This window comes from Candidatus Brocadiaceae bacterium (genome assembly GCA_012728835.1).
GTDB lineage: Bacteria > Planctomycetota > Brocadiia > SM23-32 > SM23-32 > JAAYEJ01.
Map to the genome: position 1 here is coordinate 1 of JAAYEJ010000080.1, position 53,386 is coordinate 53,386.

Annotated in this window: 41 protein-coding genes and 1 riboswitch; of the genes, 18 read left to right on the forward strand and 23 right to left on the reverse strand. The window is 71.5% G+C overall.

Going from position 1 to position 53,386, the window contains the following annotated elements:
- Window positions 1-509 precede the first annotated feature (509 nt).
- The gene (locus GXY85_12690; protein NLW51678.1) at window positions 510-2,729 is read left to right on the forward strand and encodes an O-antigen ligase family protein; all 2,220 of its coding nucleotides are present in this window, start codon (window positions 510-512) and stop codon (window positions 2,727-2,729) included.
- A 27-nt stretch (window positions 2,730-2,756) separates the two neighbouring features.
- On the opposite strand, the gene GXY85_12695 is transcribed toward GXY85_12690, so the two are convergent.
- From GXY85_12695 to GXY85_12720, 6 genes are read right to left on the reverse strand one after another with little or no spacing between them, the layout of a single operon-like run.
- A complete protein-coding gene (locus tag GXY85_12695) occupies window positions 2,757-3,464 on the reverse strand; it encodes a stage V sporulation protein G (GenBank protein NLW51679.1) in 708 nt (235 codons plus the stop codon).
- The gene (gene ispE, locus GXY85_12700; GenBank protein ID NLW51680.1) at window positions 3,461-4,402 is read right to left on the reverse strand and encodes a 4-(cytidine 5'-diphospho)-2-C-methyl-D-erythritol kinase; all 942 of its coding nucleotides are present in this window, start codon (window positions 4,400-4,402) and stop codon (window positions 3,461-3,463) included. Before ispE ends, GXY85_12695 begins: the two co-directional genes overlap by 4 nt.
- Entirely contained in the window at window positions 4,395-4,985 is a 591-nt protein-coding gene (gene rsmD / locus GXY85_12705) for a 16S rRNA (guanine(966)-N(2))-methyltransferase RsmD (protein NLW51681.1), read from the reverse strand. Before rsmD ends, ispE begins: the two co-directional genes overlap by 8 nt.
- Entirely contained in the window at window positions 4,982-5,851 is an 870-nt protein-coding gene (locus GXY85_12710) for an LpxI family protein (protein NLW51682.1), read from the reverse strand. Before GXY85_12710 ends, rsmD begins: the two co-directional genes overlap by 4 nt.
- Before the next feature lie 3 nt (window positions 5,852-5,854).
- The gene (locus GXY85_12715; protein NLW51683.1) at window positions 5,855-7,111 is read right to left on the reverse strand and encodes a glutamate-5-semialdehyde dehydrogenase; all 1,257 of its coding nucleotides are present in this window, start codon (window positions 7,109-7,111) and stop codon (window positions 5,855-5,857) included.
- A 47-nt stretch (window positions 7,112-7,158) separates the two neighbouring features.
- Window positions 7,159-7,614: a septum formation initiator family protein gene (locus tag GXY85_12720; protein ID NLW51684.1), complete on the reverse strand. Its 456-nt coding sequence runs from the start codon at window positions 7,612-7,614 to the stop codon at window positions 7,159-7,161.
- A 171-nt stretch (window positions 7,615-7,785) separates the two neighbouring features.
- Between GXY85_12720 and GXY85_12725 the strand changes: the two genes are divergently transcribed.
- Both GXY85_12725 and GXY85_12730 read left to right on the forward strand, forming a co-directional pair.
- The gene (locus GXY85_12725; GenBank protein NLW51685.1) at window positions 7,786-8,478 is read left to right on the forward strand and encodes a phosphatidylserine decarboxylase family protein; all 693 of its coding nucleotides are present in this window, start codon (window positions 7,786-7,788) and stop codon (window positions 8,476-8,478) included.
- On the forward strand, window positions 8,475-11,570 hold the full coding sequence (locus GXY85_12730) for a hypothetical protein (GenBank protein ID NLW51686.1): 3,096 nt from the start codon (window positions 8,475-8,477) through the stop codon (window positions 11,568-11,570). Before GXY85_12725 ends, GXY85_12730 begins: the two co-directional genes overlap by 4 nt.
- A 6-nt stretch (window positions 11,571-11,576) precedes the next feature.
- Here GXY85_12730 and GXY85_12735 read toward each other — a convergent pair whose 3' ends face one another.
- The 7 genes from GXY85_12735 to GXY85_12765 form a co-directional block, all read right to left on the reverse strand.
- Window positions 11,577-11,945, reverse strand: a complete 369-nt coding sequence (locus GXY85_12735; protein NLW51687.1) for a hypothetical protein — start codon at window positions 11,943-11,945, stop codon at window positions 11,577-11,579.
- 22 nt (window positions 11,946-11,967) lie between these two features.
- A complete protein-coding gene (locus GXY85_12740) occupies window positions 11,968-12,375 on the reverse strand; it encodes a hypothetical protein (GenBank protein ID NLW51688.1) in 408 nt (135 codons plus the stop codon).
- Window positions 12,376-12,515: 140 nt separating this feature from the next.
- On the reverse strand, window positions 12,516-13,547 hold the full coding sequence (locus GXY85_12745) for an iron ABC transporter permease (GenBank protein NLW51689.1): 1,032 nt from the start codon (window positions 13,545-13,547) through the stop codon (window positions 12,516-12,518).
- Window positions 13,534-14,337 (reverse strand): ABC transporter ATP-binding protein, encoded by an 804-nt coding sequence (locus GXY85_12750; GenBank protein NLW51690.1) that lies wholly within the window; start codon window positions 14,335-14,337, stop codon window positions 13,534-13,536. Before GXY85_12750 ends, GXY85_12745 begins: the two co-directional genes overlap by 14 nt.
- Window positions 14,334-15,236 carry an ABC transporter substrate-binding protein gene (locus tag GXY85_12755; GenBank protein ID NLW51691.1) on the reverse strand — a complete coding sequence of 301 codons (903 nt, stop codon included), beginning with the start codon at window positions 15,234-15,236 and terminating at the stop codon, window positions 14,334-14,336. Before GXY85_12755 ends, GXY85_12750 begins: the two co-directional genes overlap by 4 nt.
- 67 nt (window positions 15,237-15,303) lie before the next feature.
- Window positions 15,304-15,711: a hypothetical protein gene (locus GXY85_12760; GenBank protein NLW51692.1), complete on the reverse strand. Its 408-nt coding sequence runs from the start codon at window positions 15,709-15,711 to the stop codon at window positions 15,304-15,306.
- 3 nt (window positions 15,712-15,714) lie between these two features.
- On the reverse strand, window positions 15,715-16,464 hold the full coding sequence (locus GXY85_12765; protein NLW51693.1) for a prepilin-type N-terminal cleavage/methylation domain-containing protein: 750 nt from the start codon (window positions 16,462-16,464) through the stop codon (window positions 15,715-15,717).
- Between the two features lie 220 nt (window positions 16,465-16,684).
- Window positions 16,685-16,872: riboswitch (cobalamin riboswitch) on the reverse strand.
- A 167-nt stretch (window positions 16,873-17,039) separates the two neighbouring features.
- Between GXY85_12765 and GXY85_12770 the strand changes: the two genes are divergently transcribed.
- Together GXY85_12770 and GXY85_12775 are read left to right on the forward strand one after the other, a co-directional pair.
- Window positions 17,040-17,987: a glycosyltransferase family 2 protein gene (locus GXY85_12770; protein ID NLW51694.1), complete on the forward strand. Its 948-nt coding sequence runs from the start codon at window positions 17,040-17,042 to the stop codon at window positions 17,985-17,987.
- A 241-nt stretch (window positions 17,988-18,228) separates the two neighbouring features.
- The gene (locus GXY85_12775; GenBank protein NLW51695.1) at window positions 18,229-19,344 is read left to right on the forward strand and encodes a hypothetical protein; all 1,116 of its coding nucleotides are present in this window, start codon (window positions 18,229-18,231) and stop codon (window positions 19,342-19,344) included.
- Here the strand turns inward: GXY85_12775 and GXY85_12780 are convergent.
- Window positions 19,319-20,491, reverse strand: a complete 1,173-nt coding sequence (locus GXY85_12780) for a glycosyltransferase family 4 protein (protein NLW51696.1) — start codon at window positions 20,489-20,491, stop codon at window positions 19,319-19,321. The genes GXY85_12775 and GXY85_12780 overlap by 26 nt on opposite strands.
- Window positions 20,492-20,700: 209 nt before the next feature.
- Between GXY85_12780 and GXY85_12785 the strand changes: the two genes are divergently transcribed.
- Entirely contained in the window at window positions 20,701-23,034 is a 2,334-nt protein-coding gene (locus tag GXY85_12785; protein ID NLW51697.1) for a flippase-like domain-containing protein, read from the forward strand.
- Between the two features lie 156 nt (window positions 23,035-23,190).
- Here the strand turns inward: GXY85_12785 and GXY85_12790 are convergent, their stop codons facing one another.
- Window positions 23,191-25,440 carry a HEAT repeat domain-containing protein gene (locus tag GXY85_12790; GenBank protein ID NLW51698.1) on the reverse strand — a complete coding sequence of 750 codons (2,250 nt, stop codon included), beginning with the start codon at window positions 25,438-25,440 and terminating at the stop codon, window positions 23,191-23,193.
- 154 nt (window positions 25,441-25,594) lie between these two features.
- A complete protein-coding gene (gene lysA / locus GXY85_12795; GenBank protein ID NLW51699.1) occupies window positions 25,595-26,902 on the reverse strand; it encodes a diaminopimelate decarboxylase in 1,308 nt (435 codons plus the stop codon).
- A gap of 364 nt (window positions 26,903-27,266) precedes the next feature.
- On the opposite strand from lysA, the gene GXY85_12800 reads away from it, so the two are divergent.
- The 6 genes from GXY85_12800 (at window position 27,267) to GXY85_12825 (ending at window position 34,172) form a co-directional block, all read left to right on the forward strand.
- Window positions 27,267-29,249 carry a prolyl oligopeptidase family serine peptidase gene (locus GXY85_12800; protein ID NLW51700.1) on the forward strand — a complete coding sequence of 661 codons (1,983 nt, stop codon included), beginning with the start codon at window positions 27,267-27,269 and terminating at the stop codon, window positions 29,247-29,249.
- A 99-nt stretch (window positions 29,250-29,348) separates the two neighbouring features.
- Window positions 29,349-30,767 (forward strand): MBL fold metallo-hydrolase, encoded by a 1,419-nt coding sequence (locus GXY85_12805; GenBank protein ID NLW51701.1) that lies wholly within the window; start codon window positions 29,349-29,351, stop codon window positions 30,765-30,767.
- Between the two features lie 35 nt (window positions 30,768-30,802).
- Window positions 30,803-31,324, forward strand: coding sequence for a YeeE/YedE family protein (locus GXY85_12810; GenBank protein ID NLW51702.1), 522 nt, complete (start codon window positions 30,803-30,805; stop codon window positions 31,322-31,324).
- A 14-nt stretch (window positions 31,325-31,338) separates the two neighbouring features.
- Entirely contained in the window at window positions 31,339-31,896 is a 558-nt protein-coding gene (locus tag GXY85_12815; GenBank protein ID NLW51703.1) for a YeeE/YedE family protein, read from the forward strand.
- Between the two features lie 36 nt (window positions 31,897-31,932).
- The gene (gene sulP / locus GXY85_12820; GenBank protein NLW51704.1) at window positions 31,933-33,678 is read left to right on the forward strand and encodes a sulfate permease; all 1,746 of its coding nucleotides are present in this window, start codon (window positions 31,933-31,935) and stop codon (window positions 33,676-33,678) included.
- A gap of 131 nt (window positions 33,679-33,809) precedes the next feature.
- On the forward strand, window positions 33,810-34,172 hold the full coding sequence (locus GXY85_12825; protein ID NLW51705.1) for a hypothetical protein: 363 nt from the start codon (window positions 33,810-33,812) through the stop codon (window positions 34,170-34,172).
- Here the strand turns inward: GXY85_12825 and GXY85_12830 are convergent.
- Window positions 34,151-34,975, reverse strand: coding sequence for a 4Fe-4S binding protein (locus tag GXY85_12830; GenBank protein ID NLW51706.1), 825 nt, complete (start codon window positions 34,973-34,975; stop codon window positions 34,151-34,153). The genes GXY85_12825 and GXY85_12830 overlap by 22 nt on opposite strands.
- 209 nt (window positions 34,976-35,184) lie before the next feature.
- Here GXY85_12830 and GXY85_12835 point away from each other — a divergent pair, with 209 nt between their 5' ends.
- On the forward strand, window positions 35,185-36,708 hold the full coding sequence (locus tag GXY85_12835) for a hypothetical protein (GenBank protein NLW51707.1): 1,524 nt from the start codon (window positions 35,185-35,187) through the stop codon (window positions 36,706-36,708).
- Between the two features lie 7 nt (window positions 36,709-36,715).
- Here the strand turns inward: GXY85_12835 and GXY85_12840 are convergent, their stop codons facing one another.
- From GXY85_12840 to GXY85_12860, 5 genes are read right to left on the reverse strand one after another with little or no spacing between them, the layout of a single operon-like run.
- Complete coding sequence (locus GXY85_12840) at window positions 36,716-37,870, reverse strand: alpha/beta fold hydrolase (GenBank protein NLW51708.1); 1,155 nt, start codon at window positions 37,868-37,870, stop codon at window positions 36,716-36,718.
- Window positions 37,871-37,898: 28 nt separating this feature from the next.
- Window positions 37,899-38,783, reverse strand: coding sequence for a hypothetical protein (locus GXY85_12845; GenBank protein ID NLW51709.1), 885 nt, complete (start codon window positions 38,781-38,783; stop codon window positions 37,899-37,901).
- The gene (locus GXY85_12850; GenBank protein NLW51710.1) at window positions 38,776-41,511 is read right to left on the reverse strand and encodes a hypothetical protein; all 2,736 of its coding nucleotides are present in this window, start codon (window positions 41,509-41,511) and stop codon (window positions 38,776-38,778) included. Before GXY85_12850 ends, GXY85_12845 begins: the two co-directional genes overlap by 8 nt.
- On the reverse strand, window positions 41,508-44,171 hold the full coding sequence (locus GXY85_12855; GenBank protein NLW51711.1) for a PQQ-binding-like beta-propeller repeat protein: 2,664 nt from the start codon (window positions 44,169-44,171) through the stop codon (window positions 41,508-41,510). The genes GXY85_12850 and GXY85_12855 overlap by 4 nt, the downstream gene beginning before the upstream one ends.
- Before the next feature lie 17 nt (window positions 44,172-44,188).
- Window positions 44,189-46,069 (reverse strand): VCBS repeat-containing protein, encoded by a 1,881-nt coding sequence (locus GXY85_12860; protein NLW51712.1) that lies wholly within the window; start codon window positions 46,067-46,069, stop codon window positions 44,189-44,191.
- A gap of 526 nt (window positions 46,070-46,595) precedes the next feature.
- Here GXY85_12860 and GXY85_12865 point away from each other — a divergent pair.
- Together GXY85_12865 and GXY85_12870 are read left to right on the forward strand one after the other, a co-directional pair.
- The gene (locus GXY85_12865; GenBank protein ID NLW51713.1) at window positions 46,596-47,609 is read left to right on the forward strand and encodes an FHA domain-containing protein; all 1,014 of its coding nucleotides are present in this window, start codon (window positions 46,596-46,598) and stop codon (window positions 47,607-47,609) included.
- Entirely contained in the window at window positions 47,606-49,159 is a 1,554-nt protein-coding gene (locus GXY85_12870) for a HAMP domain-containing protein (GenBank protein ID NLW51714.1), read from the forward strand. Before GXY85_12865 ends, GXY85_12870 begins: the two co-directional genes overlap by 4 nt.
- Here the strand turns inward: GXY85_12870 and GXY85_12875 are convergent.
- The gene (locus GXY85_12875; protein ID NLW51715.1) at window positions 49,154-49,771 is read right to left on the reverse strand and encodes a threonylcarbamoyl-AMP synthase; all 618 of its coding nucleotides are present in this window, start codon (window positions 49,769-49,771) and stop codon (window positions 49,154-49,156) included. The genes GXY85_12870 and GXY85_12875 overlap by 6 nt on opposite strands.
- Window positions 49,772-49,899: 128 nt before the next feature.
- Here GXY85_12875 and amrB point away from each other — a divergent pair, with 128 nt between their 5' ends.
- The 3 genes from amrB to mgrA are packed head-to-tail and all read left to right on the forward strand — an operon-like array spanning window position 49,900 to window position 53,294.
- Window positions 49,900-51,501, forward strand: coding sequence for an AmmeMemoRadiSam system protein B (amrB, locus tag GXY85_12880; GenBank protein NLW51716.1), 1,602 nt, complete (start codon window positions 49,900-49,902; stop codon window positions 51,499-51,501).
- A 25-nt stretch (window positions 51,502-51,526) separates the two neighbouring features.
- A complete protein-coding gene (locus GXY85_12885) occupies window positions 51,527-52,264 on the forward strand; it encodes a trehalose utilization protein ThuA (GenBank protein NLW51717.1) in 738 nt (245 codons plus the stop codon).
- Between the two features lie 40 nt (window positions 52,265-52,304).
- Window positions 52,305-53,294 carry an L-glyceraldehyde 3-phosphate reductase gene (mgrA, locus tag GXY85_12890; protein NLW51718.1) on the forward strand — a complete coding sequence of 330 codons (990 nt, stop codon included), beginning with the start codon at window positions 52,305-52,307 and terminating at the stop codon, window positions 53,292-53,294.
- The last annotated feature ends 92 nt before the right edge of the window (window positions 53,295-53,386 follow it).

Sequence of the window (53,386 nt, forward strand, 5' to 3'; positions counted from 1 at the left end):
CGGCGTGAACCGTCCGTGCAAGTGGAGGGCCGCGCTCCGTCGCGGCCGGGGATGGCAGGCAGCCGGTGATTGCAGGAGCGGGCACGACGGAGCGTGCCCCTCCAACGGCGTGAACCGTTCGTGCAAGTGGAGGGCCGCGCTCCGTCGCGGCCGGGGATGGCGAGCGGCCGGTGATTGCAGGAGCGGGCACGACGGAGCGTGCCCCTCCAACGGCGTGAACCGTGCGTGCAAGTGGAGGGCCGCGCTCCGTCGCGGCCGGGGATGGCGAGCGGCCGGTGATTGCAGGAGCGGGCACGACGGAGCGTGCCCCTCCAACGGCGTGAACCGGGCGTGCAAGTGGAGGGCCGCGCTCCGTCGCGGCCGGGGATGGCGAGCGGCCGGTCATTGCGAGAGCGGGCACGACGGAGCGTGCCCCTCCAGCGGGGTCCCGGGCGTCGTGCGCACGCGCCCCCCCCGTCTTGTTGCCGGCGGTACCCGGCGGCTGCTATACTCCTGCGAACGTGTACGCCATGAAGAAACCGTCCGCCGCCCGATTGTGCTATCTTCTTCTGCTGGCCTGCTTTCCGGCCAGCATGCTGCCGGTGATCTGGCTGTCGCCGGCCATGCACGACTGGATGGCCGCGCACGCACGTCGGCTGTACGACGCCCTGTGGCACATCTACCCCTTCCTGCCGTCCTGGCCGCAGTACTTCGCCTTGCAGACGCTGGCGGCGGCCCTGCTGATCTGCGCCGCCGTCCGCCGGCCGAGGCCGCACGAGGCGTCGGAGGCCGCCCGCCCGCGGCCGCCCCTGCTGTTCCCCGCGCTGGTGGCCGGCTACGCGGCATGGGCCGGCCTGTCCTGCTTCTGGTCGGCATGGCCCTACGGCACCCGCGCCTACTTCATCCGGGAACTGCCCTTCTACGTTCTCTGCATCGCCGCTTACTTCCTGTGCGGCCGGCCGGGTCGGTGGCGGACGGTTGCGCGGGTCTTCGTCGTATGCGCCGTGGCCGAGGCCGCGCTGCAGACGGTCATCATCGTCGCCTCCTATCTGGGCGGCGGGGTCGAGCCGCCGGCGGGCCGTGCCCTGACGCTCCGCTACGTCTTCCTCAAGCGCGCCATCTTCTACAGCAACTGCAACTTCGGCTCCGCGCTCCTCCTGACGGCGGGCCTGACGGCCATCGGGCTGGCCGCCGGACGCGTGTCGGCCGAACGCCCCCGTGCCCGACAGGCCGCTCTGCTCGCGGCCGGCACGGCGGCCGTCCTGGCGGTTCTGGGGTTCGTCTTCCTGACGGCCGGGTCGCTGGCCGGCCTGATCGCGGCGGCCGTCGGCGGGGCCGCCTACCTGGCCTGCTTCCTGCCCCGGCGCGCGCAGCAGCGGCTGGCCGCACTCGTCGTCGTCCTCGGCCTCGGGGCCGCCGTCGCCCTGCTGGCATCGGACCGCCTGTGGACGGGCACCGCCCGGGCGCTGCTCTCTCCGCACCGCACGACGCATCTGCGGGTCATCGACTGGATGGCGGCCGGGCGGATGTTCGCCCGCAGGCCGGTCCACGGCTGGGGCATGGGCACGTTCCCCGCCGTCCATGCGCGCTTCTTCCCGCCGCTGGCCCGCGAGCTGCCCTTTTTGAAGGACATCCAGACGACGCACCCGCACAACGAGTTCGCGCGGATCGCGGCCGAACAGGGCGCGGTGGGACTCGGCCTCTACCTGGCGATCCTGGCCTGCGCGCTGACGGTCGCCTTCCGCGCCCTGCGGACGCGTCCCCTGCGCGAGCGCCTCCCGGGATACGCGCTCTGGGCCGGCTCGCTCACGTTCATCGTGCAGAGCGCCTTCGGCAAGGCGCCCATGAACTGGAGCTTCGCCGCGAACCAGTGGCTCCTGCTCGGCGTGCTGGCCTCGGCCCGCCACTGGCGGACGGAACCGGCCCCGGCGCCCGCGGCCGGGCAGGCGCCGCGCACCGTGGCGGGATGGATCGCCCTGCTGGCGGTGGCCGCCGGCGTGGGCTGGTTCTGGTGGGAGTGGGCGCTCGGCGGCTACGCGGCGATGGTCTCCTACCACCAGGCCCACATCGCGCACAGGCGCCTGCACGAGAAGGACGGACAGGAGAAGCGCTTCGCCGAGTTCGTGGCCGCGGTGGACGCCAGCCGGCCGCGCTTCCTGTGGCCCGACCAGATCATCAACGCCGACTACACGGCCGGGTGGTTCCTGACCAGTCAGGAGCGGTGGGCGGAGGCCCGCGACAGGCTTCAGGAGGTCCAGCGCACCGTGCCCGAGTTCCAGAAGACCCGCCTGCTGCTGGCCGAATGCCACCTGAACCTGGGCCGGGCGGACGCCGCACGGGCGGAACTGGCCGAGTACATCGCCCGTGCCCCGCACGACATGGCGGGCTACGACCTGCTGGCCCGCGTCGACCCGGCGGAGGCAACGCGCGCGCTCGAAGCGCACGTCCTGCCCCGGCTCTCGCTCCGGCGCCACTGGATCATCCGGGACATCCCCGAGACCGACGAAGTGCACCGCCTGCTGAACCTGTACGTCCAGATGGGGCACGCGGCCGCCGCCCGCGAGCTGATGAACCGCGTCCAGCGCTTCCAGCGGGAGGACCTGGGACGGGGCACGTACGAGGCGGCCGACGAGGTCCGGGCGCTGGAAGCCCGCTACGACACGGCGGACCGCCCCGCGCTGGCCGCCCGCCTGCGGCGGATGTTCCCCGAAATCTGGCCCGACGACGCGCCCGCCGGCACGGACCGCTGAACGGCCCCGACGCGGACTCCCGGACGCTCAGAGGATGCCCTCGCCGAACCCGCCCCGCTTCCTGTCCGCGCGGGACCGCGGTCGCGACGGACTCCCGGCGCTGGGGCTCTCTGCGGGGGCCTCTTCGGGCTCCTCGTCCGGCTCGGGCTCGGGCTCGGGCTCGCGAACGGCCGATTCGTCGTCCGGTTCGAGATCCCCGGCGCACGGCGCCGGTTCGTCCGACACGGCGGCCGAGGGCGGATCGTCCTCGAAGACGTCCAGGACCGGGCGGGCCGCTTCCTCCTCGGGCTCCTCCCAGGGGCTCTCGTCGGTCTCCTCCGGCGACTCGTCCACCTCGTCGGAGAGAGGCTCCTCGTCGAGGGTCTCGTCCCGCGCCCCCGCCACGACGTCCCGGTAGGCGGCCAGAACGGTCTCCTGGAGCGTCTCCCGACACGGGGTGTTGATGGGGTGGGCGACGTCGACGTGCGACTTCTCGGTAGCCTTGTCGGCCCTGTCCTGGCCGAGGCGCTTGCCGCATTCCCCGCAGAACGCGGCCCGCAGCTCGTTCTTGCCGCCGCACCCCGGGCAGTTGTCCGTAAGCTTCCGGCTGGGCATGGCCACGAACAGGCCCTTGCGCCCTTCGATCACTCGCAGGTCATGGACGACGAAATCCCCGTCGATGGTGATGCTGCAAAAGGCCCGCAGCCGGTCGGACCGATTGCGCATCAGCTTCACGCGCACCTCAGTGATATTCAACGATGTCCCCTTCCGCAGGTCAGCGACAGAATGGAGCCGTTCCAGGCAGGCATGCTGCGCACCGCATGGCAGGGCGTGCCCAGTGCGGTGGTGAGCCGGTTTGCCGTATGCACGGCCTCGCTCTCCCCCCCGGCGACGACCAGAAAGGCGGAACCGCTGCCCGTCAACATCGCGCCTCGGCGGCGGTCGCCCTCGCCGGCCTCGCTCAGTCTCTCCCACAGTTGCCGTAGTTCCGTCTGCAGCGCCAACGCCGTTTCCTGCAGGTCATTGCGCAGCGAAGCCGCCAGCAGAACGGCGTTCCCTGTTCGCAGGGCCTCCAGTACATTCTTACGCGCCTGCGCGCAGTCTGTCAAGCCGTGCCGCCAGCACGCGTAGACCCGGCCCGTGGCGCTGTGGCAGGCGGGCGTCACCAGAACGTAGTGCATCGGCGCCGGGCACTCCAGCGGCGTCACCCGTTCGCCACGGCCCTCGCAGAGCGCGGTGCCTCCCCGGACGAAGAACGGGATGTCCGAGCCCAGCTCCCCCGCCAGGCCCTCCAGGGCGTCGACGGAGAGCCCCAGCCCCCACAGATGCGACAGGGCCAACAGCGTGACCGCGCAGTCCGAACTGCCTCCCCCCAGCCCGCCCCCGATGGGGATGCGCTTGCGGAGCCGGATCTCGGCCCCCCGCCGCACGCCACAGCGGGCCTGCAGGGCCCGGGCCGCCCGCACGACCAGGTTCTCGTCCGCCTCGCCCAGGCCGGGGTGGTCGCAGGAGAGCACAACGTCGGCGTCCGCCCGGGGTGCGAACTCGACCTCGTCGCACAGGCTCACGGCCTGCATCACGGTGCGTATCTCGTGATAGCCGTCCGGGCGGCGCCCGAGCACCTCCAGGTACACGTTCACTTTGGCCGGCGCGTGCACACGCAGCGTGCGCCCGCCCGGGAGGCGCTCACTCATCCGCCGCCTCCTGCGACACTTCCAGGAACGTGAGCTGGCTGTGGCCGTAGACGCGGCGGTCCCACTCCGCGAAGCGCTCGCTCGGCCACCCGGCGGGTTCCATCGGCCGATGGTGGAGCGCGAGCACCGCCGTCGGGCGGATCCAACCGCCCACCAGCGCCTCCAGCACGCCGAAGAGCCGCCGGCGGCCCGCTTCCTCGTCCACCAGCGCATACGGCGGATCGACAAGCACGATGTCCGCCGGCACCCCCTCGATCCGATACGGCAGAGGGCTCAACGCCAGCGCATCCGCGCGCACGATCTCGCAGCGGTCCGTCATGCGGCACCGTTCGGCATTGCGGCCGATCAGCCTGACCAGCGCGCCGTCCTGCTCGACGAACACGCAACTCCGCGCCCCCCGGCTGAGCGCCTCCAGGCCAAGCGCGCCGCTGCCGCTGAAGAGGTCCAGTACCCGGGCGTCTTCGAGCAGGTGGCGCAGAATCGCGAAAAGGGGCTCCTTGACGCGGTCCAGCATCGGCCGAAGCGCCGGGTCGGGAAGGGACTGCAGCCTTGTGGCACGCGCCGTGCCGGCGATGATCCTCACTGGCCGACCTCCTCGATCTCGCGGGGCCCGACGGCGATGATGCAGACGCCCGCCCGATCGCCGCGGGCGGCAACCTCGGCCGCGTCCAGGAGGATGGTCCGCCCGGCCTCGATGGCGAGCACGGCCACGCCGGACCGTTCGAGCACGTCCACCGTGTCCGGCCCGATCGAGGGGATGTCGAAGCGGTCGTCGTGGCCTTCCTTGGCCACCTTGACGGCGACCGCTCCCTTGCGGGCCAGCGTCCCGCCGCGTTCGAGCGTCGCGTCGGTGCCGTCGATGCCCTCCACGGCGATCACCGCGCATTCCTTCACGACGATGCACTGGCCGATCTGCATGGCGGCGATCTGCTTGACCAGGGGCCAGCCGTAGCGGATGTCGGCCCACTGGGCGCGCGTGGGGGCGCGGCGCGTGACGGGGCCGGGGCTGGACAGCAGGTCGGGGCAGCACTCCGGCACACTGCGCACGCGAATGCCTTCCCGCTCGAACTCATCCACCAGGGCGCCCAGGATCGTGTGGTCGCCCTTGCTGGCCAGCCGGCTGTACCACATCTTCACGCTGCGCCAGTCCGGCAGCAGGGCGGCCTTGCACCCGAACATCCGCCCCTTGCGGATCGAGCCGCACAGGAGCATCTCGCGGGCACCGCACCTGCGCAGGATCGCAATCCAGCGCCCCAGCTTGGCCAGCCCGGTCCAGTAGGTCTCGTCGGCGGCCGCCTCCAGCGCTGCGTCCGCCTCCCCCTCGATGCCGATGGCCACGACGCGCACGCCCCTGGCGCGCAACGACTCGGCCACGCGCAGCGGCAGCAGCCCGCCCCCGCACAGGATGCCCATGCACCGGCTCGACCCGCTGTCCTGCGCCTCGCCCATCGCTCAGGTCCTCAACTGGCCGCGGCCCGTGACGCGCCACTTGTAGGTGGTCAGTTCCTCCAGCGCCATCGGACCGCGTGCGTGGAGCTTGTCGGTGCTGATGCCGATCTCGGCGCCCAGGCCCATCTGCTCGCCGTCGTTGAAGCGCGTGGTGGTGTTGACGAACACGGCCGCCGAGTCCACTTCGTCGACGAACCGGCGCGCGCTGTCCAGATCGCGCGTCACGATCGCATCGCTGTGGTGGGAGCCGTAGCGGTTGATGTGCTCGATCGCCTCCCGGACGTTCCGCACGATGCGCACCGAGAGGACCAGGTCCAGGTACTCGGCCGTCCAGTCCTCCACCGTGGCCCGCTTCATGCCCGGGAACCTGCCGCAGCACTCCTCGCACCCGCGCAGTTCCACCCCTTCGCGTTCGAAGACGGGCCGCATCTTCGTCCAGAACGCCTCGGCGATGTCCTGGTGGACCAGGAGCGTCTCCATGGCATTGCAGACGCCCGGGCGCTGGCACTTGGCGTTGTGGCAGATCGAGACGGCCATGTCCAGGTCCGCGCCGGCGTCCACGTAGGTGTGGCAGACCCCCTCGTAGTGCTTGATGACGGGGATGGTCGAGTTCTCGACCACCATGCGGATCAGCCCCTTGCCGCCGCGGGGGATGACCAGGTCCACGCAGGCATCGGCGTGCAGGAGTTCGGCCACGACCGCGCGGTCGGGCGTCTGGACCATCTGGGCGGCCGCCGGGTCGATGCCCGATTCCTCGCAGGCGCGGGCGATCAGGTTGTGGATGGCCACGTTCGAATGGATGGCCTCCTTTCCCCCGCGCAGGATGACGGCGTTTCCGCTCTTCAGGCAGAGCGCCGCGGCGTCGGCCGTCACGTTGGGGCGCGATTCGTAGATCATGCAGATCACGCCGATCGGCACGCGCACCTTGTCCACGGTCAGCCCGTTGGGCAGCGTCCATCCGTCGATGATCCGCCCGACCGGGTCGCGCAGGGCGGCCACCTTTCGGACGGCGGCGGCCATGGCCTCGATGCGCGAGTCGGACAGATCCAGCCGGTCGAGCATGGCCGCCGAGAGGCCGGCGTCGCGGCCGGCCTGCAGGTCCTTCGCGTTGGCGGCCTTCAGTCCCCCGCGCTCCTCGAGCAGGAGGCACGCCAGGCGCTCGAGCACGGCGTCCTTCTCGGCCGTCGTCGCCCGGGCCACCGAGGCCGAGGCCGCCCGGGCCGCCTGAGTCAGTCCATTCACGTAGGCCGCGATATCCATCGGTCTCGTACCTCACATCCTCGGGGGCCGGCCGCGGCCCCGGCGCCTCACGCACGCCGGCGCCGGAGCGCAGCCGCGATATTCGCCGCGGCGAACGTGAACCCGGCCAGGACGAACGCCGCCCCCGGCAGAGCCAGGGGCAGGTGTTGCCACGTCAGAACGGTCCGCCAGGCCGGCCTCGGGCGCTCGGGGGCGCGGACGGGCGTGGGCCCGGCCGGCAGGTCGTCGAACTCCATCACCTGTTCGCCCGGCGCCACGAAGCCCAGGTCCACCCGGGCCACCGCCTCGATGGCCTCGGGCGAATTCATCAGGGCGTCCCGTTCGGCCTGGGCCAGGCGCACTTCGTGCTCCAGTTGCAGCAGCCTCTCCTCCAGCCGGGCCTGCCGCGCCAGCATGCCGTCCAGCACGCGCCCGCCCCGGGCAAGGACCGCGCCGAAGAATGCCGCCACGACGGTCGTCACCAGCACCGGCAGCCAGAACGTCCTGGCCGAGAAGACACCCATCCGTCCCTCCCGATCGGGCACACGCTCGCCCGCACATGATACACTGCAACCGAAGCCGGCGCGAAGGACTGGCCGATGCGGGCCCCCGGGGCCGGCGATTTGACAGCCCGCCCGCCATGTGGAATACTGCCTGACATCCTCCAAGCAGCCTCTCGCACGATCGGCGGACCCATGCGCATCCCCCTGGCCCGATACGGCACCGGCACCCTGCTGACGGGCACCGCGCTGCTGGCCGCCGCGGCCGCCGCGGGGCTCTGGCTCTTCCCGCCGCTCGCCGTCGTCGCCGCGATCCTGTGGCTCTGGATGCTCTGGTTCTTCCGCGATCCGGAACGGAACGCCCGCTGTGGCCCGGAGGACCTGCTCAGCCCGGCCGACGGGACCGTGCGCGACGTCGAGGAGGTGGACGCGCCGGGCTTCCTCGACGGGAGGGCGGTCCGGATCGGCGTCTTCATGTCCGTCTTCAACGTGCATGTGAACCGCTCGCCGGCCGACGCGGGCGTCGGCTGGATCAGCTACCACCCGGGCGCATTCCACGACGCGCGCGACCGCCGGGCCTGCCGGAACGAACACAACCTGATCGGGCTCCAGCTCGCCGGCGGACGCCGCATCCTCGTCAACCAGATTGCGGGCAGGATCGCCCGGCGCATCGTCTGCGAGCCCCAGGTGGGCGCGCAACTGGCGCGCGGGCAGCGCCTGGGCATGATCAAGTTCGGCAGCCGCGTGGAACTCTACCTCCCGCTGGCGGACGCCTACCGGGTCGCCGTGCGTCCGGGCGACCGCGTGAAGGCCGGGCTCACCGTCCTGGCCTCCCGCCCCACCGAGCCGCTCGACGACCCCGCAGCCCCGTCCACCGAAACCACATGACCGGCCGCCACCGACCTCCGGCGATACGCGCAGCCCTGCTGGCGCTGGCCGTTGTGTCCATCGCCCCGGCCGCCGCCGACCCCATCCTGGACGCCGCGTTCCGAACCGCGCAATCCCTGTCGGACCCCTACGCCCGGTGCCGGTCCATCCTCACCGCCGCCCGGGGCTTTGCCGACGCCGGCTTGACGGACCGGGCACTGGAGGCCGTGGCAGCCGCCGAGCGCGCCTCCGCCGAGACGCCGCTGGCCCGCCAGGCGCTGCTCGAGACGGCCGAAACCTGCGCCCGCTCCGGACTGCACGCCCGCGCGGCCGAGATCGCCGCCGCCATGGCCTACCTGCCGGACGCCGTGCACGTGCACTGCCTCAGCGCCCGCGAACTGCTGGAATCCGCGGACACCGCAGGCGCCCTCCGCGCGCTCGACGCCGCCCGCCTCAGGGCCGCCGAGATGACCGCCCCGGGCGACGCCGCCAGAGCACTTGTCCGCATCGCAGACGTCTACAGCCTGGCCGGACGGCCCGCAGACTGGGAGGCGGCCATCCGCGCGGCCGCCGAGGCGGCCCGTGCGGCCGACAGCCCCCTGGCCCGGGCCGTGCTGCTGGAATGGGCCGCCGACGCCTGCCTGGCCGCCTCGCGGCCCGATGCCGCCCTGACGATCGCCCGGACCGTCGAGGACGCGCAGTCCCGCGCCCCGCTCCTGGTCAGGATCGCGGCCGGCACCGACGACCCGGCCGAGGCCGACCGCATCCTCACCGAGGCCCTGGCCGCCGCCGGCACGCTCGCCGATCCGCACAACCGCGCGATGGCGGCCCTGACCGTTGCCGACGCGGCCGCGCGGCCCCAGGTGGCCGACGCCGCGCGTGCGGAGGCGCTCCGCGCGCTCCCGGCCATCGCGGATGAACTGCGCGCCGCCAGCGTCCGCGACCGGCTGGCCCCGCTGCTGGCGGCCGCCGGGCGGCCGGACGAGGCGATCGCACTGCTCACGCAGACGCCGGACCCCCGCCGGCGCAACGAGCAGATGCTCCGGCTCGCCCTCGCCCACAGCGAGGCCGGACGCTATGCCGAGGCCGTCCGTTGCGCCGGCGAACTGGACGCCGAGACGCTCCGAACGGCCGGCCCCGCGGGCCCGGACGGCCTTGCGCTCGCCTTCGCTCGCGCCTGGGGGGAGCCGCCGAATCCGGCCCGGATCGACGGCCTCCGGCCCGATGCGCTCCGCGATGCGGTGCTCTCGCAGTATGCGCGGGATCTCTCCGGAAGAGGCGAGTGCGACGCGGCCCTGGACCTGACGCAGGCGATCGGCGACGCGATCCGACGCGACGCCGCCCTGCTGGCGGTCGGCCGCGCCGCGCTGACCTCCGCGACCTCGGGCACCGCCCTTGCACCCGCCCGGCGTGCCCTGGAGCGGATCGCCGGCCTGCCCGAGCGCCTGATGCTCTCCACGGCGCTCGCCGGCCGAATGGTCGCGCTGGGACGGACCGAGGAGGCGCGCGGCACGCTGGCGGCCGTCGCCGCCCGCAGCGCCGAACTCCCGCCCGCCGTTCGCTCCGAGGTGCTCGGGGAGGCGGCGCTGACGTTCGACCGGCTCGGCGACCGGCGGGCGGCGCACGACGCCGCCGTCGGCGCCGTCGCCGCCGCCCTCGACGTCTCCTGCGCCAGTTGCCGCGACGACGTCATCGGCGATCTGTTCGGCCAGATGTCCGGCCCGGACTACGCGGACCTGGCGCTGGCGGCCGCCGGGCAGGTCCGGTCGCCGGGCGTGCGGGCGGCGAACCTCCTGCGCATGATCCAACTCGGCGGCGGCCTGGGCGAGGACCAGGCCGAGCGCCTGCTGCGCAGCGCCCTCCCGGCCGCCATCGGCGCGGAGTCGCCGACGAACCGCGTGGACTATCTCGTTCGAATCGCCGAGCATTATCGGCGCGCCGGCCTGGAGGTCACGCCGGCCGAACGGCAGGCCCTGCGCCGGGCGGCTCCCGCCCCGGCCGCCGGGCCGACGACGGCGCGACTGCACCCCCATCCGGAATCCGCCCCCGGCGCCGTGCGTCTGGTCTACTTCGACCGCCCGGGCTGCCCGGAGTGTCTGCGCGTGAAGGCGCTCTTCGAGGACCTGCGGCGCCTGCACCCGGACGTGGCGATCGAGGCGTTCGACCTGGGCCTGTCGGAGTCTGCGGCGGTGCTGAACGCGGCCATCTGCGAGGGCCTGGGAGTGCCCCGCGAACAGCGCTTCGTGGCCCCGTCGGTGTTCTCCTCGCGGGGGGGCCTGGTCGGGTCGGAGATCACGCTCTCGGCCCTGTCCGAGCTGGCCCACGACGGGCGGGGCCTGCCGTCGCCGATCGAGGCCTTCGGGCAGCCGGACGACGGCCGCGCCGTGATCGAGGAGACCTACGGCGACCTCGGCGTCGTCCTGATCGTCTCGGCCGCGCTGGCGGACGGTTTCAACCCCTGTGCGTTCACGGTCATTATCTTCTTCCTGTCCTACCTGGCCCACGTGGGCCGCGGACGCCGCCAGATCGTGCAGGTCGGCGCCGTCTACACGGCGGCCGTGTTCGTGACCTACCTGGGCATCGGGGTGGCCCTGTTGGGTGCGGCGCAGGCTGCGGACGCGTGGTCCGGGCCGATTCACGCCGTCATGGCGGCGCTGGCACTCACCGCCGCGGCGCTGAGCCTTCGGGACGGCGTGCGCTGCCTGCGGGGGCACGCGACGGATCTGACGCTGTCGCTTCCGGAGGGCATCCGCAGCCGGATCCGCCTGACGATCTCCCGCCGGACGCGCATGGGTCTGACGCTGGCGGCGACGGCGACGCTGGGGGCGGTCGTGGCGCTGCTGGAGTTCCCGTGCACGGGCTGGGTCTACCTGCCGATCGTCATCGCGCTGCGGCACATGCCGCAGGCCCGGTGGGGAGCCTTCGGATGGCTGGTGCTCTACAACGTGATCTTCATCCTGCCGCTGGTCGTCGTCTTCACGGCCGTCGTGTTCGGGCTCACGTCCGAGCGGCTCACCGCGCTCTTCCGCCGGCACCTGGCGCTGACGAAGTTCGGCCTGGCGGCCGTCTTCGCCGGCCTGGCCGCCTACCTGGTCACGCAGGCGATGGGCTGAATGCGCTCAGAGCACCTCCTCTTCCGAGCGCCGCACCAGAAGGCCGTCCTGGAACTCGAAGGAGTACCGCGTGATCCGCTTCCTCTGCGACCGCCAGCCGAGCAGGAAGATCACGCCCAGCTCGGAACGCACCGTCCGCTCGTAGACGTACGTGAGCACCTCGCGCCCGTCGTCGAAACGTACCCGCTGATCGGGCGCCCCGAACGCACGCACCACGTCGTCCACACTGGTCGTGCCCTCCTGGAGCACCACCAGCCGCTCGGTGGCCACGGCCCCGCCCCGCTCGGCCACGGTGCGCTCGCGGACGACCAGGCACCCCGTCGTCGCCAGCAGAACCACGCACGCCGCACACACCAGCCTCGCCGTTCCTCGCATCACAATCCCTCCATGCGGGCGATCACGCGGACTCGTCCGTTCCGGGCCCTGTGGAGACCGCCACCTCCTCTTGCTCCCACCGGCGCACCAGCAGCCCGTTCCGGAACTCGAAGTAGTAGTGCGTCTCCCGCCTCGTCTCAGACGTCCAGCCGATCACGAACATGAACCGCTTCTTCACGCGCACGGTCCGCCCGTAGACGTAGGTGAGCACCTCGCGTCCGTCGTCGAACCTCTCGCGCCGGTCCGGACTGCCGAACGCCCCCACAACCTCCTCGACGGTGGTCACGCCCTCCTGAAGGGCGGCGGTCCGGTCGGCCGCCAGGACGGTGCCCTGCACGTTCGATACCGACCACTGGCGCCCGTAGTGGCACCCGGCGGCCGCCACGAGGACGACGCACGCCAGCCCTGCAAGACCCCATGCTCTCTTCATCCCCGAGCCTCCGCAAATGGTCCGTTCCGTCTCTGCACCGATCTCACTCTATCACGCCTCCGGCGCCCGTCAAGCCCCCAAATCCGCCCCTCGGACGCCGCCAGCATAGCGGACATCGCGCCGGATTCAAGCAAGCTCGATCAACGGTACCGCGTCAGGGAAACGAGCAGCACCAGGAACAGCGGGCCGCCGATCATGGCCGTCAGCACGCCGACGGGCAGTTCGGACGGCGCGAACGCGGAGCGGGCGACCGTGTCGGCGGCAGCCAGGAAGAGGCCGCCTCCGAAGAACGACAGAGACAGCAACGTGCGGTGGTCCGGCCCGAACAGGCCGCGCACCAGGTGCGGCACGATGAGTCCCACGAATCCGATGGGGCCCGCCACGGACACGACGGCCGCCGTCAGCACCGAGCCGACCAGGAAGGCCCGCGCCTGGAGGGCCGCCACGTCCACCCCGCGCCCCGCCGCCACCTCCTCCCCCATGCTGAGCTGATTGAGCGGTCCGGCCAGGTCCATCAGGAAGGCCACGCCCGGCACCAGCAGGGGCAGGATCGCCGCCACGCTGCCGAACCCGTGCACGCTGAGCCCGCCCATGAGCCAGCGGTCGGCCACGACCAGCTTCTGCGGCTCGGCGGCGAAGCGCACGAACATCGTCAGCGCCGAGCAGATCATCCCCAGCGTGACGCCGGCCAGGAGCAGCTTCAGCGGCGCGAACGCCTCGCGCCGGCGCGCCAGGACATAGATGATGCCCACGATGGCCATCGCCCCGAGCAGGGCGAAGAACTGCACGGGCGTCAGCGGCCCGATGGACGGCCCGCGCACGCCGAGCGCGATGGCCGTCACCGCGCCCAGCCCCCCGCCGGCCGACACGCCCAGCGTGTGCGGAGTGGCCAGCGGGTTGCGCAGAAGCGCCTGGAACACGGCGCCCGCCACTGCCAGGGCGCCGCCCGCCAGCAGCGCCAGCAGCACGCGCGGCACACGCAGCATCAGGACGACGCTGCGCGCCTCCTCCGAGACGGCCCGGCCGCGCAGAACGGCCACCACCTCGGACGGCGGGATGGCCATCTGGCCCCAGAAGAGGCACGCCAGGCCCCCGGCAAGCCAGACGACGGCCGCCGCGACGCACAACGTCCAGAACCGGCGGGCGGTCAGGTAGCCGTCAGGTCGCCTCATGCGCCGCCCTCCCGGGGACGATGGCCATGGGGCCGGACGTGATCGGGTTGTCCACGATCCGCACGTCGGCGCCGTACGCATCCGAGAGCAGGCGCGCGTCCATCACCTCGGCCGGGCGGCCGGCCCGCGCCACCCGCCCCTGCTTGAGCAGCACCAGACGGTCGCAGAACTGGCTCGCCGCGTTCAGGTCGTGCGTGACCGTTACGACGGCGATGCCGGAACGCGAGAGCCGCCAGAGCAGGTCGAACACGTCCGAGCGGTGGTGGATGTCCAGCGCGGCCGTCGGCTCGTCCAGCAGCATGGCGGCCGGCTCCTGCGCCAGCACGCTGGCGATGAGCACGCGCTGCTTCTCGCCGCCCGAGAGCGTGGCGAACACCCGGGCTGCCAGCGACTCCGTGTCGGTCTGCACGAGCGCCCGCTCGACGACGTCCACGTCGTGCTCGCCAGGGAAGCCGAACGCCCCCAGGTGCGGGTAGCGGCCCATCGCCACCACCTCCCGCACGCGGAAGTGGAAGGACGTCTCGGGGCTCTGCGGCAAGAAGGCGAGCCGGCGCGCAAGCTGCCGGCGGCCGAGCGTGCCGATCGGGCGGCCCTCCAGAAGCACCTCCCCGCCGTGCGGCACCAGGATGCCGCTCAGCAGCCGCAGGAGGGTGCTCTTGCCCGACCCGTTCGGGCCCACGATGCCCACGACCTCGCCGGCCGAAACGGCCAGCGAGACGCCGTCGAGCCGGAACCCGTTGCCCCGGTAGCGGAAGCGGCAGTCACGGGCCTCCAGGATGGACGCGTTCACGGGCCGGCCCCCCCGTGCAGGAACTCGACCAGACGCTCGGCCAGCTCGACCACCCGCGGCCCGGGGATCATGGCGTAGGTCGCCTCAATGGCGTAGACGCGCCCGTCGCGCACCGCGGGCAGCGACGGCAGGCCCGCCCACAGGGCGCGCGCCTCGCGCAGAAGGGCCTCCGCGTCGCCGCCCTCCCCGTGCAGTTCCACGACCACCGCCGGCCCGCGGGCCAGCAGCATCTCCTTGCTGACCGGGCCGTAGCTCTGCGGCAGATCGGCCACGACGTTCACGCCGCCGGCCAACCCGATCAGATCGTCCAGGAACCCGCCCGGCCCGACGGCCTGCAGTCCGTTGAGGGCGCCCGGCTCGCGCGCAGTGACCAGCAGCACGGAGACCGGCGGGCGGCCGGCCACACGCGCGCGCACGGCGTCCAGACGCGCCTGGATGTCCGCGCACAGCCGCTCGGCGCCCGCCCGCGAGTCCAGCACCTCGCCCAGCCGCCGGGCCTCGGTCAGGATCGACTCCAGCCCCACGATGTCCAGCGACAGCAGCGCGATGCCGTTGTGCCCGGCGAACCGCTGCAGGTCCTCCGCCCTCCCCTGGGTGACGATCAGATCGGGGCGCAGCGACAGGATCGCCTCGTAGTTGGGGTCGAAGAACCCGCCGCACAGAGGCCGGCTCAACGCCTCCGGCGGGTGCATGGTGTGCGCGCTGACGCCGACCACGCGGTCCCCCGCACCGATGGCGAAGGCCAGTTCGACGACGGCGGGCGACATGCAGACGATGCGCCGGTCGCCGCCGTCCGACGCGTCCCGCGAGGGCGCAAGCCTCTGCAGCCGCACGGCCAGCATCCACGCGCCCGCCAGCAGGACGAGGGCCGCCGCCGTTCGCAACACCTGGTTTCTCATGGTGTCCTCCCTCCCCCCCCCACCGCGCGGCGGGACACGCGGCCGGGGTGGCCGCGCCGCCGGATCGCTACAGCTGCAGGCCGCTGATGCGCAGCCGTCCGCCTTCGCTCTTCAGGAAAAACGTCCGCGTCAGGGGGTCGCCCTCGGGGCGCGGCCAGGACACGCGCACGCGCAGGTAACCGCCGTGCCAGCCGGCCTCCTCGAATCGGATCGACTCGGCCTCCTGGAGACGTTCGGCCGTCTCGGCCACCATCTCCTGCACCCCGGACGCAGCCCCGGCGACCATGTGGGCGGCCACGGTCGTCGGGTCCCCGGCGATCGCCCGGATCACTTCCATCGCCTCCCGGGCGTCCGCCGACTCCCCGGAGACATGCCGCAGCCCGCGCCCCCCCCCGCCGAGCACGGCCCAGAAGACGGCGACGACGGCCAGACCCGCAAGAACGCCCACGACCATGTGCTTGCGTCGACGGTCCATCGGTCACTTCTCCGGATGGAAGTAGATGTCCTCGGAATCGCACAGCACGCCCAGGTTGTTCCCGTTGACCGGCCAGGTGTCCTCATCCGGAGGCATCGAGGTCACGTGCCCGTCGGCCCAGAGCACGTTGCAGCGCCCTCCGTGCCGGAAGTGGACGTAGAGCGATTCCCAGCCCGGCCAGGCGAGGCACTGCGAGGTGGGGTCCAGGAACCAGTTCTCCTCCAGCGGCCCCATCCAGTCGCGGGCCGAGTCGGCGAACAGGATCGTCGTGCTGAACTTGTAGATGGCGGACTCGTGCTTGCCCTGCCAGCTATAGGCATAGTCGGGGTCCCACCAGTCGCCCTTCTCCTTCAGCTCGGTCAGGTAGTAGTAGTTGTACCCGTAGCCCGTGCAGGGGCCTTCGGCGCGGGGCATGAAACTGCCGTGGCTGGTGGACGGGCACTGCCAGATGTCCGGGTCCTCGCCGACGTAGAACGACAGATAGCCGGCCGTGAAGTCGACCTGCTCCGAGGCGCCCGTGAACTTCCCGAAGAACTGGCGGCCATCGGAATCCGCGCAGCCGGGCAGGTAGCCGGCGTGGTTGACGGCGTATAGCTGCACGGCGGCGCCGATCTGGCGAAGGCGGCTGCGACAGCTCACCGCGCGGGCCTGGTTCATCGCCCGGCCGGCGGCCGGCATGAGCATGCCGGCCAGGATCGTGATGATGCTGATGACGACCAGAAGCTCCATCAACGTGAACGCTTGCCGGCGCATCGTGCGCCTCCCCTCTCGGGACTCGGAACACCCCGGGGCAGGCGGACGGCGGGGGGGGCGGGGGCACACGGGCCCACGCCGATCCCCGGCAGGCGGTCGCACGCAGTCGCCGGGCGGCCGGAAAGACGCGCCCGACGCTGCGAACGCCGGGCTGCCGCATCGGCCGACAGGTACACGAACACCCTTCGGCCGTGCCGCGCATCTCAGACCCGGAGATTCACAGCACATCTGGCCGGCGAGTCGGTCTTCTGGCTTCCGGTTCTGCGCTACTTGCCCGGCCTTCCCATCCCCTGCCGGGGACAGTGGCGCTGAGGGGGCGTTCGCTCCCGGTCACAGCGGCGGGTCCGCAACGGATTCGCACCGTTTTCCCGGGCCCCACGGGGGGCCACTCGCCGACGCACCAAGGTATAGCACACGGCCCCCCCGGCCGTCAAAGGAACGCGCAACGGGATTTGCGCCCGCCCCGCCCCTTTTCGTATCTTGATGGCCGTTCCGCAGTTGCCCGCCTTCGAAGGGAGCGACGGTTGGCCGCGGCCGAGCCACACGATCCGCCCGCAATCAGCATCGTTGTGCCGATGTTCAACGAGGCCGACAACGCCGCCGCCTGTTACGCGGACATCTCCGCGGCCATGGCCGAGGCGGGGCTCGCCTGCGAGTTGATCTTCGTCGACGACGGCAGCACGGACGGCACGGTGGCCGCCCTGCTGGAGGCGGCGGGGGACGACGCCCGGACCGTGGTGGTGGAGCTGCGCCGGAACTTCGGCCAGGCCGCCGCCATGGCGGCCGGCTTCGAGACCGCGCGCGGCGAGGTGGTGGTTGCCCTGGACGGGGACCTGCAGAACGACCCGCGGGACATCCCCCTTCTGCTCGAGCACCTGTCCGGCTTCGACGTTGTGAGCGGCTGGCGCCGAGGGCGGCGGGACCGCCTGGCCCGCCGGATTCCCAGTTGGATCGCCAACCGCCTGATCAGCGCGATCACCGGCGTGAAGCTGCACGACTACGGGTGCTCGCTGAAGGCCTACCGGCGCGAGGTGCTCCAGGACATCCGGCTCTACGGCGAGATGCACCGGTTCATCCCGGCGCTGATCCACTGGGTGGGGGGGCGCGTCACGGAGGTGGAGGTCCGCCACAGGCCGCGCACGGCGGGCCGCAGCAAGTACGGCCTGGGCCGGACCTTCCGCGTGCTGCTGGACCTGGTGACGGTCAAGTTCATGCTCAAGTACTTCACCAATCCCCTGTACTTCTTCGGCACGGTGGGCCTGTGGACGCTGCTCTGCGGCATCGGCATCCTGGGCATCGTGGTCGCCAAGAAGCTCGCCCGTGGATTCGACATGACCGGGAACCCGCTGCTGTACCTCAGCGTCATGCTCGGGGCAATGGGTGTCCAGTTCGTCATGATGGGCTTGATCATGGAGGTGCTGACGCGGACCTACTACGAATCCCAGCGCCGCACCCCTCACCGCATCCGCACCGTGCACAGGGAGGGCGCCGAAGATGGCGACGCCGGCAAGCCGGGCGCGTGATTCCTGCGGCGTGCCGACCGCGGGCACCGCTCAGACGCGCGTGTCTTCCATCCTCCGATCGAGCTATGCGAGACCCATCGGCGGAGATGCCCGGTCGCCGGCGGCTCGGAGCCTGTCCATGAATTGACGCGGGAACGGGCAGCCTCAGTGCCGACAGGTTCCCTCTTGAAGATGCGAGATGACTGGCCTGTCACGGGCGAGTTCCTGGACAGGCTCCTGGCCGCCAGTGGGGACGAAGACAATGGGGCGACGACTGCTCCTGGCCGGAGCCTACCACGGACAGAACAAGGGCGACGAACTCGTCTTCGCCGCGCTCAGGGGGGAGCTTGCGGAGATCTGCCCGGATGCAAGGCTGGACGTGATGTCCACGGATCCCGCCTACTTCGCCGAGCGGTACGGCGTGGACGCCTTCCAGGCCCGCCGTCCCCTGGCGCTGTGGAAGAAGCTGCGCCTTGCAGATGCCGTGATATTGGGCGGCGGCGGGATCCTCTTCGACGCGGGCTCCCTGGATACACTGCGGGTGGTCGGGCAATCGCAGCTGCTCGTCTGGACCATGCTGACGAGACTGGCCGCGATGCTGGGCAAGCCCGTCCTCTGGTATGAGCTAGGGGTGGGGCCGCTCAGGTCGTCTCTCGCCGCCGGCCTCGTGAGGACGGCAGCCCGCAGGACGGCAGGCATCGTGCTGCGCGACAGCGAGTCGGCACAGGTCCTCGGGTCCCTTGGCGTGCGTGACTTCCTTCTCGGGGCCGACCCCGTGTGGAGCGTCCCGCTGCCGAGGGGGTCGCTGCCCCCTGACATGCCCACGGAGTACGACCTGGTCGTCGTGCGGCACTGGAAGGGCCTGGAAGACGGGCAGGTGCTCGTGCGTCTGCTCCGAGCTGTAGCGCGCCGTGGACTGCCGGTGGTCGTTACAGTCACCAATCCCCTCCGGGACCGGGCCTTCGCTTCCCGGCTGTGCGAGTGTGCGGGCCCGGCCGTCCTCTGTCGGCCCCTCGACTCCGGTAGCAGCCCGTCGGCGCTGGTCGAGATGGTCCGTCGCGCACGGACGGTCTACAGCATGCGCATGCACGCATTGATCGTCGCCGCCCGGCAGGGAGTGCTCTGCGTGGGGCTCCAGTACCGCACGCCCAAGGTGTGGGCCTGCATGGCGGACATCGGCTGCGGGGAGCAGTGCATCGATCTGGAAGACCCCGCCAGTGCCAGGGCCCTGGAAGAGCAGGTGGCGGCCGTGGAGGCGCGCGGCGCGGACGAATCCGCGCTGGAGCTTCTGCGCCTTCGCGGCCAGACGGGCCGTGATGAGCTGGCTCGCTTCGTCCGGCTGGTCGCCGGCGTCAGCGGCGCCGGGACACCCGCATGAAGATGTCTTCGTAACGCCGGGCAATGGCGCCCGGGTCATACCGGGCGACATCGACTCGATTGCGCTCCCCCATTCGTACCGCCAGATCGGGATCGCCGCAGACGGAGGCGGCCGCGCTCGCGATGGCCTCCGGGGAGTTCGTCGGCAGCATGACGGCATTGCGGCCGTCCACGAGCAAGTCCGTCTGTCCGCCAGTGCTGCTGGCTACTATCGGCAGACCGACAGCCATCGCCTCCTGCAGGCAGATGCCGAAGCCCTCATGGTCCGACGACAGCACGAATACGTCCGATGCCTTGAGCAAAGCGTACTTTTTTGTCTCGTTCACGTAGCCGGCGAAGATGGTCCTGTCCCGCACGCCGAGCGAATCCGCCAGTGACTTCAGTCCTTCGAGTTCCGGGCCCGAGCCCACGATGATGGCGCAGTATGCGGCCGGCAGTGCTGGGACCGCTCGCAGGATCGCGTCGAGGCGCTTCCGGGGCACAAGACGCCCGACCGACACCATGTAGGTCCTATCGCTGTGCAGGCCCAACTGCTGCCTGAGGACCTCCCTGCCGGGCAGGCCGGCCACCAGCTGGGGCGGGGAATACGGCAGCGGGACTATGCCCAGGCGTCCGGCCGCCCGCCATTCGTAGTACCTGCACGCCCGGTCGGCGGTGTCGGACGACTGGGCGACGACCCTGTCGGCCGCGTCCAGTATGCGGCCCACGGCCCAGCGCAGCGGACCGACCCGGTGCGGAGAGAGCCGCTTGCTGGGATCGTATATGTCGCCTCCGTGGATGGAAAGCACATTGGGCAGGCGGAGCAGCTTAGATGCCATCAGCCCCAGAGGGCCCGTCGGGATGGCAAAATGGGTATTGATCACGTCGTAGCGCCTTCGGCGTCCGAGATCGACCACCTCGGCAAGCCCCGTCGCGAGGTAGCCGGCCATCGAGGGAAAGGAGGCGACACGGGGCGATGCCCTTCTCACAGTGCGCACGCGAAAGACGTCCACGCCGTCCATGCATTCTCTGCGGGGCAGGTCGCCGTAGGCCGAGGTGACACAGTCCACCGAGTGCCTCGTCGCCCATTGGCGTGCCAGGGCGTGTGCCGACACACCGCCGCCTCCGCCGATGGGCGGATACTCGTAGTTCAGGACAAGTATGCGCATTGTCAGGAACCCACCAGCGGCCTCGGCTCGCATCCGAGTGGATTGGCGCAGAGCGAGGGCGTTATGATAGCATGTCGCCCGGAAGGTTCGCGACCGGCAGACAGCTCTGATCGGACCTGGTCTGAGAATCGCACGGCTTGGCGCAATACGCATGCGCCCACGGCACAGGGCAGATGGGCAACGAAGAGCACCCCCGAAGACAGCCGCTGATGCGGATTGCGCGTGCCGTGGTCGGTCTGGCCCTGCTCGCGGTGCTGTTCCACTTCGTCCCTCTGCGCGGCATTGTCGCCGCCGTCGGCAAGGCCCGCGTGGACTTCCTGCTCGTCGCGGTCGTCATCCCCTTCCTCGGCATCGTCGTTTCGTCCCTGAAGCTCTGGCTGCTTCTGCGAGCTGATGCTCCCGGCGTCGGGTTTGGGCAGGTTCTGAAGGCGTATTACATTGGCACCTTCTTCAATAACCTGCTGCCCACCAGCATCGGCGGCGACGTAGCGAAGGTGCGTCAGCTGCGGCTTGACGGCACAAGACTCGCGCACGCCGCGGCGTCGGTCATCGTCGAGCGCGCCACAGGGCTGGCCGTCGTGCTGGCAGCCACGCTGGGGATCTCGCTTGGGTGGAGCAGGTTCCTGGATCGTCTCGGCCTGGGGCCGGCGCGCTGGGCCCTGGCGGCCGTCAGCGGCGGGTGCTTCATCGCGCTGGCCATCGCCTACGCCGCATGGCGAGGCGCGGTCAAGGATTGGATGAAGGCACGCCGCGATGGCGCGGTGGTCGGGAAGGCCTACATGCTCATCGAGAGCTTCTACGTCTTCCGCAATGCCCCAGGCGTGGTCGCTGCCGCCCTCGGGCTGTCGGTCCTCTTCTACCTGATCATCGCGGTGGGCATGGTGCTGGTTGCACGGGCACTCGGGCTCCGCCTCGGCCCCGGCAGCGCGGCGGGCCTGGCGACGCTGCTGCGGGTGCCGGAGATGCTGCCCGTCTCCCTGGGAGGGCTGGGAGTGCGGGAGGGGACGCTCACCTACTGCATGTCGCATCTGGGCGCGACGGCCGCACAGGGCGCCGGCATGGCGCTGGTGATGCGCGGGCTGAGTTCCTTGCACTCGGCGGCAGGCGGGCTGGTGTACGCCGTCAGCGGACGCGTGCGTCGCGCCCACGCGGTGCCCCCCGCTCCGGCCGAGCCGACGGCCCGCAGACGCGCCCTCCGTGTCGCGCTCATCGCGCTCATTGTGCTGGTCCTCTTCACCGACGGGCAGGTCGACGGCCAGAACGAACTCTCGCGCATGGCAGCGGTCGACAGCCTGGCGTCCCGCGGCGTGTGGCACTTGAACGAGTCGCGCTACGCCCAGACCATCGTGGAGCGCGAAGGACGGCAGTCCCGCTACCTCATCGACATGGTCTACAATCGCCGGGATGGGCGTTTCTACTCATCCAAACCGCCCGTGCTCACGCTGCTCCTGGCGGCCGTGCCGGCCGGCCTTCACGCGCTCGGCGCCCGATTCACGTTCACAGAGCCAAGCAACGGACTGGCGGTCTTCCTGCTGACATTCCTGGCCATGGGTCTTCCCAGTGCTTGGGCCTTCTACGCACTCCGCCGGAAGGCCGGCGGCTTGCTGGAGAGCCCTGCAGGGGCAGACGTCGCCGCTCTGCTGGCCTTTGGGGGCACGCTGTTCTTCACCTACTCGACGGCCATTAACCACCACACCCCCACGGCTGCGGCCATCCTGGCCGCGTTCTTCCTTCTGGGCATGGCCGAGGGCCGTCCCGTCGTCCCTGCCGGGCGTGCCTCTGCCGCCGGCTTCCTGATGGGGCTGGCCGCCGTCATCGACGTCGGGCACGGTTTCATCTTCTCGGTCATGTTCGGACTCTACATCTTGTTCTGCCTGCGCTCCTGGCGGACCGCCGTCTTCTACGGCCTGGGCGCCCTGCCGCCCCTGGCGCTGCACTGCGCCATTCAGTACAGCCTCTGGGGCAGCATACTCCCTGTGCAGATGTTGCACGGCACGAAGGACTACCCCTTCAGCTACTGGACCCACAGGACAGAGTCCGACGCCTGGCATATTCCGCGCAGCGACTACTGGCTCCTCACCCTATTCAGCATGCGGGGGCTCTTCGTGCTCAGCCCCATCCTGCTTTTTGGCGCGGCGGGGCTGGCAGCGGAGCTGCGGGACGCCGCACGGGCTTCCCGCCGCGGGAAGACCGGCGGCCGGCTCGCGCGGCCGTCGGGAGAAGCCCTGCGCGGGTATGCCGCCCTCTCGGTCTTGATCGGAATGCTGTTCCTGGTCTGGTACTCAGGCTTCCGGACGCCGACCAACTTCGCCGGGGCGGCATTCGGCTTCCGCTACTACATCGGGTTCACGCCGCTGCTGGCGTGGTACGCCGTGCGCGCATACGGGCGATGGGCCGACAGCCCCCGGTTCCGCGTGATCTTCTACGCACTCGGCGCGTGGTCGCTGTTCTATGCCTGCCTCGGCACGCGGTTCACCTGGGTGCTCATGGAAGCCGTGCCGCATCCGGCGGTGCGGATGCTGCTGCCGCTGCGCGGCTTCTGAGGGCCCGGACGAAGGAGGCGGGGCCGGGAAGGCACGGGCGGCCGGGGACCGGCGGAATCGACCCGGCACGCGCACCCCGCACAGAAGAACCGGGGGCGGCCGCCGGGCCCTCGGCCCTGCGCGCCGCCCCCGAGGGGTTCGTGTTCGTCTGCCGGCCTACTCGGCCAGTCCGAGCCCTTGCGTGCGGAGCACGGACAGCAGCGTGTCCGCCGGCAGGCCGGCCTGACCGAGCGCTTCGGCAGCCGCCTCACGCAGGCACTGTTCGTCGGACTGCAGCGCGCCCATGAGCACGTCCACAATGTCGGCCGGGGCCGCCTCTTCCGAACGGCTCAGCACGGCCGCCAGTGCGCGGGCGGCGGCGACCTTCAGTTCCAGCGCTCCCTGGCCCGCCACAACGGCGGCCAGCCCGTCCAGGCAGCCCGCGTCGCCGAAGCGCGACAGCGCGCAGATGCCCGCCGCCGTCACCTCGTCGCCGTAGCCGGCCAGCGCCATGACCAGCGCCGGCTGGGCTTCCAGCAGCGGGTAGGCCGTGTTGAGCGGGTCGACGCCGGCCAGGGCCTTGGCCGCCCTCAGCACGAGCGTCGCTTCCTCCTCGGTGAAGGCCGAACGGCTCTCGGCCTTGACCTGGTCGGCGATCGGCGCCAGCTTCGCCTGGCGCAGGTCGTCCGGCGACAGGATGCCGGCCAGTCCCTCGACCTTGGTGAGGTCCGCCGAGTCCGCGCCCGGGTCGCACACGACATACAGCGGCGCACCCTTGGTGCGGACGTCCGCCCGGAGCGTCTGCAGCAGACTCGCGAACCTCCCGGCGTCCACGTTGGCGCTCAGGAACACCACGTCCACGGCGGGCTCCAGCGCGAGCACGGCCTGGATCTGCGGCACCATGGCTCCCGCCTCGCTCGTGGCCAGGCCCTCGCCGCGCAGAACGGTTGCGAGCTTGTTGCGAAGCTGGAAGTTGTCCATGGCCACCAGCGCAGTACGCTCTGCGGCGGCCTGCAGGGCGGCGCCCATGACGTCGATCACGTCGCCGGGCTCCACCTGCTCCGCGTCGGGGCTGGCCGCCACGACCACAACGGTGGCGTTGTAGCGCACGTCCTTGTCGCCGGAGGCCAGTGCGGCGCTGAGCGCCTCGGCGCCGGCCGGGCAGAGCGAGGCCGGGCCGGACGCGGCCAGCTTGTCGCCCAGCGTCCTGACCAGCAGCAGGGCGGCCGCGCCGTCGTTGGCGGCGATCGTCTTCTTCAGGGCCTCGGCCAGCACGGGCGCTTTGAGCATGCGCAGGGCCACGGGGACCTCGGCCTGGAACTCGGCCAGGCGCTCGGCGGCATCCTGCCGGGTGGCCTCGTCGGTCGGGGCGCCCGTCAGGTCCACGTCACCGGAGGCGAAGTAATCGCACAGGGCCGTCTGCCGGCTCAGGGAGGCGGCCAGAAGCGCCTGGAGTCCGGCGTCGTCCGGTGCCGCGGCCAGCCCTTCGAGGGCGGTCTCGGTGGCCATACGCTGGTAGTACAGGTAGTTGGGAACCTCTTCGCAGACGATCCGGCCGGGCAGGTCCTCGCCCTCCGGATTCCACTGCCAGATGTCGGCCGTCAGACCATAGGTGTAGCCGACCAGGCCCGTCCGCTCGCAGGTGTATGCATCGGCCAGCAGTGCGTATGCCTCGGCCGGGGTTCCCGGGTCCTGCGTCTCCTCCGCAATCGTCGCGACGGCCTGCCGGGCGGCCTCCCGCAGGTCCGCCGGAGCGGCGGCGTCGCCGGCGGTCGCCAGCAGCGCCGGGATGGCGCGCTCGTCGCCGATCTGCGCCAGCACGCCGGCCACACGCACCCTCAGCAGGGAGTCGTCCGCATTGCGCAGAGCGCGCACGAGCGGCAGGCAGGCGTCGCGATGGAGGTTGGAGAGCAGGCTGACGGCCCGAGCGACGGTCCTCTGGTCCTCGGGCTTCTCCAGCGCGAGGAGCCCCACGACGTGCGGCACGGCGTGGGGGCCGTGGCCGGTCAGCATCACGGCGCCGCGCCGGTAGGCGACGGCCTCCGGAGACTGGAAGTCGGCGAGGATCTCCTCGACGTTCTCGACCGTGCGCTTTCTCTCCTCCCCGGCGCGCCGCAGGAGCATGAGCAGCTCCCGGACCTGCGGGCCGACCTCTTCGTTGCCGACCATCTCGGCCAGTTCGGCCAGGTCGGCCGCGTCGCGCATCCGGAGGGCGGCCTGCATCCCCGGCTGGCGGGCCAGCACGTCCTCGAATGCCTCCCTGGCGGCCGTGAATTCGCCCGTCTTGTACAGGGTCACGCCCTTCTGGAACGTCTGGACGACGTCCGAGCCCTCAGCCTCTTGCGCCAGGGCCGCCGTCGAGAAGACCACCGAAAGGGCAGCAGTCACCGCCAATGCCAATCCCCACCGCCTAACGCGTCTGCACATGAATGTCTCCTTATCGTCTGTCAGGCCCCTACGGGACGCCTGCGGACCTTCCGGCGGGGGCCTACGGCCTCGCGCCGCCGCCCGCCCGTGGATTCGGGTTTCGGTGACTCCTTCACTGTGCTCAACAGCCGGCGCCGGCCGATCGCGATCCGGCTCAGCGCAGGTACTCGCGTTCCGGGCCAACCATGTCGTCAAACGTCTCCCGGCGACGGATCGGGCGCGCCTGCGAGCCGCCGACCAGTACCTCGGCCGCCCGCGGCCGCGCATTGTAGTTCGAACTCATGGCGAAGCCGTATGCGCCCACGTCGAAGACGGCCAGCAGGTCGCCGCCCTCCAGGCGAGGCAACGCCCTGGCCCGCGCCAGGAAGTCGCCTGTCTCGCACACGGGCCCGACCACGTCCACGACTTCGGATGTCAAGCCGCCCGGCGCATCGTCCGCCCTCAGAACCGCCGGCATCCCCTCCGCGCTGCGCACAGGCCAGATTCGATGGAACGCATCGTAGAGCGTCGGCCGAACCAGGTCGTTCATCGCGGCATCGCAGATCAGGAACCGTTTGCCGGCGCGTGTCTCCTTCCGGTAGATGACGCGGGTCAGCAGCACGGCGCAGCTACCAGCTACGTACCGTCCAGGCTCAATGATGATAACCGGACAACGCGATTTTTCAAGCCGAGAATCGACCGCCTCCGCGTATTCGCGCGGCCGGGCGGTTTCCTCGCCGGTGTAGGAGATGCAGAACCCGCCGCCCAGGTTCAGGCTGTCGACGGGCGCGCCGACCGCGCGCAGGCGCTCGATCAGCGGCAGAAGCCTGTCCAGAGCACGCACATACGGCTCCGGCCCCATGATCGGCGAGCCAAGGTGCACGTGCACGCCCCGGACGGCCAGGCCCGGCCGACCGGCCGCCTCCCGCACCAGGTCCTCAACGGCATCACTATCTATACCGAACTTCGTACCCTTCTTGCCAGTGGTCGTCTTCTCGTGCGCCCGGGCGTCCACGTCCGGGTTGACGCGGATGGCCACCGGCGCAGGCCGCCCGACCCGCCGGCCGACCGCCTCGATCACCTCCAGCTCGGCCCGCGACTCCACGTTGAACATCAGGATGCCCCGCCGGAGAGCGAACTCGATCTCCTCCTCCGTCTTGCCCACCCCGGCGAAGACGATCCGCTCGGGCACCCCTCCGGCCGCCAGCACCCGCCGCAGCTCGCCCCCACTGACGACGTCAAATCCGCTGCCTTCGGCGGCCAGAAGGCTCAGGATCGACAGGTTCGGGCAGGACTTCACGGAGAAGCACACGAGGGCGTTGCGGGCGGCGAACGCGTCGCGAATGGCCCGATAGCGCTCCACCAGGCCCGCGCGGCTGTAGACGTACAGGGGCGTCCCCCACTGCTCGGCCAGCTCCGCAACGGCCACATCCTCGCAGTGAAGCGCGCCGTCCCGATAATGGAACCACCCTGCATCCGCCACGCAACGACCTCCCGAAATCCCCTGGGCACGCACATAAACCGGGTGCGCGATGATACATCATCCGCGCGGAGAATCCAACGTGCCGGAAGGAGATGACACGGCCCTGCCCGCAGCATCGCGCTGTTGCCGTATCCTGTCGTCTCTTGTCGTCTCTTGTCGTTTCTTGTCGTTTCTTGTCGTTTCTTGCCGTCTCTTGTCGCCTCTTGTCGTTTCTTGCCGTTCTCTGCGCCCTCGGCGCCCTCTGCGGTGGGCAATCGGCCGTTTGTTTGGCGTACGGCGGCCGGTACAATGTACGCGTGGCCCGGGGCGGCTGCCGTCCCGGGAGCATGCCCGTTTCCTGCCCGCCCGTTCGGAGACTGAACAGATGGAGTCCACTGCGCCCGCCGGCCGGGCCGATCATGACATGATGCACCGCTACCTGTTGAGCCTCGTCGACCGTGCCGCCGAACGGTGGCAGGCCGAGTACGAGGCCCGCACGGAGCCCGAGCAGATCGCCGCCTACCAGGCCGACGCGCGCCGGCGCCTGCTGGAGGTGCTGGGCGGGCTGCCGGAGCGCACGCCGCTGAACGCCCGCACGACCGGCACCATCCGGCGCGAGGGCTACACGGTCGAGAAGGTCATCCTGGAGAGCCAGCCGGGGTTCGGCGTCACGGGGCTGCTGTTCCTGCCCGACCCGAACCGCTTTCCCCCGCCCTACCCGGGCGTGGTCGAGCCGGTGGGCCACACGGGCAACGGCAAGGCGCACGGGGAGTATCAGTCGATGGGCGCCCTGTTGGCGCTCAACGGCATGGTCGCGCTCGTCTACGACGCGATCGACGAATCGGAACGCGTGCAGTACCGCGGCGAGCGCGGCGACTACGACTTCGACATGTGGGGCAGCCACCTGCACGGCACCTACGGGCACCAGATGGTCGGCATCGGCAGCATCCTGCTGGGCCGCAACACGGCGCGGCTTGAGATATGGGACACGATGCGGTGCATCGACTATCTGCAGTCGCGTCCCGAGGTGAACCCGGATCGCATCGGCTGCACGGGCAACAGCGGCGGCGGCATCGTCACCGCCTACGTGGTCGCGCTGGACGACCGGGTGGGCGCGGCCGCACCGAGCTGCTACGGCAACGCCCTGCCGACGCTGCTGAAGACCCTCGGCCCGCAGGACGCCGAGCACCACACCTATGCCTCGCTGGCGGATGCGCCGCAGGCGACTGACCTGCTGATGATGCGGGCGCCGGTGCCGATCCTGCTCTGCGCGGGAACGAAGGACTTCTTCCACGTCGACGGCTCCTGGTGGTCCTTCCGCTGCGCCAAGCGCCTCTACACCCGCCTGGGGTTCGCCGAACGGATGGACATCCTGGAGAACGACGCGCCGCACAACTACAACCGGACGCAGCGCGAGGGCATCGCCCGCTGGATGGCGCGCTGGCTGCAGGGCGAGGACCGCGTGATCCGGGAGCCCGAACTGGCGCTTCTGACCGACGACGAGGCCCGCTGCACACCCACCGGGCAGGTGATGGATCTGCCGGGCGCCCGCTCCGCCTACGACCTGAACGACGAATATGAGCGCGAACTGGCCGCCCGCCGCGTGCAGGCGTGGGCCGGCCCCGACCGGGCCGAACGGATCGAAGGCGTCCGCCGGCTGCTCGGGATACCGCCGCTCGACAACCTGCCCGTGCCCGAGGTCCGCCAGGGCGAGCAACGCCGCACCGGCGGCATGCGCGTGCACGATCTCACTCTGCACCCCGAGCCCGGCATCGTGCTGCCGGCCTGCCTGTACGGCCCCGAGGGCGGCCAACCGGCCGGTCGCGTGGTGCTGTACGTGCACGAAGCCGGCCGTGAGGCCGATGCCGGTGCCGCAGGCCCGATCGAGGCGCTCGTGCGCAAGGGCGCACGCGTGCTGGCGGTCGAGGTGCGCGGCACGGGCCTGAGCCAGCAGGTGAACCAGAACAAGTGGGGCAAGATCGACCAGGACTGGAAGGACATATCGATCGCCTACTGCCTGGGCCGCTCCTACGTGGGCATGCGGACGCAGGACGTGCTGGCGGCCGCGCAGTGGGCGGCCGGACAGTTCGGCGGCGAGGCCGTGGACCTGGTGGCGGTCGGCCACGTGGGCGTGCCGGCGCTGCACGCGGCGGCGTTGAGGCCCGACCTGTTCGCGTCCGTGACGCTGCGCGGGACGCTGGCATCCTGGGCAAGCGTGCTCGAGCGGCGCGTGACGATCAACCAGTACGGCAACGTGGTGCAGGGAGCGCTGCTCGAATACGACCTGCCGGACCTGGCCGGCACGCTGGGCCGGAAGCTCACGATCGAGGACCCGCGCGACGCCACGGGGCAGCCGGTCAAGGCGTAACCGCCCGCCGCCGGCCCGTTGCACGGCCTGCAGGGGACCGATATACTGGCCGGTGACGGTTCGTTTGTACCGCCGGTCTTCAGCCAAGGGGGCAGAAGGATGCTGGTTCAGCAGTTCTTCATCAACGGCATCGCGCATAGCTCGTACCTGCTGGGCGGGAGCGACACGTGCGCCATCGTGGACCCGAGCCGCGACGTGGACGTCTACATCGAGGCGGCGAAGGCTCTGGGCATGGAGATCACGCACATCCTGGAGACGCATCTCCACGCGGACTTCATCTCCGGCCACATGGACCTGGCGGAACAGACGGGCGCGCGCATCTACGCGCCGAAGTCGGGCCAGTGCCGGTTCGATCACGTGGCCCTGGAAGAGGGCGATGAGTTCGAGATCGAGGACCTCAAGCTGTCCGTCCTGGACACGGGCGGGCACACGCCGGAGCACATCTCCTACGTGGTGCGCGACCGGGCGCGCGGCGAGGAACCCGTCGGCGTCTTCTGCGGCGACACGCTCTTCGTCGGCGACGTCGGCCGCCCCGACCTGTTCCCAGGCAAGGCGCGGGAACTGGCCTCCCGCCTGTTCGACAACCTGCACGGCAAGCTGCTGAAGCTGCCCGACTTCTGCGAGGTCTACCCCGCCCACGGGGCCGGCTCGCTGTGCGGTCGCGCCATGGGCGCCAAGCGCACCAGCACCATCGGCTACGAACGCAAGTACAACGCCGCCCTGCAGATACGGGACAAGGAGGAGTTCATCACCTCCCTGACGACGGGCATGCCGGACGCGCCCGACCACTTCGCCCGCTGCAGCGCCATGAACGCCGCCGGACCCGCCCTCCTGCGCGCCCTGCCGAAGCTCGAACCGCTGGACCCCGGCGACTTCGCCCGGCACGCCCGGCGCGCCGGCGTGCAGGTGCTCGACATCCGCCGATACGACGCCTTCGGCGGCCAGCACGTCCCGGGCGCCTGGCACATCGACCTGGGCGGCAACTTCGCCACGTTCGCCGGGTGGGTGCTCCCCGTGGACGCCGAGATCCTGCTGGTCAGCGACACCGAGCAGAGGGCCCGCGACGCCGTCGTCTGGCTCCGCCGCGTCGGTCTGGACAAGGTAACGGGCTACCTCAACGGCGGCATGTTCGCATGGGCACGGGCCGGGCTGCCGACCGAGCACGTCGCCCAGCTCTCCGCGCACGAGCTTCACGAGATGGCCTGTTCGACCGAGCCGATGACCCTGGTGGACGTGCGCTCGCCGGCCGAGTTCGAGGCGCTGCACATCGAGGGCGCGGTGAACATCCCCGCGCCGGACCTGCGCACCCGGCACAGCGAACTCCCCAAGGACGCCCCCATCGCCCTCACCTGCAGCACGGGCCACCGCTCGAGCCTGGCCGCCAGCATCCTGCTGCGGAACGGCCACAAGGGCCTGCGGAACGTCGCCGGGGGCATGTCGGGATACAACGCGGCCGGCTACGCCGGCGAATGCCCCATGTGCGTGGTGCCGCACGGGCCGCACTTCACGGGGCGTTAGGCGCCGGCACAGGCCGGCACGGGGGGGGGCGGACCATGGACTGGCTGACGGTGTCGCAGTGGTCGCCGTATGCGGTGGGCGCCGGGATCGGGCTGCTGAGTTGCCTGACGTTCCTGCTCTCGGACAAGGCGCTGGGCTGCTCGACGGCGTTCGCGCGCACGAGCGGCATGATCGAGAAGCTGTTCCGGGGCGAGAAGGCGGCCGGCCGGCCCTACTACCGCAAGTTCACGCCCGAGATCGACTGGGAATGGATGCTCGTCCTGGGCATCATTCTGGGCGCTTTCCTGTCGGCCCGGCTCTCGGGCGAGTTCGAGCTGGAGTGGGTGCCTGAGCGCTGGAGTTCCGCCTTCGGCGCGGGCACACTGGTGCGGGTCGCCGTCGCCTTCGCCGGCGGCGTCTTTTTGGGGCTCGGCTCGCGCTGGGCCGGCGGTTGCACCAGCGGGCACGGGATCAGCGGCTCGCTGCAGTTGGCGGTGAGCGGCTGGCTGGCCGTCATCTGCTTCTTCGCGGGCGGCGTGGCCACGGCGATGGTCCTGTACCACGTCGTGGCCGCCTGACGGGAGGGCGCACCATGCTGATGATCCTCCATAGACTGAAACGCGTCCAGCTCGTCCTCGGGCTCCTGGCCGGCATCGCCTTCGGCTTCCTTCTCCAGAAGGGCGGCGTCACCCGCTACGACGTCATCGTCGGCCAGCTCCTCTTCGAGGACTTCACCGTTCTGAAGGTCATGCTCTCGGCGGTCATCGTGGGCATGGTCGGTGTGCACCTGCTCCGGAGCCTGGGGCTCGCAGAGCTGCACCCCAAGCCGGGATCGCTCGGGGCCACCGCCGTGGGCGGGCTCCTGTTCGGCCTCGGGTTCGGCCTGCTGGGCTACTGCCCGGGCACGGTGGCGGGGGCGGTCGGCAACGGCCACCTCGACGCGCTCGTCGGCGGGGTGACCGGCATGCTCGTGGGGACCGGCCTGTTCGCCGTGCTCTACCCGAGGCTCCAGGACGGCATCCTGAAGAAGGGCGACTTCGGCGAGCTGACGATCCCGCAGTTCCTGAAGGTCAACGCCTGGGCCGTCGTCCTGCCGGCCGTGGGCATCCTGGTGGCCTTGCTGGCGCTCATCGAACGAACGGGCGGATAGCCGCCCCGGCGATGCGTCGAGGACGAATCCGTGAAGATCGGCACGCTCCTGCCGGGCGTCGGGCACCTGCGGGGCTACCGTGTGCGCGACCTGCGCGGCGACCTGTCCGCAGGCGCGGTCGTGGCCGTGATGCTGGTGCCCCAGGGCATGGCCTACGCCGTGCTGGCCGGGCTGCCGCCCGTCATGGGCCTGTATGCCTCCACGGTCCCCCTGCTGGTCTATGCCCTGTTCGGCAGTTCGCGGCACCTGGCCGTCGGCCCGGTCGCCATCGTGTCCCTGCTGCTGGCGGCACGCTGCGCCCGGCTGGCCGCCCCGGGCAGCGAGGAGTACATCGGCATCGTGCTGACCACGGCCCTGCTCGTCGGGCTGCTCCAGTTCCTGATGGGCGTGCTGAGGCTGGGCGTGCTCACGTGCTTCATCTCGCACGCCGTCATGAGCGGCTTCACCTCGGCGGCCGCCATCACGATCCTGCTCAGCCAGGTCAAGCACGTCCTGGGCGTCCCCCTCGAGCATGACCACGCGGTGCTGCCGCTGCTGGGCGAACTCGTGCCGCGCATCGGCGACTCGCACCTTCTGACGCTGGCGGTGGGCGCGGCCTGCATCGGGGCCCTGGCCATGCTGAAGCGCACGGCCCGGCGGCTGCCCGCCGCGCTGTTCGTGGTCGTCGGCGCCACGGCGGCGACCTTCGCCCTGCGGCTGGACCGCGCCGGGCTGGCGATCGTCGGCGATCTGCCGGCCGGGCTGCCCTCGCTGTCCGTGCCGGCCGTGGATCCGGGGCAAGCCGCCGCCCTGCTCACCACGGCGATGACCGTCCTGTTCGTCGGGTTCGTGGAGTCCAGCGCGGTCGCCCAGATGGTGGCCGCCAGGGAGGGCTACGATCTGGACCTCAACCAGGAGCTGCGCGCGCTCGGGCTGGCCAACGTGGCCGCCTCGCTGTTCGGCGGCTACCCGGTCAGCGGCGGCTTCAGCCGCACGGCCGTCAACCACGCGGCCGGCGCGCGCACGACCCTGGCCTCGGTCGTCAGCGCCGGGCTGGTGCTGCTGACGCTGCTGTTCCTGACGCCGCTCTTCCACTACCTGCCCAGGGCGGCGCTGGGCGCCGTCGTCATCGTGGCCGTGGCCCCCCTGATCGACCTGAAGCACGGCCTGTACCTGTTCCGCCTGCGCCCGGCCGACGGCCTGGTGCTGCTGGTCACGTTCCTGGCCACGCTCCTGGCCGGCGTGCAGACGGGCGTCCTGTCCGGAGTGGCGCTCTCGCTGGCGCTGTTCATCCGGCGCAGCGCCCATCCGCACATGGCGGAACTCGGCTACCTGCCCACGGAGGGCGTGTTCCGCAACGTCCGGCGCTACCCTTCGGCCCGCCGCTTCCCCGGGGCGCTGATCCTCCGTATCGACGCCTCGCTCTACTTCGCCAACCAGGCGTTCGTCGAGCGGCACATCCGCCGGCGTCTCGCCGAAGAGGACGGCGTTCGGTTCGTCATCCTGGACATGGCCGGCGTCAACGACATGGACGCCGTGGCGGTGGACGCCCTGGAGACGCTGATGCGGGACTACCAGGAGCAGGGCATCCGGTTCCTGTTCGCCGAGGCGAAGGGCCCCGTGCGGGACCTGCTCTCACGGGCGGGCTGGCCGGAGCGCTACGGCCCCGAGGCGATGCCGCACTCGATCGAGCACGCCCTCCGCACCGCCGGCGTCGACGCGCACTCCCCGCCGGCGCGCACGCACACACGGACGGGCACGGACGCACACGGGCCACAGAGCCCGCGCGGCATGCCATCCTGAGGGGCCGCCCGTGCGCGTCCCTGTGCGGCACCGCCCCCTGCCACTTGAGCCGCCGGGCCACGGTCGGTTATAGTCCCTGCCAACGAACGAGGAGAGACAACATCTCCGTCGAACCGAAGTGGGGAACCGACATGGTGGAAGAAGTCTCGTTCAGCCTGAAGGAAGCCGCCCACGTGGCCCGCCGCTCGCGCAACGTGTTCGTCGGCTCCATGTTCCTCTGCTGCGTTCTGGCGCTGTTCGTGACGCAGGTGCAGGACCGGCCCCTGGGGGAGTTCCCCAGTGTCCACGCCGTCCTCGGCGCGTTCCTGCTCTGGGCGCTCGCGGCCGCCGCCTACGCGTTCCACGCCGCCCGGTGCGCCTATGGACGCATCGTCCAGCGCATGGAACGCGTGCTGGCCGACGACGAGGCGCGGGCGCAGATGCTCGTCCGCCGCGTCAAGGCCCGCCTGTCGCCGGACGCGACCGCCCCCGGTCAGGACGCCTCGCCCTGCTGATCGCCTTGCGGCGGCCGCCTGGGCGGCCGCACGGCCATGTCCGACACGGCGCAGTCGGGGTGGTGGTAGCGCACCTGGCGTTCGGTCCGCCCCCGGTACTGCACCGCCTGCTGCGGGCACCAGTGGAAGCAGGCGTAGCACTGCTCGCAATGCCCCAGCCAGTGCGGACGGCCGGCGACCATCTCGATGTTGCCGACCGGGCAAATGCGCGCACAAACGCCGCAGCCGTTGCACTTCTCATCGGCGCCGAACGCCCGATCGCCGCGCGCCGCCGTGCGGCGGAACACCGGGTAGGCCACCCGGCCCGCCAGACGCCAGAACGCCTTGCCGTTCCGGACCGCCCCACGCGGGGCCGCCCTCAACTCGCGGGCGATGACGGCCAGGCGCTCCTCGGCCGCCCGCAGCACGGGCTCCTGCTTCTCCGGCGGCGGCGCCCCGCCCAGGGGCGGGTAGTTGTCGGGCATGCGCACGCCGAACGACGCCGCCAGCCGCAGCCCGCGCCGGCGCAGCAGTCCCTGCGTCATCCCGGGCGCCCGGCCGGGGTCGCCTCCGTAGGTGAGCACGGCGAATGCGTAGGCGTCCTCGACGGCCGGCAGCCGCTCGATGAAGCGCTCGACGATCGGCGGCACGCCCCAGGCATAGACGGGGAAGACGAGCCCGATCCGGTCGGCCGGCCGCACGTGCACGGCCTCGCCCTCGACGGCGGCGATGGGGACGAGTTCGGAGTCCGGAAACGCGCCGGCGACGACGCGCGCGGCACGCAGCGAATTCCCCGTGCCCGAGAACCAGAATACCCGTGTCATCGACGCCCGCCTCCGTTGCGTGTTGGTGTGTCCCGCCACCGCCCGGCCGATGAGCGTACGCCCGCACGCCCCGGGTTTCAACGCCCGAAGTCGGCCCGGCACGGACAGACGCCGGCCGGTATAATGCGTGTTCCCACTGACTTGCGGGGCGCCGGCCCGGTCGGACGCGTCGGCTCCCCGCGCCACACACGCGGCGATGGGATCGAACGATGAACGAACTGAAGATCGGCTGGGCGGCGCGCGATGTCTCCACCGAGGAGCCCGTCAACATCCCCGGGCAGTTCCACATGCGCATCTCCCGGGGCATCATGGACCCGATCACGGTCAGCGCGCTGGTGATCGACAACGGCGCGGACCTGGTCGCCTTCGTCTCGGTCGACTGCGTCGTCATCCGGTCCGGCCTGCTGGACGAGGTCCGCGCGGCCGTGCACGCGCGCAATCCCGAGGTGCCCGTGCAGAAGATACTCATGGGCGCCACGCACACGCACTGCGGGGCCAGCCACTACGCCGACGCGGCCCCGGGGTCCGCCGCCAACATCTCCACGGCCATGCTCGGCCAGGTGCCGCACGACGGCGTGGAGGTCGCTTCGAGCGACCAGTACCGCCATTTCCTTGCCGCCTGCACGGCCGACGCCGTCTGCGAGGCCTATGAGTGCCGCGCGCCGGGCGGCATCGCCTACGGCTACGGATACGCCGTCGTCTCGCACAGCCGGCGTGTCGTCTACTTCGACGACCTCTCGAAGCGCCCGGGGGCCGCCCGGAACTCCACGCACGGCCTCAACGGGCACGCCGCCATGTACGGCAACACGAACGACCCCCAGTTCAGCCACTACGAGGCGGGCGCCGATCACTTCATCAACCTGCTCTACACGTTCGATGCCGACGGCCGGCTCACCGGCGCGATCATCAACGTCCCCGCGCCCTCCCAGAACTCGGAGAACGAGTACAGGCTCTCGGCCGACTACTGGCACGACGTGCGCACGGCCGTGCGCGCGCGCCACGGCGACATCTTCCTGCTGCCCCAGTGCGCGGCGGCCGGCGATCTGTCGCCCCGCATCCTGCATTACAGGCAGGCGCAGGCCCGCCGCTTCCGGCTCAAATACTGCACCGATCAGACGGAACTCGCCGCGCGGAAGGACATCGCGGAACGGATCGCCGGTGCGTTCGACGAGGTGCTGGACTGGGCCCGAAAGGACATCAAGACGGCGCTGCCCGTCTCGCACGTCGTGGATACGGTCGGCCTGTCGCGGCGGCTCATCACCGATGATGAGCGCGAATACGCCCGGCAGGGACTGGAGGAACTGAACCGCAAACCGTTCAAGACGGACGGCACGCCCGAAGAACGCCTCCACGCCAACTCCATCCTCGTGGCGGGCCGCAACCGGTTCGCGCGCGTCCTGGACCGTTACGAAACGCAGGAGGCGCAGCCGAAGCTGCCCATGGAGCTGCACGTGCTGCGCATCGGGGACGTGGCGTTCGCATCGAACAGGTTCGAACTCTACATGGACTACCAGCACCGCATGCAGGCGCGGAGCCCGTTCGAGCAGACGTTCATCATCCAGCTCGCCGCCCAGCCGGGCAACGACGGCGGCACCTACCTGTGCACCGAACGCGGCGCGTGGGGCCGGGGCTACAGCGCCAGCATGTTCTGCAACCTCGTCTCGCCGCAGGGAGGCCAGGAACTGGTGGAGGAGACGGTCAGGCGGCTCGAGGAACTGCACTCCTCCGGGTGAGACCAGGTCAGCGGCGTTCCGCGGCGAGGGCGCGCAGGGCGGCCATGGCGGCCTCGGCCGAGTCGGCCGGCACGAACAGATGGTCGTGGTGGCAGCCGGCCAGCGGGTTGACGCTGATGCCGACGGCGGCGAGCCTGTCCAGGACGGCAGCCAGGAACCCGACGGCCTCCAGGCTCGAATGCACGCCGAGCGTGATCATGCGCGAGGGGAACGCGCAGTCGAACCCGAGGCCCTCCGCAGCCCGCCGCGGCAGAATGACGGTCACGCCCTCGGACTCGCGGACCATGCCCACCGCATCGGCCGGCAGGCTGGCAAGCCGCGCAGGCGGAACCGTGCAGAAGACGAACTCGCCCGGCTCCAGACGCGGCGCCATGCCCGCCAGGAGCCTCCCGAGGTCGGTCTCGCCCGGCATGTGTTCGCTCCTCCGTGCGATGGCCGGCCATGCCCGCGCCGCCTCTGCGCAGATGCGGGCGACCTCGGCCGGCCGCTCGTGCGGCAGATAGTGACCGGAACTCGGGAGCCAGACGGCACGGACTCCGGGGTTCTCCGGGACGCTCAGCAGCCGCTCGGCGGCGTCCGTCCGCCCCATCTGGCCGAAGACCTGCACGACGGGCATGCGGGCGGCGCGGAGGGCAGCGAGCCCGTCGAAGCACTCGACCGACTCCCACAGCACCGGGGCCGCGTTCGGCGGCAGGCGCGCCCACGTCCGGTCGTGCTTGCGGCGGATGCGGTCGACGGCCGCCGGGTCCAGCGTGCCGAAGGCCCTCTGCCCGGCGAACGTCTCGGCGGCCGCCTGCGGGGTCGTCCATCCCTCGAGCAGGACCAGCCCCGCAACGCGATCCGAGCAAGCGGCCAGGTGGAGCGCCACGATGCCGCCCAGGCTGTGCCCCACCAGCGCCACGCGGTCGAGCGCCAGGTGGTCGAGCAGCGCCACGACGTCACCGGCCAGGTGCTGCAGTGTGAACGGCGCCGGGGGCACGGCGCTCTCGCCGTGCCCGCGAAAGTCCATGCACAGGCCCGCGAAGCCGTCCGGCAGCCGCCGGAGCACCTCGCCCCAGTCCGCCGAATCGCAGCCGGCGCCGTGGAGGAACAGGACCGGAACGCCGGCCTGGCCCTCGGCCGAGTGGAACATCCGCCCCCAGGGCCTGCCGAGGAAGGGCATGGCGGCGCCTCCGCAGCGCGGGCGCGCGTCAGCAGATGCGCAGCACCGGGCGCAGGATGAAGGCAAAGGGGATCGCCAGCAGCAGGTAGCCGATCAGCCACGCGTCCAGCGTGAAGAGCGCCTGGCCGGCGTACGGCCCGAAGACGGTCCATCGGCCGATTGTCCACTCGGGCACCCGCACGTTCCAGTCGCCGATCAGGCCGAAGGGCCGGTACTTGTGTTCGGACAGAACATACTCGAACACCTCCTCCGGCGCGCTGCCATAGGCGGTGAACGGGCCGACGTAGCGCCGGCCGTCGGCGCGCAGCTCGTGCTCCACGATCCGGCCGCCCGCGCGTATGCGCAGCCGGTAGGGCTCCGGACGCTTCTGCGCGCTGAGCGCCCAGCCCGCCACCCCGGCCACGGGCGGGTCGTCCTCGACGATCCGGCGGATGAGGCCGCCGTCGACCGTCAGGCCCTCTTCCGGCGGCATGAGGTGCACGTAGCCGCCCAGGGCCTCGGGCGGGAAGTACATCTTCAGCTCGACCCCCTGCCACGGGTCGGGCACGCGGTAGGCGATGCGCCCGAAGGCCCAGACGGCCAGCAGCGCCACCGGCACGATGGAGGCCAGGAGCGGCCAGCCTTCCTGCCGGGCGGCCTTGAGGCCGATCTCGCGGATGGTCAGGCGATGGCGGTTGCGCGCTTCCCTGTCGCGGGCCTTCTTCGCCTGGCGGAGGAGCTGCTTCTGGCGCTTCTTGTCCTGCTTGCAGCGGCGCAGCAGGTCCTGGTTCGTCGTGAAGACGCGCACCACCGTCAGCACGAGCCCGGTGCCGAACGCCACGACGATCAGGGCCGCGTCGCGCGGGAAGTGCAGGAGCCAGCCGAGCAGCAGGTCGGCCACGGCGAGGCAGGCGTTGTTGAGTGCGTCAAGCATGGTCGGCTCCCCCGATCAGGGTCACGCGGCCGCGGTCGCCATCGACGCGCACGCGTGCGCCGTCGGCGATGATGGCGGTGGCATCCGGGCAGGCGACGGCGGGTATGCCGAAGTCGCGTGCCGTGATGGCGCCGTGGGACAGCACGCCGCCGCGCTCCACGACCAGGCCGCGGATGCGCGTGAAGAGCGCCGTCCATGCCGGGTCCGTCGATGGGCAGACCAGGATGCAGTCGGCGGGCAGTTCGCCGGCCTCGGACGGATGCCGCACGATGGCCACCGTGCCGTCGACGACGCCGGCCGAGAGCGGCACGGCCTCCAGCTCGGTCGCGCCCTCGAGGTGCCTCGGCAGGCCGAGCGAATCGAGCGCGGCCGAATCGATCGCATCCGGCAGGTCCAGCTTCTGTTGACTCTGCCAGCGTCTCTTTCGGGCCTCGATCGCGCGGACCAGTTCGTCGCGCTCGGCCTCGAACCGCGCCAGTTCGTCCAGGTGGAGGAAGAAGACGCCCCCCCCGATCCGGAAGCGCTCCCCGAGCGCAACGCACACGCTGCGGATCAGCTCGTAGCCCATCATCAGGTAGTGCTTGCCGATCTCGCGGTAAGGAAGGAGTTCCTGCGCCTCGCGGGCCAGCGACTCGACCTCCTCGCGGAAGCAGCTCCCGCCGCACTCCTTCAGCAGGCGGGGCAGGTCGGCCATGGCCTCCTTGCGTGCGGCGGCCGCACGGCGGTGCCGCTCCTCGGGGGATTCGCCCGGCGCGGTCTCGAACGGCGGCGGCGCCTCGCGGTAGCGCGGGTTGGCCAGCTCCATCTCGCCGACGGCCCGGTGGCCGTACAGGTCCAGGAACCTCGCCGCGTCCGCTTCGCCGGCGGCCACCTGCCATTGCAGGGCGTTCTGCTCCACGGTCACGTTGCCGTCCAGGCCGCTGGTGAGCACGTTGGCCATCCTCTGGCCTTCCACCGGCCCGAGCAGTTGCTCCAACCGCTGCTGAAGCTCCGCACGCGCGATGCCGCCGAAGTAGCCGGGCTTGAGCGACTCGTCGCCGAACTCGTCCATCACCCTCGCGATCCGGTCATGCAGTTCACGCACCAGGCCGTCGGCGTCCAGAAAGGAGAGGTCCTGCCGGCGCTTCTCCTCAACGTAGTCCAGGTACGGCGGCAGCGCCGCGTCCTCGAAGTGCCGCACCGCGTTGCGCCGGGCCCGCGCCGTCAGGGACCGCGAACGGAACATGCCCCAGAGCGTGCCCGGCAGGCGCAGGAGGAACTTCTGGTCGGCGCGCGCGGCGTCGAACTGCGTGGGCGCCGACTCCACCAGGCTGGGGTCCTTCAACAGGTCGTCGGGGTCGTAGCGCACGGGCAGGCCGGCCCAGAACTGCTCGGCCGCCCGCTCCGGATCGGTGTAGATCCGCCCGCAGATCAGCTCCAGGAAGCCCTCCTCGCGCACGCGGCGGCTAAGCCGGTACCCGAGGTCCTGGTACATCCGCCCGTAGCCGCCGTCGCCGCGCATGAAGCCGCGCACGATGTCCCACGTGAGCGGCCGGGGCGCGGACAGCGTCTCGGACAGGTTGTGGACGATCCAGACGCGGTGGCCGCCGTCCAGGCTCGCGCGCAGCCGCTCGATCTCCTCCAGGCGTCCGCGCTCCACGTCGCGCGCGACGTCCAGCCCGCGCACGGGGCGCGCCTGCAGCAGCGCGAACCCGCCCTCGTCGATCCCCCATTCGAGGTCCACCGGGTGGCCGAAGTAGTCCTCGACCCTCCGGGCGATCGCCGCCAGCTCGGCAAGCTGCGGGTCGGTGAGCGAGGCCCCGTCGGCACGCGCGCACGGGTCTTCGCCCTGGAAGGACAGCCCGAGCATGGCGCTCTGCTTGCGCCCGACGGAACGCTGCTTGATCTCGAAGGTCCCGGCGTCCAGCACGAAGCGGTCCGGTTCGACGTCGCCGCTGACGATGGACTCGCCGAGGCCGTAGGAGCTCTCGATCACCATCTCGCCGGCGTCGGGACGCACCGGGTTGGCCGTGAAGGCGATGCCGGAGACGCGGCTGTCGAACATGGACTGCACGGTGACGGCCGTGCCCTCCAAGTGCTCCAGTCCATGCGCCCTGCGGTAGACGATGGCCTGCTCGTTGTGCCAGGAGTCGAAGACCGCCTCGATGCACTCGCGCAGTGCGTCCCAGGGCGTGCGGGGAAACGCCCGGCCCGTGCGCTCCTCGTAGAGGGCCGTCCATGCCTCGGCGCGACGGCGGTCGTCGGTGTCGCCGGCCGCCGCGAAGTCGTCCGGGGGGATGTCGGCCACCGTGGCGGCGAACTGGCGCACGAAGCCGGCGTAGACCTGCCAGAAGCGGTCGGCATCCGGCACCTGGTCGGCCAGCCCGCGATGCAGGCCGCAGTTCAGGATCGTGTCCATCATGCCGGGCATCGACTGCGCGGCGCCCGAGCGCACCGAGACGAGCAGCGGCCGCGCGCCGGCGCCGAAGGGCCGGCCCACCGTGTCCTGGAGTCGCTCCAGGTACTGGCGCACGCCCTCCTCGAGCCCCTCCGGCCAGCGCCGTTCATTCTGGTGGAAGTGCCGGCAGCAGGCGACGCTGATGGTGAACCCGGGGGGCACCGGCAGGCCGGCGGCGCTCATGGCCGCCAGGCTGGCGCCCTTGCCGCCCAGCAGGTCCTTGCGCGAGGGGTCGCCCTCGGCCTCACCGCGGCCGAAGAAGTAGATCATCCTGTCTTGCGTCCCGGTCACTCTTGCGCCTCAGGTTTCAGGCAGACGAGCCCGCGCCGCAGCGTCGGGAACAGCACGTGCGACTCGATCACCACGGCGGGGGCCAGCACGTCGCCCATCCACCGCGTCAATGACCAGCGTTCGCTGCCGGCCTGCGGGGCGTTCAGATTCCAGCGCCGCAGGTCGTCCGCGGTGAAATACAGCAGTTCGTCATGCGTCAGCACGGGCGGCAGCCCGGCCAGTGCGCCCTCGACGCCCGCCAACACCTCGCCCTGGTACGGATCCACCAGATGGATGCGGCCGTCGTCGGTCACGCACGCCAGCCGGACGTCGTTGAACGCCAGCCGGGCGGAGACCGCGCCGCACGGCACCCGCAGCGCCTGCGAGTCGCCCGTCGGATCCAGGCCGGCCAGACCGTCCTCGAGCCCGACCCAGACCCGTCCGGCCGCGAAGACCGGCCCGGTGCGGGGCGGAGTCTCCAACGACTGCGTCCAGAGCCGTTCGCCGCTCAGGGCATCCAGCGCCAGGACGCTGCCCGGCGCCGATGCCGCCACGAACAGGAGGTCGTCGAGCAGGAACGGCAGGCCGACGACAGGGCCCGCGCGGACGCTCCAGAGCCCCGGCGGCGTGCCGTCCGAGGAGATCGACAGGCAGGAGAGGCCCTCGGCGACGTCCGCGATGAAAAGCCGGTCCGGTGTGATGAAGAAACGGCCGGACGCGTCGCCGCTGACGGGCCGCGCCCAGAGTTCGGTCCCCGTCTCAGCGTTCAGGCAGTGGAGCGCGCGCCCCTGGTCGCCGGGCTCGCCGTCGACGAAGAACACCCGATCGGCCGTCGCGGCGGCCGAGACGACAACGGCGTTGGCCGCCGGCGCGAACCACGCGCGCGTGGGGCGGCCGCCGGGGTCCTCCCCGTAGTCGAACCGGGCCAGGCCGTGCTGCCCGCCGTCGGTCAGGCCCACGTAGCAGGCGCCCGGCAGCCCGGCCACCGGCGTGCGGCTCTCCAGGGACCGCGCCACCTCGCCGTCCTCGCCCACGTAGCCGGTCCAGGCAAAGGCCCCGGCGGCCGTGATGACGCTGTCGTCGGTCCAGCCCGAACGGCCCGGCCCGCCCAGTTCGCCCGCCCAGATGGGCGGCTTGACCTCGGCGCCCGGACGGCCGACGCACATCAGCCCGTTGTTGGTCGTCCCGACGTAGACGTGGCCGCGCGCCAGCACGGGCGAGCTGCTGGACGGCGAGCCGAGCGAGACCTTCCAGACGGACGTCATCCGCTCCCGGTCCAGCCCGTACAGGACGCCGGCCTCGGTGACGGCGTAGAGGAGCTTGCGCCCGACGGCGACCGAGCCGGTGATGGGGGAATGCGCGTCGAACGGCCGCCCCACCGCCCCGCCCGTGGCGGCATCCACGCAGTAGGCGTGGCCGTCGCGCGAGCCGAAGTAGAGCCGGCCGTCGGCCTCGGCGATCGTGCCCAGGACGGTCCGCTCCGTGTCGAACGGCCATTCCACCTCCTGTGTGGCCAGGTCGATGCACCAGACCTGCCCGCCCTTGCGGATGTGTGCCACGGCGGCGTCGGCCTCCTCGGGCGAGGCGCCCTGGCGGATGAGCGCGGCGCGCCGGATCTCCCGCACGGCCTCGGCCGTGTTGATGAAGTCCCCGTGCCCCATGCCGACGAACAGCTTCCCGCCGGCGACCGTCGGACTGGAGAAGACCGGACACGGCGTCTCGACCCGCCACAGCTCCCGGCCCGTGTCGGCGTCGACGCAGACGACGGCCTGCCCGCCGATGCCGAGCCCGAAGTAGACCCGGCCGTCTTCGTAGACGGGTGAGGTCTCACAATCGGGGTAATCCTCGCCCTTCAGGTGCCAGAGCACGACGCCCTCGCCGGACCCGTCGCCCTCCAGGTCGAAGCAGTACAGCCCGTCGTCGCCCGCGCCGATGAACACCTTGCCGTCGGCGATGCAGGGCGAGGACTCGACGTGGCTGGCCGTGCGGTAGCTCCACAGCTTGACGGCCCGTCCGCGCGCATTGCTCTGGTCCAGGTCCAGGCAGAAGACGCGGGCGTCGCTGGTGAGGTGGAGGCCCTCCCCCACGACGAGGTACCGGCCCAGGACGGCCGGCGAGCTGAACGTCGCGCGGTAGCCCTCGGCCGTGAACTCCCAGGCCAGTTCGCCCGTCTCGGCGTCCAGGCAGTTGATCGCACCCTCGGTCGCGAAGACCCCGGGCCGGGCGCTGGTCGCGTAGACGCGGTTGCCGACGACCGTCGGGGAGGAGTAGTAGGACTTGACGTCGCCCCGGAAGAACCGCCAGACCACGTTGCCGTGGGCGGGATCCTCGGCCTCGCCGAGCACGGCGCCGCGGCGCTGCGCGCCCCCCCGCCACATGGGCCAGTCGGCACCGGACACGGCGGCCCCCACGTCGGCCGCTGCGCCCGGGAAGACGTCCCCCCAGAAGTACACCAGCCCCCAGATGCCCAGCCCGATGCCCAGGCAGGCGAACTTCTGCGCCCAGAGCAACTGGAGGAACCGCTTGATGGCCGACGGCCGCAGCAGCGCCAGCAGCGTCGTGCCCAGCGCCACCAGGATGCCGGGCAGGATCGCCATGAGCGCCTGCAGAGGCCCGACCAGAACCGGCACCACGCCCAACGGCAGCAGGCCGTCCAGACCCATCGCACCCGTCAGCACCACGTACCCTCCGGCAGGCGTCAGTCGTCCACTCCCAGCAGCACGTGCTGCGGCTCCTCGCCCGGGATCACTTCCACCGTCATGCTGCGCCCGGCGCCGTCCGGCGCGCGCCACTCCAGGAGCACGTCGCCGGCCTCTGCCTCGGGCACGCCCCAGAGCGCCGGGGCGGCGCCCTGGCGCAGCACGTGCGTGCCCAGCACTCGGGGCGGTTCGCCCACCGTCGCCGTCACGCTCAGAGGCCCGGCGTGGGCGGCCTTCGGGGACAGGCCCGCCGTCACGGCCATGGCGAAGTCCAGGTCCACGCGGCGCGGGAACATCCACAGGTCGCCGCCGGTCAACGCCAGGACCATGTCCAGCGCCCCGTCGCCGTTGAAGTCGCCCAGGCATCCCGCCTGCTGCCCGCCGGCGGCGGCCGGCAGCAGATTCTGGACGTCCAGGTCCAGGTCGCGGGCATGGCCGAAGCTGCGGTAGCCGCGGTTGAAGAAGAGCTGCGGCGCCATCTGCGCCCCATAGAGCACCAGCAGGTCCAGCCGCCCGTCGTTGTTGACGTCGCCCGTCTGGGCGTAGGTCGCGCCGGGCTTGGCGATGTACTCCACCTCGCCGGACTGGTGCAGCAGGTCCACGAACCGGCCGGCGCCCAGGTTGTGGAAGAGCCGGTTGCGCCGGTCGCCCGGCACGAAGACGTCGGGCAGGCCGTCGGCGTCGTAGTCGCCGATGCACGCCCCGTGCCGGCCCTCCCCGACGACCACCCCGGCGGCCTCCGGCGCGCCGAAGACCGGGCCGCCCGTCCCCTTGTAGAACAGGCTGCCGCCCTCGAAAAGCTGGAGAACGTCGGGCCGGGCGTCGCCGTCGAAGTCGGCCGTCAGGCAGGCGCCCGGGGCACCCAGCCCGTCGCCGGGCCAGTCGCCCTCGGCCAGCGGCGCCGAGGCGACGCCGCCGGCAACGTCCACCGTCAGCAGGCGGGGCATCCCGGAGACCGCCGCGACGACCCGCGGGCCGTCGGCGGTTCCCACCACGTCCAGGCTCAGGCAGTCGGCCAGCGCGTCGGCGCCTTCCAGCGCCTTCCGGCTGAAGACCCCGTCCCCGCCCTGCACGTGCAGGCTCAGAGTCCCGCCGCTCCAGCTGAGCAGGTCCACGATCCCGTCGCCGGTCAGATCGGCCCAGACGTGCTGCCGGGACGCGCCGGCCAGCCCTCGGGCGGCCGTGACGTCCTCCATCGCCGCGCCGCCGAAGCGGTAGAGGCGGTCGCCTTCGTCGGACGCCAGGAACAGCTCGGTGCCACCCGCCGCTCCGGTCGTGTTCACCGCTTCCAGGGCGTGAACGGCCCCGGCGACCCGGCCGAACCTCGTCTCGGGCTGCCAGACGGCGCCGGCCGTGACGGGCACGGCCGCGTTGTCGTTCTCAAGGATGTAGCGGACGCAGCGCAGGAGCATGTCGGTCGATCCGGCCCAGCAGCCGAGCAGCCGGGCGTCGATCCGCTCCATGTCCCACGATCCCTCCCACTCGGCCAGGACGACCCACTTGCCGGCCACGTGCAGGTATCCGAGCCGCTCGCCGCCTCCGCCGCCTTCGGTGATGAACGCGCCGATGAACAGCAGCGCCTCGCGCTGCCCGCCGGCGATCCAGCCCATCACCTCCCGGCTCGGAGCGGCCAGCGCCTCGCCCATGGCCATGAACTCCACCGTGACGGAATCGCCCTCGTAATCGCCCTTGACGACCTCCTTGACCTGCGCGAGGCCGGTGCCCTCCTCGTTCGCGTCGGCAAACTCGACCCGGAGGACCACGTCCGACTGCTCCACCAGGTCCACCGGCGTGAACGTCGGGTCGATGAAGCCCCGGGCGGTCGTCGCCGAGGCCGTCAGGAGCGCGAGAATCGCAACAAACCCCATCGTCCTTTTCACTGCCTGTCCTCCCAAATACCCCGCTGACTGCACGTCTCTGCACAATGTAGGGACAACACGAGGCCGGGTGCCGCAGCCGCCTGCTCACACAGAACGACGGTGCCGGCACGTCCCCTGCGGGGAGGTTCCCGGGCTCTGCGCCGGTCGGAAGCCTCACGACTGTGGCAAACACAATTGTGCCCCAGCAGAGGCGCCGTGTCAAGCTCGCCCGACGCCCGCCCGCCGCGCCGCGTCCGTGTTCCGTCCGTGTTCCTCTGTGCCCGTCCGTGTTCGTCCGCGCCGGCCCGCGCCGGCCCGTGTCCGTCCGTGCCGGCCCGTGCAGGTCCGTGTTGGGTCCGTGTCCGTCCGTGTCCGTCCGTGTTCGTCCGTGTCCGTCCGTGTCCGTCCGTGTTCGTCCGTGCCGGTCCGTGTCCCCCGGCTGCCCCCTTGCATCCCCGGGGGGGCATGGTGTAGATTCGCCTGCAGACGAGGGGGAATCGTCGGCCCTCGCGCCGCCTGCCGTCCGTCACGAGGTCGAGTCCGAACCATGTCCGGCGCCACAGTCCAGGACGGCTTGGGCTTCCACGTCGAGGTCACCGGCCCGGAGCAGGAGGGCTACCTCTACGAGGTGGGACCGAACGGGCTGCTGGTGGGCCGGTCCTCCGCGTGCGACGTGGTGTTTGAGGGCCGCGAGGTCTCCCGGCGCCACGCCTACTTCTACCTCGCCGGCGACGCCTGCTGCATCAAGGACCTGACCTCGAAGAACGGCACGTTCGTCAACGGCCAGCGGACCCGGCAGGCGCAGTTGCGCGACGGCGACGTGGCCACCCTGGGCGGCAACCGGCTCATCGTGCGCCTCCAGCCGTCGTCCGCGTCCCCGCGCTCATCCCCCCGGTCCGGCTCCCGTCAGCCTCCGCCCCTCGAGCAGGGCCAGCAACTGGCCCTGGCGGCCCTGGTCACCGGCGCTCTGGCCTACCTGCACTGGGCATTCGGCCTCGGCGGGGCCGTGCTGGCCCTCGTCAGCCTCTGGGAGGCGCGCGGCCGGCCCGCCCGCGGCGCCCGGGCCCTGGCCGTCGGCGCGCTGGCGCTCGGCCTGTGCGGAGGCGTCGTGAACGCCTGGTTCGCCGAGGTCGCCCCCCGCGTCCGGTCCCGGCTGGAGGAGGAGGCCCGGATCGAGTGCGGACGCCGGCTGGCGGCGATCGCCGAGACCGTCTCGGCCTATCGGGACGCCCACGCGGGCGCCCTTCCGGAGCGCCTCGAGGTGCTGGTGGACCGGGGCCTGCTGCGGCCGGCGGACCTGGAGTGCCCCGGGCGGCGCCTCAGCGGCCGCGGGCCGGCGCGCTACGTGTTCCTGACGCCGAAGGACGGCCACCTGGCCCGGGCCGGCGACGTGATCCTGGCCGACGGCGACCTGTCCTACCACCAGGGCCGCGGCGGCTGGATCGTGCGGGGGGACGGCCGGCTCGAATGGCTGGAGAGCGACCTGTTCGCGGACGTCCTGGCGCGTGCCTTCGCGGCCCGCCGGGGGCCGCCCGCCGATCCGGAGGCCCCGGAACCATGACGCGGGGCGGCGGGTCGATCAGCCTGCGTCTGTCCGTGGGCTTCGTGCTCGTGCTGGCCGTCTTCGGCGTCGCGCTGCTGGTGACCCTGTACAACTTTGAGAAGGTGACCGGCACGAGCGAGCAGATCCGCATCCGGCAGAAGGTCCGCCGCCAGGTCACCGAGATCGGCAAACTCGCCCAGGAACTCCTGGCGCGCCAGCAGGAGTTCCTGGAGACGCCGGACATGCGCTGGGAGAAGGTGACCGAGTACCGCGAGGTCTGCCGCCAGATCGAGGACGGACTGCGTTCGATGACCTCCCGGTCGCAGGACGAACCGGAGCACGGCTACATCGTCGAACTCCAGCGGGCGGCCGACCGCCTGCAGGCCGTCTTCCTGGATCGGATCGTCGTCGGCAAGCTGCGCACCTCCCTGGGCGCCATGCCCGACGGCGCCCTCGACCAGGCCCAGGCCGAGACGCTCGAAATACTCGCCGGCGTCGCCGACCTGAACGAACGCCTGGCGCAGGCCTTCGAGATCCGCACGCTCGACGCCGAATCGCAGGCCCGCATGGCCTGGAACATCAGCCTGAGCATCACCAAGACCATCTTCCCCATCGCGCTCGTGATGAGCCTGCTGATCATCTACTACACCCATCGCTCGATCGTGCGGCCCGTCGGCGCCCTGCTGGACGGCACCCGGGCACTCGCCGACGGCAACCTGCACACGCGCATCGAGCTGACCGGCTCGGGCGAGTTCCTGGCCCTGGCCGAGAGCTTCAACCGGATGGCCCGCGCCCTCGAGACCAACCAGAAGGAACTGCTCGATGCCGAAAGGCTCGCCGGCGTCGGCCGCCTCGCCGCCGGCATCGCCCACGAGATCAACAACCCGATCGCCGTGATCCTGGGCTACACCAAGATGCTGATGGCCGCCCTCCCCGACGGCACCCCGGAGAAGGAACAGGTCCAGGCGGTGGACGAAGAAGCGCGCCAGTGCAAGAACATCGTCGACGGCCTGCTGGACCTCTCCCGGCCGTCCGATCCCTCCCGCGGCGAAGTCGTCTGCCCCAACGACGTCGTCGCAGAGGTGCTCAACCTGGTCCAGGCCCTCCAACTGACCGAAACCGTGCACGTCGAGGACAGCGTGCTGGACCGCGACCTGCCGCTGACGATCGGACGCGGCCGCCTGCGCCAGCTCCTGCTGAACATCGTCCGCAACGGACTCGAGGTCCTCCAGGGCCGGCCCGACGCCCGCATGAAGATCGAAGGCTACGTGCGCCCCCGCTCCAAGGTCCGCGCCGAACGCCTCAAAGACGCCTCCCCCGACGCCTCCTCGTTCCTGATCCTCATCATCGCCGACAACGGCCCCGGCATCGCCCCGACGGACCTGGACCGCATCTTCGAGCCGTTCTTCACCACCAAGGCCGACGGCATGGGGCTGGGCCTGGCCATCGCCGCGAGCATCGTGCGGTCGCACGGCGGGTTCATCGACGCGCAGTCGCGTCTCGGCGACGGAACGACCTTGGCCCTCGGCCTGCCCGTGCTGGAGGCCGCACCCGGCCCGAGGCTATAGCCGCCCGCACTCGCCCAGGACCGCCGCCAGGGCCTCCGCCCGGATCGCCCCCTCGCGGAGCACCTCCAACCCCCCCGCCGCGATGCGCACAACCGTGGACGGGAGCCCGATGCGCGCCGCACCGCCGTCCAGCACGGCCCCGATCCGGCCGTCGAACTCCGCCAGCAGGTCCTCGGCGTTCCGGGCCGGCGGCGCCCCCGGCGCGTTCGCGCTCGGGGCCGCCACCGGCACGCCCACCAGCGCCAGCATCTCCCGCGTGACCCTGCAGTCCGGGCACCGCAGGCCGATCGTCCCCGATCCCCCGCGCCCCGGCACCACGATCGTGAGCGCCCCCGGCCAGAACGCCTTCACCAGCGCGTCGGCCCCCTCGTCGAACCGCCCCCAGGCCCGCGCGGCGGCCGCATCCGGCACCAGGCACGCGAACTCCTTGCCCTCCGGCCGCCGCTTCAGCCGCGCCAGCTCCGCCACGGCCGCGGCGTCGTCCGCCCGCACGCCCAGCCCGTAGACGGTGTCCGTGGGGAACGCAACGATCGCGCCCTCACGCAGCAGTTGCGCGGCGCGCCGAATACCCTCCCGGTCCTCAGCATCCAGGCGTTCCGTCTTCACGGCCACACGGGCGTCCTCATTGCAGGCGAGCGGGCTTTGGTATACGCTAAGCGGGAGGGACGCCGGCATGCAAGCGGCGGCCGGCGCAGGATGTCCGAAACGAGGCGGCGCCCCCCCCCGGAGCGGAGTCGACGATGGTGCGGAACTGGAAGGACCGCTGCGCCCTGGTCGCCGGAGCGGCGGCGCTGGGCGCCGTGGCCGTCCTGGCCGTGCGGCCGCACGCCCAGGGGGCCGGCGAGCCGCGCGAGGTCCGGGCGGCGGCCGCCGCCGACGGCTTCTATCCCGGCTCGCCCGACCGGCTGCGGCGCACGGTCGAGACGATGCTCCGCGACACACCGCCCGAGACGCCCGAGAACGTCCGCGCCCTGGAACCCAGGGCCCTGCTCGTGCCCCACGCCGGCTACCGCTACAGCGGCGCCACGGCCGCCCGCGCCTACCGGCTCCTGCAGGGCCGCGAACGGCCGGACCGCGTCATCCTGCTGGGCCCCCCGCACACCGAGCGCCTGGAGGTCCCGTGCAGCATCGCCGGCTTCGAGGCCTACGAGACGCCGCTCGGCCGCGTGCCCTTGGACGCCGCAGCGCGCCGGGCGCTGACCGCGCACGAGGTCTTCGGCACCACCCGCCGCCCGCACCTGCGCGAGCATGCCCTGGAGGTGCAACTGCCCTTCCTGCAGGTCCTCTGGCCCGAGCCGCCGCCGATCGTGCCCATCCTGGTCGGCCGGCTCGGCCCCGCCCAGAGCCGGGCGGCCGCCGCCGCGCTGGCGCAGATCATCACCGAACGCACCCTGATCGTCGTCAGCACCGATTTCACACACTACGGCGCACGGTTCGGCTTCGCCCCCTTCGGCACGCGCCCGGACGAGGCGCGCAAGGAACAGATCCGCGAGCTGGACATGGGCGCCGTCGGCCGGGCCCGGGCGCTGGACGCCGCAGGATTCCTCGACTACACCGCCGCCGAGGCCCCCACCGTCTGCGGAAGCGACGCCGTCGGCGTGCTCCTGAACCTGTTCGCGCGGTGCGAGGGATGCCGGCCCGTCTTCCTGCAATGGGCGAACTCCGGCGACGTGACGGGCGGCTACAACGACTGCGTCAGCTACGTCGCCATGGCGTTCTACGCGCCGCCCGGGCCGCTGCGGCTCGTCCCCGACGCCCCCCCGCCGGGCCAGGAGCCGGCCCCGCTGGCCGACGACGACCGCCGCGCCCTCCTGCACCTGGCCCGCACGGCGATCGACCAGGCCGTGCGCGAGCGGCGTCTGCGCCCGCCCGAACCGGCAGCCCCCTCCGAGGCGCTGCGCCGCCCGGGCGCCGCCTTCGTCACGCTCACGCGGGACGGGCAACTGCGCGGCTGCATCGGCCACGTCGAGGCGGATGGCCCCCTGTGCGACTGCGTGGCCCGGATGGCCGTCCTGGCCGCCCTCCGCGACCCGCGCTTCCGCCCGGTCGCCCCCGACGAACTCGACGAACTGCGGATCGAGATCAGCGTGCTGACGCCGCTGACGCGCCTCCGGGACGTCGCCGACCTCCGCGTCGGGCGGGACGGCCTGGTCGTGGAGCGGAGGCCGGCACGCGGGCTGCTGCTGCCCCAGGTCGCCTCCGAGCACGGCTGGGACGCCCGGGAGTTCCTCCGCCAGACCTGCGCCAAGGCGGGCCTGCCCGAGGACGCGTGGCAGGACGCCGACGTGACCATCTACCGTTTTCAGGCCGAGGTCTTCAGCGAGGACCAGTTCGAACCCTGACACAAAGAAGGACAGGAACGCCGCCATGAACGATCCGATTCGAGTCACCGTCTGGAACGAGGCCCGCCACGAGAAGACCAGCGAGGCCGTGCGCACGGTCTATCCGGATGGCATCCACGCCGCCATCGCCGAGTTCCTCAACGCCGCCCCGGGCATCGAGGCCCGCACCGCCACGCTCGACGAGCCCGAGCACGGCCTCACCGACGACGTCCTGGCGAAGACCGACGTGCTCACCTGGTGGGCGCACATGGCCCACGGAGAGGTCTCCGACGCCGTCGTCGAACGCGTCCGCCGGCGCGTGCTGGACGGCATGGGCCTGCTCTGCCTCCACTCGGCACACTTCTCGAAGATCTTCATACGCATGATGGGCACCACGTGCTCGCTGAAATGGCGCGAGGCGGGCGAGAAGGAACGCCTCTGGGTCGTGCAGCCGGGGCACCCCATCGCGGCCGGCCTGGGCGAATACATCGAGCTGCCCCACACGGAGATGTACGGCGAGTTGTTCGACGTCCCCCCGCCGGACGACCTGGTGATGGTCAGTTGGTTCGCCGGCGGCGAGGTCTTCCGCAGTTGCTGCTGCTGGCACCGCGGCGCCGGCAAGGTGGTCTACTTCCGCCCCGGACACGAGACGTTCCCGATCTTCCGGAACGCCGCCATCCAGCAGGTCATCACCAACGCCGTGCGCTGGCTCGCCCCGTCCGGATGCCGCGTCACGCCGCGCGTCGTCAACGTCAAGGAACCGATCGAGCCGCTGGGCCGCTGAGCGGCGCCCGCACAGGAACTCGCCCCGAAGGAGGCCCGCCATGGCCGATGAGTTCGCAAGCAGCCGATATGACCGTATGTCCTTCCGCCGTTGCGGCCGCTCCGGCCTGAGGCTCCCCGCCATCTCGCTGGGCTGCTGGCACAACTTCGGCGACGTCGACGACCAGGGCGAGGCGCGCGCAATGCTCCACCGCGCCTTCGACCTGGGCATCACCCACTTCGACCTGGCCAACAACTACGGCCCGCCGCCCGGCTCGGCCGAACGCAACGTGGGCCGCATCCTCCGCCAGGACTTCGCCGCCCACCGCGACGAACTGATCATCTCCACCAAGGCCGGCTACCTCATGTGGCCGGGGCCGTACGGCGACTGGGGCTCGCGCAAGTACCTCCTGGCCAGCCTCGACCAGTCGCTCAAGCGCCTGCAGCTCGACTACGTCGACATCTTCTACTCCCACCGGCCCGACCCGGCCACCCCCATCGAGGAGACCATGGGGGCGCTCGAACAGGCCGTCCGACAGGGCAAGGCCCTTTACGCGGGCATCAGCTCCTACCGGGGCGCCGCCACCGCCCACGCCCACCGCATCCTCGCCGACGCGGGCGTGGCGCTCACCATCCACCAGCCCAGCTACTCCATGATGAACCGCTGGGTCGAGACCGACCTGCTGGACACCACGGGCGCGCTCGGCATCGGCGTCATCGCCTTCTGCCCGCTCGCCCAGGGCGTCCTGACGAGCAGGTACCTCAACGGCATCCCCGCCGACTCGCGCGCCGGCAAGCCCACCGGCATGCTCAAGCCCGAAAGCCTCACCGAGGAGAAGCTCTCGCGAGTGCGCGGCCTGAACGTCCTGGCCGAGCAGCGCGGCCAGACCCTGGCGCAGATGGCCCTGGCCTGGGTGCTGCGCGACGCGCGCGTGACGAGCGCCCTCGTCGGCGCCAGCCGCGTGAGCCAGATCGAGGAGAACGTGAAGGCCCTGGAAGGCCCGGCCTTGAGCCCGAAAGAGCTGGAGACCATCGAGTCCATCCTGGCCTGATCGTCATCCGAACCGAGGACCGGCTCTGCAATCGCACAACCGTAGCGCCGGCGTCTCGCCGGCTGTGGGGTGGGCATCTTGCCCACCCCACG

Coding starts and splice junctions, on each gene's coding strand:
- GXY85_12725 (NLW51685.1), top strand. CDS start 7,786: ATGCGCATCCCCCTGGCCCGATACGGCACCGGCACCCTGCTGACGGGC.
- GXY85_12840 (NLW51708.1), bottom strand. CDS start 37,870: ATGCCCTTCCTCGGCAGGCCCTGGGGGCGGATGTTCCACTCGGCCGAG.
- GXY85_12710 (NLW51682.1), bottom strand. CDS start 5,851: ATGGGCGAGGCGCAGGACAGCGGGTCGAGCCGGTGCATGGGCATCCTG.
- mgrA (NLW51718.1), top strand. CDS start 52,305: ATGGCCGATGAGTTCGCAAGCAGCCGATATGACCGTATGTCCTTCCGC.
- GXY85_12775 (NLW51695.1), top strand. CDS start 18,229: ATGGGGCGACGACTGCTCCTGGCCGGAGCCTACCACGGACAGAACAAG.
- GXY85_12765 (NLW51693.1), bottom strand. CDS start 16,464: ATGCGCCGGCAAGCGTTCACGTTGATGGAGCTTCTGGTCGTCATCAGC.
- GXY85_12835 (NLW51707.1), top strand. CDS start 35,185: ATGAACGAACTGAAGATCGGCTGGGCGGCGCGCGATGTCTCCACCGAG.
- amrB (NLW51716.1), top strand. CDS start 49,900: ATGGTGCGGAACTGGAAGGACCGCTGCGCCCTGGTCGCCGGAGCGGCG.
- GXY85_12790 (NLW51698.1), bottom strand. CDS start 25,440: ATGTGCAGACGCGTTAGGCGGTGGGGATTGGCATTGGCGGTGACTGCT.
- GXY85_12800 (NLW51700.1), top strand. CDS start 27,267: ATGGAGTCCACTGCGCCCGCCGGCCGGGCCGATCATGACATGATGCAC.
- GXY85_12730 (NLW51686.1), top strand. CDS start 8,475: ATGACCGGCCGCCACCGACCTCCGGCGATACGCGCAGCCCTGCTGGCG.
- GXY85_12760 (NLW51692.1), bottom strand. CDS start 15,711: ATGGACCGTCGACGCAAGCACATGGTCGTGGGCGTTCTTGCGGGTCTG.
- GXY85_12755 (NLW51691.1), bottom strand. CDS start 15,236: ATGAGAAACCAGGTGTTGCGAACGGCGGCGGCCCTCGTCCTGCTGGCG.
- GXY85_12770 (NLW51694.1), top strand. CDS start 17,040: ATGTTCAACGAGGCCGACAACGCCGCCGCCTGTTACGCGGACATCTCC.
- GXY85_12865 (NLW51713.1), top strand. CDS start 46,596: ATGTCCGGCGCCACAGTCCAGGACGGCTTGGGCTTCCACGTCGAGGTC.
- GXY85_12825 (NLW51705.1), top strand. CDS start 33,810: ATGGTGGAAGAAGTCTCGTTCAGCCTGAAGGAAGCCGCCCACGTGGCC.
- GXY85_12845 (NLW51709.1), bottom strand. CDS start 38,783: ATGCTTGACGCACTCAACAACGCCTGCCTCGCCGTGGCCGACCTGCTG.
- GXY85_12690 (NLW51678.1), top strand. CDS start 510: ATGAAGAAACCGTCCGCCGCCCGATTGTGCTATCTTCTTCTGCTGGCC.
- GXY85_12885 (NLW51717.1), top strand. CDS start 51,527: ATGAACGATCCGATTCGAGTCACCGTCTGGAACGAGGCCCGCCACGAG.
- GXY85_12810 (NLW51702.1), top strand. CDS start 30,803: ATGGACTGGCTGACGGTGTCGCAGTGGTCGCCGTATGCGGTGGGCGCC.
- GXY85_12735 (NLW51687.1), bottom strand. CDS start 11,945: ATGCGAGGAACGGCGAGGCTGGTGTGTGCGGCGTGCGTGGTTCTGCTG.
- ispE (NLW51680.1), bottom strand. CDS start 4,402: ATGAGTGAGCGCCTCCCGGGCGGGCGCACGCTGCGTGTGCACGCGCCG.
- GXY85_12780 (NLW51696.1), bottom strand. CDS start 20,491: ATGCGCATACTTGTCCTGAACTACGAGTATCCGCCCATCGGCGGAGGC.
- GXY85_12745 (NLW51689.1), bottom strand. CDS start 13,547: ATGAGGCGACCTGACGGCTACCTGACCGCCCGCCGGTTCTGGACGTTG.
- GXY85_12740 (NLW51688.1), bottom strand. CDS start 12,375: ATGAAGAGAGCATGGGGTCTTGCAGGGCTGGCGTGCGTCGTCCTCGTG.
- GXY85_12785 (NLW51697.1), top strand. CDS start 20,701: ATGCGGATTGCGCGTGCCGTGGTCGGTCTGGCCCTGCTCGCGGTGCTG.
- GXY85_12715 (NLW51683.1), bottom strand. CDS start 7,111: ATGGATATCGCGGCCTACGTGAATGGACTGACTCAGGCGGCCCGGGCG.
- GXY85_12805 (NLW51701.1), top strand. CDS start 29,349: ATGCTGGTTCAGCAGTTCTTCATCAACGGCATCGCGCATAGCTCGTAC.
- GXY85_12830 (NLW51706.1), bottom strand. CDS start 34,975: ATGACACGGGTATTCTGGTTCTCGGGCACGGGGAATTCGCTGCGTGCC.
- GXY85_12720 (NLW51684.1), bottom strand. CDS start 7,614: ATGGGTGTCTTCTCGGCCAGGACGTTCTGGCTGCCGGTGCTGGTGACG.
- GXY85_12870 (NLW51714.1), top strand. CDS start 47,606: ATGACGCGGGGCGGCGGGTCGATCAGCCTGCGTCTGTCCGTGGGCTTC.
- GXY85_12815 (NLW51703.1), top strand. CDS start 31,339: ATGCTGATGATCCTCCATAGACTGAAACGCGTCCAGCTCGTCCTCGGG.